Source organism: Pseudomonas sp. D47, from assembly GCF_045447305.1.
Lineage (GTDB): Bacteria > Pseudomonadota > Gammaproteobacteria > Pseudomonadales > Pseudomonadaceae > Aquipseudomonas.
This window is the reverse complement of sequence record NZ_JBJGXU010000003.1, coordinates 1-57,671: the sequence shown is the minus strand read 5'-3', so window position 1 is coordinate 57,671 and position 57,671 is coordinate 1. Positions and strand designations below refer to the sequence as shown.

Below are 57,671 nucleotides of genomic sequence, written 5' to 3'. Positions count from 1 at the left end.
GGTCAAGCGCATTCCGTCGTCGCTGGCGGCGGCGTTGCTGGCGGGGATTCTGTTCAAGATCGGCAGTGAGATATTCGTCGCCGCGCAACATCGCACCGGGCTGGTCCTGGGGATGTTTCTCACCTACCTGATCATCAAGCGCCTGTCGCCGCGTTATGCGGTACTGGCCGCGCTGGTGATCGGCACGCTGCTATCGGGCCTGATGGGGCTGCTGGATTTCAGCGGCTTTCACCTCGAAGTAGCAACGCCGGTGTGGACCACCCCGCACTTCTCGCTGGCGGCGACCATCAGTATCGGCATCCCGTTGTTCGTGGTCGCGATGACCTCACAGAACATGCCCGGCGTCGCCGTGTTGCGCGCCGACGGCTACAACGTGCCCGCCTCGCCGCTGATCACCGCCACCGGCCTGGCCTCGCTGGTGCTCGCGCCGTTCGGCTCCCACGGCATCAACCTGGCAGCGATCAGCGCCGCCATCTGCACCGGGCCGCATGCCCACGAAGACCGCAACAAACGCTATACGGCGGCTGTATGGTGCGGGGTGTTCTACGGGATTGCGGGCGTATTTGGCGCGACGTTGGCGGCGTTGTTCGCAGCACTGCCAAAGGAGCTGGTGCTGTCGATTGCGGCCTTGGCGTTGTTTGGCTCGATCATCAATGGCTTGAGCATCGCCATGAATGAGCCGAAGGAACGGGAAGCGGCGCTGATCACCTTTATGGTCACCGCGTCAGGCTTGACGCTGTTTTCCATCGGTTCGGCGTTCTGGGGGATTGTGGCGGGGGTGTTGACGCTGTTGATTCTGAACTGGCGCAAGGCATAAAAAAACGGCGACCCTCAGGTCGCCGTTTTTTTCAGTATCACTTAGCCGCGTTGATCGGCTTTTCCGGATACCACACGTCCAGCAACGGGCTGACTTCAGCCTTGGTCAGCTCGGAACGGGTTTTCAGCCAAGCTTCGACAGCAGCACGCTGCTCTTCGGAAACCGAGCCACGCTTCTGCAGGCAAACCAGACCGAAGTCATCGCCGCCGACATAGCCCAGACCGTTGGCTTCCATGGCTTCTTTGATGAATGCTTCGAGGAAAGCGTCGATAGCTTCTTCACTCAGGCCTTCGTTGAAGTCCAGGTTCAGTTCGAAACCCAGCTCTTGAAATTCATCAACGCACAGTTTTTTGCGCAGACGCTGGGAACGGTTAGTCGCCATTGGAACAATCCTCATAAGTAATAACGGGCGGCACTTTAGCAGTTTAAGGCAAGGTTTGCCCGACTCTCTGGGACAGGCGGCTATCTGTCTGCAAAAAAACGCGTAATACCCGCTATCGTTCAGCTACAACTGGAACCACCTTGGGGCATAATGCCGACACTTTCGTGACCAATGAGGGATTTTCTTCCATACCCCTCGCCTTTTTCACCCTCCTCAGCAGTAGGGTTTTATTCTTTATGATCAAATCTTTTCGCTCAGCACTACTGGCCGGCTTTTTTCTACCACTGGCCCTTTCCGTCTCTGCCGCCCCGATCAACAACACCCTGCCACCCAACGTTGCGCAGGCTCTTCAGAAAGCCAAGCTGCAAAACACCGCACTGTCTCTGGTGATGCTGCCCCTCACCGGCCCCGGCACGCCAACCGTGTTCAACGCCGACGTGTCGGTGAACCCGGCCTCCACGATGAAGCTGGTCACCACCTACGCGGCCCTGGAAATGCTCGGCCCCAACCACCAGTGGAAAACCGAGTTCTACACCGACGGCACCCTCAACGGTGGCGTGTTGCGAGGCAACCTGTACCTCAAGGGCGGCGGCGACCCCAAGCTGAACATGGAAAAACTCTGGCTGCTGATGCGCGACCTGCGCGCCAATGGCGTGCAGCAAGTCACCGGCGACCTGGTGCTGGACCGCAGCTTCTTCAACCAGCCGCAATTGCCCGAATTCAATGACGACGGCAACGACGAGAACAAACCGTTCCTGGTCAAGCCCGACGCCCTGCTGGTCAACCTCAAGGCGCTGCGCTTCGTGACCCGCAATGACTCTGGCCGGGTGATTGTGTCGGTCGAACCGCCGATTGCGAGCATCCGCATCGACAACCAAGTCAAAGTCTCCAACGCCAAGCAGTGCACCGGCGACGTGCGCTACAGCCCGGTTACCGCCGCCGATGGCAGCGTCACCGTGACAGTCAGCGGCCAGTTGGGCGATGGCTGCAGTTCGCAGACGTACCTGTCACTGCTCGATCACGCCACCTACACCGCCGGCGCCGTGCGTGCGATCTGGAAGGAATTGGGCGGCACTATCCAAGGCCGTGATATCCAGGCGCCAGTGCCCAAGGACGCCAAAGTGCTGGCTCGGGCGTTTTCCCCGGACCTGGCGGAAATCATCCGCGACATCAACAAATACAGTAACAACACCATGGCCCAGCAGCTGTTCCTGAGCCTGGGCGCGCAGTTCCGTAACGATGCCGATGGCGACGATGCCAAGGCGGCGCAACGCGTGGTACGTCAGTGGCTGGCGAAGAAAGGCATCACCGCGCCGCACCTGGTGATGGAGAATGGCTCCGGCCTGTCGCGCGCCGAACGGGTCAGTGCCCGCGAGATGGCGGCCATGCTGCAAGCCGCCTGGAAAGGCCCGTACGCCGCCGAATACATCAGCTCGCTGCCGATTGCCGGCACCGACGGCACCATGCGTAAACGCCTGAAGACCACCGCCATGCGCGGCGAAGCCCACGTCAAAACCGGCACCCTGAACACCGTGCGCGCCATCGCCGGGTTCAGCCGCGACAACAACGGCAATACCTGGGTGGTGGTGGCGATCCTCAACGATTCGAAACCGTGGGGTGCGTCGTCGGTGCTGGATCAGGTGCTGCTGGACGTGTATCGCCAGCCGAAGCTGACGGCGGCGGCACCGGTGCTTTAAAAGGCAACACAGATCAAAGGTGGGAGCTGGCTTGCCTGCGATAGCGGTGTATCAGTATCAGATGCGTTGACTGACACGCTGCAATCGCAGGCAAGCCAGCTCCCACATGAATGCGCACCGTCTGAAAAACGCTGTCAATCAAGCCCTAAGTCGCTCCGCTTCCACCCGATCCCTGCCCGCCTGCTTGGCCACATACACCGCCGAGTCCGCGCGCAACAGCAGCCCATCAATGCCTTCATCGACCCGCCAACTGGCCACACCGAAGCTGGCGGTCACGGTGCCGACCGCGTCCATCGGTGCACTGCGCAGCGATTGCCACAACTCCACCGCCAGGCTGTATGCCTGGTCACCATCGGTGTGCGGGCATAGCACCACGAACTCTTCGCCACCCAGGCGACAAAACACATCGGTGCGCCGCAAACGCTGACTGATGCGATTGCACACCTCCTGCAACACCCCATCGCCCACGGCGTGCCCGTACTGGTCGTTGATACGCTTGAAGTGGTCGATATCGAACATGATCAACGACAGCATCCCAGAAGTGCGGTTGAGCCTGAGTATCTCGGCCTTGAGGCGATCCTGGAAATAACGCCGGTTATGGATGCTCGTCAGCGAGTCGGTGATCGACAGCGCGCGCAGCTCTTCCTCCACCCGTTTGAGATCAGAAATATCCGATACGTAGCCATACCACAGCGTACCGCCCCCCGGTAATTCTTCCGGCGTGGCTTCGCCGCGAATCCAGCGCAGGCCGCGTTGCGGCAACAACACGCGGTACTCTTCGCGCCAGTGGCTCAACTGCAACGCCGACAAGCGAATGGACAAGCGAACCCGCTCCACATCCTGCGGATGGATGCGCTCGAAGACCTTGCTTGCGTCCTGCTGCAACAGGCCGGTTTCAATTTCATAGATATCGCGCATGCCATCGCTGGCATAGATGAAGCGCCCGTTGCCCTTGGGTTCGAGGGTGAACTGGAAGATCCCGCCGGGCACGTGGGCGCTGAGTTTTTTCAGCAGACGATCCCGCGCCGCCAGGGCCTCGTAGGCACGTTTCTGCTCGGTGACATCCAGGTAAATCGCCAAGTGCCCGACCCACAAACCATGGTCATCGAGCAACACGGTGCCGAGCATGTTCACCGTCAACCGGCTGCCATCTTCGCGCAACAGCGTCCACTCTCGGGCCTCGTGCAGGTTGTCTGGGCTCTCCACCAGCATCGCCTGGCTCGGCGGGATGCGCTTGCCCATGGTCACACTTAAAGTGGCGGAGCGCGCTTCGAGTTCAGCGCCCAAGTGCAGGCTCTCCAGGGTCATGCAACCCAGTACCTGCTCGGCCTTGTAGCCCAGCATCAGCTCGGCGCCGGCATTGAACGTATTGATCACACCGCGCAAATCGGTGGCAATGATCGCGACCTGGGTGGCCGCATTCAGCACGCTGCGCAATTGCCCATGGGCCCCGCGCAGCTCCTGCTCACGCAGGCGCAACTGCTCGGTGCGCTGCTCCACCAGTTTCAGCGCGCGCTGGCGTTGACTGACCAACACATACAGCAACGCGCTGAGCAGCAGGCTGAGCAACCCGCCCATGGTCAGGATAGTACTCATCGAGGAGTGGTTGGCCTGGTCGAAGACCCGGCTGGCTTGCACAGTCAGGGCATACACGTGGTCGCCGAGGGTGAGACGGCGCGCAGCAGTGAGATCGCTGGCGCCGACCGCATTGCTCGACGCATACAGCACGCGCTGCTGGGTGTCTGAGGTATCGACGATCTGCATCACCAAGTTGTCGCGGTTGGGGTTGGGCAAACCATCGGCCATCAGTTGGCGCATGCTGATCACCGCCATCACAAAGCCGCCGGGTTCAGCCGTGGGTAGCTTACTGACAGGCGCCACCAGCAAAACGCCGGCAGCATACGCCGGCTCCACGCCCACCAGTTGCATGGGCTGGGACACCGCAGGCTTGCCACTTTTTTGCGCGCGCTCAAGGGCCGAGCGCCGCAGCGGCTGAGCCAGCAGGTCAAAGCCCAGCGGCGAGCCCAGCAGGCTTTGGGTCTGGCTGTACAGCACAGGCACGTATTCATCGCGCTCGGGGGCCGGCGCCAACTCGCCTGACGCGTTCAATTCACGGATGGCGAAAGGGGCGCCGCGCTGGCGCGAGATCTCTTGTTCAAACGCACTACGTTGATCGCGCGATATCCGCGGCGCCCAGGCATATGCGCGGGCGCGCAGCAGCAAGGGTTGGGCAAACCCATCAAACTCTGCACGGGACACGTCACTGGAGTTGACGAAGAAACGCTGCAGGCTCGCCAGGCGTTGTTCCTGGTCTTCAAAGCGTTCCTGAAGACGGGTGTAGCGCTCGTTGACCAGCAACTGGAAGCGCTGGCGAACCTGTTGCTGGTGGAGGTTAGCAGTGGCCCAGGCGACGATGAGCGTCAGCGCGCCACCTGCCAGTAACACCACCAATGCCACCAGCCAAGCTGACGCCTGTTCACTGATAAAGCCAAGGATTTTCGGGCGTACGGCATGCATCGGCATAGGCAACACTCACAACGCCAGCGTGCGGGGCTGTCACTTTGGCTAGGCGTTAAGTTATAGCCATGAGGCCACGGTTTGACCAGCGTAAAAAAGCCGCAAGACTGGAATACACCAGGCCTGCGGCTTTTTTGTTTCAACTTGGTGCAGCGATCAGCGTGCGGTGATTTTCCAGGCCCGGTGGATCTTCGCGTTACGCGCGAAATCCGGGTCCAGGGTCTTGTCGCTGATTTCCTCGACCGCATAGCGTTCGCTGAGGTTGTCCTCAAGCACGAACTTGCGGAAGTTGTTCGAGAAGTACAACACGCCGCCCGGTGCCAGGCGGGCCATGGCCAGGTCGAGCAACTGCACGTGGTCGCGCTGCACGTCGAAGATACCTTCCATGCGCTTGGAGTTGGAGAAAGTCGGCGGGTCGATGAAGATCAGGTCGAACTCATCGCGGCTGGCTTCCAGCCACGCCATCACGTCACCCTGCTCCAGACGGTTCTTGTCAGAGAAACCATTGAGCGAGAAGTTACGACGCGCCCAGTCCAGGTAGGTCTTGGACAAATCGACGCTGGTGGTGCTGCGCGCGCCGCCTTTGGCTGCGTGCACACTGGCGGTGGCGGTGTAGCAATACAGATTGAGGAAACGCTTGCCGGCCGCTTCTTTCTGGATGCGCATGCGCATCGGGCGGTGGTCGAGGAACAGGCCGGTGTCCAAGTAGTCGGTGAGGTTGACCAGCAACTGCACGCCGCCTTCGCTCACTTCAGTAAACTTGCCCTGGGCGCTCTGGCGCTCGTATTGCTTGGTGCCGCTCTGGCGTTCGCGACGCTTGACCACCACGCGGCTCTTGTCGATGTTCAGCGCCTGGGGAATCGCGGCCAGGGCATCGAACATGCGTGCGGAGGCTTTTTCCGGGTCGATGGACTTCGGCGCGGCGTATTCCTGCACGTGCACCCAGTCGTGGTAGAGGTCGATGGCCATGGAGTACTCCGGCATGTCGGCATCGTACACACGGTAGCAATCCACGCCTTCACGCTTGGCCCACTTGCCCAGCAGCTTGAGGTTCTTCTGCAGGCGGTTGGCGAACATCTGCCCGCCTTCGCTCAAGCGTGCCTGTTCGACTACCGGGGCCGGGGCTGGCTTGATCGGGTTACCGTTCTTGTTGTACTGACGCTCTTGCGGCTCAACCGGGGCTTGGTCGTAAGCGGCTTGCTCACGTTCGGCCTGGCGCTGTTCCGGGGTGCGACGCTCGCCGGTGACGAACTGGTCCGGGTTGACCTTGATCAGCAGTAGTTTGCACGGCAAGGCGCCGTTCCAGAACGAATACTGTTTGTGGCTGCGGATGCCCATCCGCTTGCCCAGGTCCGGTGCGCCGGTGAACACGGCGGCTTCCCAACCCATGCACGCCTGGCGCAAACGCTCGCCGAGGTTCTGGTAGAGGTACAACAGGCTGGCTTCGTCACCCAAGCGCTCGCCGTAAGGTGGGTTGCAGATCACCAGGCCTTTCTGGTTCTGGTCCGGGCGCGGCTCGAAGGTGCCGACTTCGCCTTGGTACACCTTGATCCAGTGACTCAGGCCTGCGCGTTCGATGTTGTTACGGGCGGGCTGGATCAACCGCGGGTCGGCTTCGTAGCCACGGACCCACAATGGCGGCTTGTTCATGCCGATGGCGGCACGCTCGCTGGCCTCTGTGTGCAGCTTCTTCCACAGCGCCGGGACGTGGCCGAGCCAGGTGGTGAAGCCCCACAGTTCGCGGTTGAGGTTAGGCGCCATGTCGGCGGCAATCATCGCGCCTTCGACCAGGAAGGTGCCGACGCCGCACATCGGGTCAGTCAGCGCGCCGCCTTCGGCCGCAATGCGCGGCCAGCCGGCGCGGATCAGGATTGCCGCTGCCAGGTTTTCCTTCAACGGTGCCGCGCCCTGCTGCAGGCGGTAACCGCGCTGGTGCAGGCTGTGGCCGGACAGGTCGAGGGACAGAATCGCTTCGCCTCGGTCCAGGCGCAGGTGGATGCGCAGGTCCGGGTTGATCTTGTCGATGGACGGACGTTCGCCGGTCGGGGTGCGCAGCTTATCGACGATCGCATCCTTGACCTTCAGCGCGCCGAAGTGGGTGTTGTCGATGCCCGAGCCATGGCCACTGAATTCCACCGCCAGGCTGCCGTCCAAGACCATGTGGTCGGCCCATTCGATGTCCAGCACGCCGTAGTAGAGGTCTTCGGCGTCCTTCATCGGGAAGCGCTTGAGCACCAGCAACACGCGGTTGGCCAGGCGCGACCAGAGGCACAGCCGGTAGGCGGTTTCCATGTCGGCCATGCCGCGCACGGCCGAGGTGTGCTCGCGGGCGTCCTCAAGGCCAAGCCCGACGGCTTCCTCGATAAGCAGGCCTTCGAGGCCCTTGGGGCAGGTGAGGAAGAGTTCAAAACGGTCCGACATGGGGCATTCCAGGCTTTTCAGCAATAAATGAACGGGCGACGCATCGCCGGCTCGGTTTTCAATCAAGCACTTTTCTTGAAGAGTGCTCGCGTGGCACGAATGTGCCGTTCCACCCCGGCTGCCGGGCCCTTGGGCCAAAATTTCCGGGGCAGATAAATAATTGGTTGCAACAAAAAGAAATATTCCGACCCTTCGTCGAATAATAACCGACTGCAACGAGCGGGCATTCTCACTAAAGGATTAAACCCATCCTCTTTGCAGGGCACATCATAGCTGGGTTTGCCCAATAAAAGGGGCGAAAAGCCATCCCAGCTTATGGCTATAGCATCGTTATCGTTACGTGCTTATGACAAAACGATCATTGAATCCATGTGACCTATTGGTTAGAACTCAACACAGGTTGGCGCCGTAACGGCGCCGACACATAGGCTCGCCACGCCGGCAGCGAGCCCACCAACGGCAGAAAAACTCTGCCCGGCCTCGGACGAGGCCGAAGGATATCTACACAGTCAACAAGTGAGGGAAACACCCTATGAGAAGACTTAAGCGTGATCCGTTGGAAAGAGCATTTTTACGCGGATATCAGTATGGCGTTCATGGAAAGTCCCGTGAGCTTTGCCCATTTACTCTACCGTCGGTACGCCAAGCCTGGATCAATGGCTGGCGAGAAGGACGCGGCGACAATTGGGACGGTATGACCGGCACTGCGGGGATCCACAGACTCAACGAACTTCACGCCGTCGGCTAATACAGGGCACTTAATCCGACACACCACCTTGAAGATTATGTAACGACTTAACCACGCACGCCCCATCAGGGCGGCGGGCTTCGGCCCAAGGGCTCCTTTAGGGAGCCCTTTTTATTGGCTGATCAATCAGCGCAAGGCTGCAATCGCGTCCACCGATTCGCGAATCAACGCCGGGCCTTTGTAAATAAAGCCTGTGTACAACTGCACCAGGCTGGCGCCGGCTGCGATCTTCTCAGCCGCGTGCTTGCCTTCGGTGATGCCGCCCACGGCGATGATCGGCAAGCGCCCCGCCAACTCAGCCGCCAACACCTTGACGGTGTGGGTGCTCTTGTCGCGCACCGGGGCGCCCGACAGCCCGCCGGCTTCATCACCATGGGCGAGCCCTTCAACGCCGACTCGGCTCAAGGTCGTATTGGTGGCGATCACCGCGTCCATGCCCGAATCCACCAGGGCCTGGGCGACCAGCACGGTTTCTTCGTCGCTCATGTCCGGGGCGATCTTGATAGCCAGCGGCACACGCTTGCCATGGCGCACGGCCAGGTCTTCCTGGCGCTGGCGCAACGCTTCGAGCAACTGCTTGAGGGAGTCGCCAAACTGCAGGCTGCGCAGGCCCGGGGTGTTCGGCGAGCTGACATTGACGGTAACGTAGCTGGCGTGGGCGTAGACCTTGTCCAGGCAAATCAGGTAGTCATCAACGGCACGCTCTACCGGTGTATCGAAGTTCTTGCCGATATTGATGCCCAGAATGCCTTTGTATTTCGCGGCGTGAACCCGCGACAGCAGGTGATCGACGCCCAGGTTGTTGAAGCCCATGCGGTTGATGATCGCCTCGGCTTCCGGCAAGCGGAAGATCCGAGGTTTAGGGTTGCCGGGCTGCGGCCGTGGCGTCACGGTGCCAATTTCAACAAAACCGAAACCCAATTGCGCAAAGCCGTCGATGGCCGCGCCGTTCTTATCCAGGCCGGCAGCCAGCCCGACGGGGTTAGGAAAATCGAGCCCCATCACCGACACCGGCATCTTCGCCGGGGCCTTGCATACCAGCCCATTGAGCCCCAAGCGGCCACCGGCACCGATCAAGTCCAGGGACAGATCGTGAGAGGTTTCCGGGGAGAGTTTGAACAACAGCTGGCGGGCCAGGGTATACATGGGCGGGCTAGACTCGGAGGCGGCGAAAGGTGGCGCCGATTATAGCCGGGGTGGCGCGCCAGGTGCGAGGTGCGCCGTCCAATCGTCAATGCCGTTGTGCAACCAACGCCTCATACTGCGCCCAGATTTTTTCTGCATAACGCAGGCGCAGCGCCTCACGCTCAGGTGCCGACCCGGCGTTGTAAGAGCCTACGGCTGTCCAGTTGTAACCGAAGCGCTGGATAAACTCGGCAAGGATCGAGGCGCCCACTTCGACCGATAAACACGGCTCACTCAGCAGCCGCTCCTCGGTAATGCCCTGTTTGGCCAGACGCGGCAGGTGCATGCTGTTGATCTGCATCAGGCCGATATCTCGGGAGCCATCGCTGTTGCCATGGTTGATCGCCTGCGCACGAGCGCCCGACTCCACGACAGCGATGGCTTGTAACAGCTCCGGCTCGATGTCGTAGCGGCTGGCCACCTCATCCCAGCAACTGGCCCAGGCTTGATGGCTGCCCACCAGCACACTCAACAGTAACCCTTTGCCCAATCGCTTAATCATGGGCCACCTGGCCACACGCCGAACAGATGTACTGCGCGCGCGCCCGTTCAGACTGGTGCGGTTCGTGCTGCTCGACTTTCACGGCACACGTAAAGCGATAGCCTCTGCCATAGATCGTCTTGATAAAGTCCTTGTCCTTCCTAAGGTGCTTACGCAGCGCATAGATGCAGCGAGTGAGTGACTCCTCTGCGACATCCCCACGAGGCCAGCCCAACTCAAGCAAACGATCCTTGGTCATCAGTACGCCATCGGACGCCAACAGCAGCCGCAACACATGCCACTCCTTGGGCGGCAACTGAGTATCCACGCCTTCACCGGTCAACCGGCCATCGCCATACAAGGTCCATCCGGCAAAAACCCGCGAGGCCGTCGGCCCATCATTCACGAGGGTCATACACACCTCTGCATCCGACTACTGACATTGAATTCCCTGTTTCCAGAAAAGGCCGATACGGCAACCTCACGACTATAAAAACCAGAGCCGCAAACGGCGGTAGGAAAAGGCCGATGTAATCGAGGCTTTCGGCACGCACCGCGTAGGATTTTTCATCACCAGAAACAACAAGGGCTCAGGAAATCGTTCAGAAGCGAGCTCAAAAGGGCTAGTTCACTCAGGCTCCTCACGGTTTTCACGCACAAACGCACGTTGCACACGCTCGTACTGGCTCTGCGTCAATGGCGGCGGCCCGACGGCGCCGGCGAGCATCTTCAATTCGCTCCCAATCGCCCGTGCCTGGATCACAAACAGCCGCACCTCAGCGCGTCGACTGCCGCTGGTCACCTCGTCCCCTCGTCGAAAACCACCCAGCCAAAGACGCCTGCCCGGAGGCACACGTACCACCGTGCTGATTCCCACTCGCCCCACCGCCCCTGCTGAGCCGGGCTTGAGCTTGCGGTCCAACTGACGGTCATCCTTGATGGTCAGCTGCATTTCGATCTGATTCGCTTCGGCAAAACGCGGTAGCACACTGGCTTCGGTGCCATAACGTAAAGGCTGCCATTCAGCGCTTTTTTCTCCAGGCCCAGGCAGGTAAAACGTATGGTTATCCTGGAAAACCGCCGGGACATTCTCTTGGGTAAGGGTCACGGGAAACGCCGTAACCCTGGCTTTGCGCCGGCGCTCCAGCACACCGAGCTGTGCCATCAAGCGGTTATCGTCCAACGGTTCCATAACGCGCGTTACCGAAGCACCGGTGTTGGCTTCCTGAGCCCAGGCCGCGCCCATCTTCTCGAATTCGCTACGGTCAACATCGACCTGCCATAACGACACCTCAATCGGGCGCTTCGGCTTGTCGAGCTCCGCCACCAGCTCCTCAATGACCTTCACCTGGTCAGGTTTTCCCTTGATCAACAGGCTGTTTGAGTCTGGGTAAGCCATCACCACCAAGCTTTTGTCGGCCAGCAGGCTTGGCGGGCGTTGTTTGTCATTTTTCTGCTCACTGGCTAACACGGTTTCGATCATCGAGGCCATGCCCGGTACATTGACCTTGTCTCCGCCCATGGCGTACTGACGATCTGCCACATGGGTGTTGAATACCTGCACCACGCCGAAGGTTTGTTTGCCGACGCGCATCTGCGCGCGCTGCTTGTCCATCAGTTGAGCCAGGTGCAGTACTTGGTCCACATAGTTCGGTGGCCCGGACACATAGAACGTCCGCGCCCCGCTCTCCCTGAGCGGGTAGCGTGATTCATCAAGGCCCGAACGGCGCATGAACCCACGCAACCTGTCGACCGAGATATGCCGCAGCGCCACCGCCGTGCTTTTTGCCTCGCCGGCGCCATAGAGGTAAAGCACCTGCCCGTCGCTGTACCAAATCAGGCCTTGCTGCTCGGCGACCGCCTCCAGGGTCTGCTGCGCCGCCCCCAGGTCGAATGACCCGGAGAGGGTTCTACGCGCCACCTCGCGACTGACCACGATGGGTACGCCCAAAGGCACCGACAGCGCAGTGAAAAAGGTGTGCAAGCTCTCATCCCGCGCCTGGTAGTTCTCCCCCAACGCGGGCGTGATTGCCAACAACAGTGCCAAACACAGCAACCAGCGATGCAACCCGTGGTAGCTGATCATGGCTGTAGAATCGATAGACACCGTGGGTGTTCCTGACAGTCTGGCGCAAAGAGGCGGCCATACTGGGAGGCAGCCGAGTTTCAATCTTGATGGAAAGTTGACGGCAGCCCGCGCCAGCCTGCCCGTGGCATGTGCTTTGCTACGGACTCAGTATCAAAGCCTGCACCAACCTCGAAGCAGGCCTACAGACAAAGGCGTCGTACCCTGCAATGGCCTGCATCGCTATCCCAGCGCAGCCCATCAACGGTAACGACGCTTTTTTTTGAGAAACGGTAGGTGTTGATGAACGATTCGGTCGGCAACAGCCCGGTGAATAATCCGCTGGCCTGGGTAAACGGCAGTGACGCCCCGGAAAAGAGCAGCCTCGACCTGGGTTTCATGGCGCTGACCGACTGCGCCTCACTGGTGGTCGCCGCCACCCAAGGCTTCGCGCAACCCTACGGGCTGACACTGAACCTCAAGCGCCAATCCTCCTGGGCCAACCTGCGCGACAAACTGGTCAGCGGTGAGCTGGACGCCGCCCACAGCCTGTATGGCTTGGTTTATGCCGTGCACCTGGGCATCGGCGGCGTTGCGCCGACCGACATGGCCGTGCTGATGGGGCTCAACCAGAACGGCCAGAGCATCACCTGTCCCACGGCCTGCAACAGCAAGGCGTGACCACTCCTGAGGCATTGGACCGCCACGTGCACCAAAGCCGAACAAAACTGACGTTCGCCCAGACATTTCCCACAGGCACCCACGCCATGTGGCTGTATTACTGGCTGGCGAGCCAAGGCATTCACCCCTTACAGGACGTCGACAGCGTGGTGGTGCCGCCACCGCAGATGGTCGCGCACCTGTAAGCCGGGCGCATCGACGGGTTTTGTGTCGGCGAGCCTTGGTGTGCCAGCGCGGTCAAGCAAAACCAAGGGTTCACGCTGGCGACCACCCAGGCGATCTGGCCGAACCATCCGGAAAAGGTTCTAGGCTGCACCCAGGCCTTCGTCGATCAATACCCAAACACCGCGCGCGTGTTGGTAATGGCGATTCTCGAAGCCAGCCGTTTTATCGAAGAAAGCCAGGAGAACCGGCGCTCCACCGCGCAATTACTCAGCGCCCGCGACTACCTCGATGCGCCGCTCGACTGCATCGAGCCACGCCTGTTGGGCGCCTATGACGACGGCCTCGGCAACCAGTGGCAAGACCCGCACGCGCTGAGGTTTTTCGGTGATGGCGAGGTGAACCTGCCTTACCTCTGCGACGGCATGTGGTTCATGACCCAGTTTCGACGTTGGGGCTTGCTGCGCGAAGACCCGGACTACCTGGGCGTCGCGCGTCAGGTGCAGCAACTGGACCTGAATCGCCAAGCCGCCGCCGCCGTCGGGGTTGCAGCAAACGCCCAGGACATGCGCAGCAGCCAGTTGATCGACGGCGAAATTTGGGACGGCTCCAACCCTGCCGCCTACGCCCGCAGCTTCCGCCTGCACGCCTTGGCGGACCACGCCAGCCGCCAGGCGCTGCGCTGACAGGAAGAATGATATGTTGCGAATCCTGTTGATCAACGATACCCCGCGCAAAGTCGGGCGCCTCAAAGCCGCGCTGACCGAGGCCGGGTTCGAGGTCATCGATGAGTCCGGCCTGACCATCGACCTGCCCGCGCACGTCGAAACGGTGCATCCGGACGTGATCCTGATCGATACCGAGTCACCCGGGCGCGACGTCATGGAGCAAGTGGTGCTGGTCAGCCGCGATCAACCACGGCCGATCGTGATGTTTACCGACGAGCACGACCCGAACGTAAAGCGCCGGGCGATCAAGTCCGGCGTCAGTGCCTACATCCTCGAAGGCATCCAGGCCCAGCGTCTGCAGCCGATCCTGGACGTGGCCATGGCCCGCTTTGAAAGCGACCAGGCTCTGCGCGCCCAGCTCCAGGCCCGTGATCAGCAACTCGCCGAGCGCAAACGCATCGAGCTGGCCAAAGGCATGCTGATGAAAATGAAGCACTGCAATGAAGAAGAAACCTACACGCTGATGCGCCGCTAGGCCATGAGCCGCCAACAGAAACTGATCCAGGTGGCGGAGCAGATTATCGCCATGAGTGAGTTGCTAGGCTGATCTGGCGCAGCACAAAGGATCATTCCCACGCTCCCGCGTGGGAATGCCACCAAGGATGCTCAGCGTCCCGCCATCCGCCGTACGTTTTGCATAGGTGACGCAGAGCGTCACCGGATACGTTCCCACGTAGAGCGTGGGAATGATCAGTGCGTTTTGGCGCAACTCTTGCTAAGCATTCACCACAGGTAACCAACGGCGGTTGCCCCTTCTACGACAAAGACGTCGCCCATCCGGTTGGCCCCCCAAACCCGGTGGCGGCGTTTTTTCGTTTTGGCCCCAGCGCATGGGGCCGGTGGGGCGGCCTGAACCGGCTGTTCCATCAGCCGGCCTTCTTACAAGACTCCCAACCGTTGAGGTGCGTGATGAAATCAAGCTTCTGGGAATCCGGGCACACCCCGACCCTGTTTGCCGCGTTCCTGTATTTCGACCTGAGCTTCATGGTCTGGTACCTGTTGGGCCCACTGGCGGTGCAGATTGCCGCCGACCTGCACTTGACCACTCAGCAGCGCGGCCTGGTGGTGGCGAAGAGGCCATGTGGCTGCGCGAACGCGGTGTGACGGTGGAGTGGGTCAACGGGATTACGGCGGGCCTGGCGGGGGCCACAAATTGCGACATTCCACTGACGTTGCGCGGTATCAGCCGAGGCGTAACGCTGGTCACGGCACATACCCAAGACGACAGCAGCCTGAACTGGCGTGCACTGGCCGAGGGCGGAACGAAGGTGGTGGTGTATATGGGCGTGGCGAAGCTTGAGGAGATTCGTCAGCAACTGCTCGATGGCGCAATGGCAGCGGATATGCCGGTGGCGATGATCGAAAATGCATCGCTGCCCCAGCAGCGCGAATGCCGCAGCACACTGGCACACATGCATACGGATGCGCAGGCGTTTGCCTTGAAGAGCCCGGCTATCCTGGTGATCGGCCGTGTGGCCGCCACTGATCAGGCGGCCCGGGTTGCGGTGTCAGCCAGCGCTTGAGACAAATTGCAGACGAAAAAAAGCCCGGCCTAAGCCGGGCTTTTTTCTACCACTCAGTAATTACTGAGCTTGAGCTTCAACCGACGCTTCTACGCGACGGTTAACAGCGCGGCCAGCTTCAGTTGCGTTATCAGCAACTGGGCGGGATTCGCCGTAACCTACCGCAGTAACACGGCTAGGAGCTACGCCGTCTTTAACCAGGACTTGCTTAACAGCGTCAGCACGACGCTGGGACAGCTTCTGGTTGTAGGCGTCTGGACCGATGGAGTCAGTGTGACCAGTAACTTCTACGTTGGTAGTTGGGTACTGAGCCATGAAGTCGGCCAGGTTTTTCACGTCGCCGTAGCTGTTAGGCTTAACAACCGACTTGTCGAAGTCGAACTTAACGTCCAGCTCAACACGAACAACCTGAGCAACCGGAGCTTCTGGCTCTGGAACTGGCTCTGGAGCTGGTGCTGGGGTAGGAGCTGGAGCAACTGCGCCAGCGTTACCGCCGAAGTTTACGCCCAGGCCGACCAGTGCGGAGTAATCCCACTTGCCGTTGTCCAGGTTGTAGTCAGACTCAACGCCAGCACGTGCGAACAGGTTGTTGGTGAAGTAGTACTTCACACCAGCGCCAGCGATAGCCAGGGTCGACTGATCGCGACCGCTGTGGCCGTCGACCTTAACGTTGGTACGGCTCTGGTGACCGAAACCACCTTCTACGTATGGACGCAGGGAGTCAACACCGGCCTGACCGAAGTGGTACTGAGCAGTCACGCTGCCAGTGTCACCTTTGATCTTCTGGTTACCAGTACCGTCGTTCGAACGGGTGTGGTTGGTGGTGTCGTAGTTCAGGTTAACCGACACGTCGTCGGTAATGAAGTAACCGATGCTGGCGCCAGGGTTGTAGCCGTCTTCGATGTGCTTGACGCTATCGTTGAACTGCTTTTTGTAGAACAGCTGGCCTTCAACTGCGCCTTGGCCTTGTGCCAGTGCGCCGAAAGAAGTAGCGGCAATAAGAGTACCAATGGCCAAGCCCAAGGTGTTTTTCAGTTTCATCCGTTAAATCCCCATCTGGTGATTGTAAAGCAGTCCCACAAACCGGGGGACAACTCGGCGACAAGTCTAACAGAACTTGCCTACACGTAAGAGATATTTGCCACGCACTAAGTTTCAGTCTCGCCCGCAAATTTCTCACGTAATTTATCAAGAGCACGTTTGTAACGCATTTTTGTAGCACTCAAACCCATGTGCATGATGTCAGCAATTTCCTGAAACTCCAGCTCTGCGACGAATCGTAGCACTAGAATTTCACGGTCAATCGGATTCACATGCACCAACCAGCGATCAAGTCCGCCCTTTTCCTCGGGTGTCGGCGCCTTTTCTTCAGACGCTTCCTCAAGGGGGTCCAGACTCAAAGCGTCCATCAAGCGACGCTTTCGCCGTTCCTTACGATACTGCGTGATGCACTCGTTGTACGTGATGCTATAGAGCCATGTTTTGAACTTCGATTTGCCCTCGAAGTTCTTCAGGCCGTACAGCACCTTGAGCATCACTTCCTGACAGACATCATCCGCATCTCTATCGTTCCCTAAATACCTTGAACAAACGTTGAACAGAGTGCGTTGATATCTGCGCATCAATTCTTCGTACGCGCGTGTTACGTGAAACAGCTCCGTGTGCGCGCGCGCGACCAACTCCTCATCAGAGAGCTCACGGGGGTCATAGCGCGTGGACAGCGTTTGGGCTTTATTCAAAACAAGTCGTGCCGACAGTCAGGTCAATGTCCGCTACAGCCCGGTCACCCGGGTTTGCGGCGGCGTACATTAGCAGGATTTTCCGGGTTAGCGGCTACTGACCTGCTGCTCGAGGAGAATCCGATTGGACAGTGACACCAGGTCACCGTCATCGGTCAGCACCGTTGTCTTCACGGTACCGATCTCTTCGATTTGCCCTTCGACCTCGCCCACACGCACCTGTTGCCCAACCTGATACAGCTCACGCACATAGATTCCCGCAAGAATCTGACCGGCAATTTCCCGGCTTCCCAACCCCATGGCCAACGCAACGGCCAGACCAACGGTAATCAAAACAATCACAATCACGTGGTTGAGCAGGTCAGTTTTGACCTCCAACTGGCTGATCGCGACGGAAATACTGATGATGATCACCAGCCCCTGGGCGATTCGCCCCAGGCCCGCAGCATAGTCCAGACCCACGCCTTCAGCCGCCCCGCGCACCAGCCCATTGGCTAATTGCGCCAGTAAAACGCCTACCAGCAACACCAGCGCGCCGCCGAACACTTTCGGCAAATACAGTGCCAGCATATCGAGCGTAGCTGAAACTCGCTCAAGTCCAAGGGACTGAGCCGCAGAAACCAGAAAAATAAGTAGAACGAACCAGTAGACGATCTTCCCGATCAGGGTCGAGATCGGCACTTGCAACCCGGCACGGCCCAACAACTTGGTCAGGCCGGTGCCTGCCATCAAGCGGTCCAGACCGAGTTTGGCGAGTAATTTGGACAGCAGGGTGTCGAGCAACTTGGCCACGACAAAGCCCAGCAATACCAAGACTAGAGCACCAAACAGGTTTGGAATGAAATTCGCCACCTTGGTCCACAATGCGGTCATCGCAGTGACCAGGCTCTGGGTCCAGAGATCAAGTTCCATATTCAATCAGCCTTATCAGCAGTGCGAGCAAGAGGTTTACGACGGGAAACCGGCGAAACGTGGGCCGAACCATTGTTCAGGGCCATCATCAACGCCGGCAACCAACGACCGAGCAGACCGAACAGGTCTCCCGCCCCTACCTGACGGTTGGCGGTTTTCAACACGCGGCCCAGGCAGGCATCGTCGTCCCGGTTGGACGGCGAAGCATTCAGCATGTCACGCAAAGACTGTTCGAACGGATCGTGCATAAAGACCTCTCGCAAGTGATTTAAAAGACGAGGGTTAAATTCTTGGGGTCACATGGGCCCCTTGGTACGTTCAGCTCACATTCAGGTCAAACCCAGCGCAATCGTCGAAATAACCACCACTGCCCCAACGCAACGGCCACCATCATCAGGCACGCAATCACGAAGCCATACGGGCTGGCGGAGAACGGAATACCGCCCACATTTATACCCAGCAAACCGGTGAGAAAACTCATCGGCAGGAAGATCCCAGTGATGATCCCGAAGCGGTACATGGTGCGATTCATGCGCACGCTCAAGCGCCGGTCTTCGGCCTCAAGTACAAGCCCCACGCGCTCCCGAGCCAATTCGAGCTCTTCCAGGTAGCGGGTCAGGCTGTTGTGTAATTCATTCCAATAGTCGGCATCGTCGTCACAGAACCACGGCAATTTGATCCGCGTCAGCTGGGCAAAAATATCCCGCTGTGGCGCCAGGAAACGCTTGAGGCCCGCCGCTCGCCGACGGATCTGCAAAACGCTGCCATGCTCCGGAGTATACCGTTCGTCGGTATCAATTTTTTCTTCCTCAAAATCGACGATTTCGGATAAATCAGTGACCAGATCCTGCACTTTGTTGGTCAGGTACTGCGCCATATAAAGGATGAGTTCCGACGCAGTTTTTGGCCCCTTGCCGTCTGCCAGTTGCACCAGCAGCTCATCAGTGGCGCGCAGCGGGCGCAAGCGCAGAGAAATCACGCGACTGGCCGCAGCAAAGATACGCACCGAAACCATGTCTTCGGGCTCGGCGCCCGGGTTGAGGTTGACCCCACGCAAAAACAGCAGCAATTGCGCATCCGGCAGCGGCAACAGGCGCGGGCGGGTGTTTTCCTCCAGCAGCAAGTCGCAAGCGAATTCACTCAAGCCACTGGATTTGCGCAGCCAGGTCTGGGTCTGAGGATGGCTGCGATCCCAATGCAGCCACAGGCTTTCCTGGGGCTGCAGTTGCAAGTCGTCGAGCTCAGTCCGGGCAATCGAACGCGCACCGCCTTTACCGTCCAGCACCAGGGCATGCACCAGCCCCCATTGCGCGTTTTCTTCCTCGAACATCCTCACCCCTATCGGTTACTGCGGTTTATTCAGGCATTTTCAGCGGGCTTGGCGAGACGATCACGCCATTATTGTCGGCGTAGATGTACTCACCCGGACGGAAAGTCACGCCGGCAAAGGTCACTACCACGTTCAAATCACCAATACCGCGCTTGTCGGTTTTCATCGGGTGCGTCGCCAGCGCTTGCACACCCAGGTCGGTCTGGGCAATGACATCGACATCACGGATGCAACCGTAGATCACCAGCCCTTCCCAACCGTTTTTGGCGGCTTTCTCGGCGATCATGTCGCCCAGCAACGCGCGACGCAGGGAACCACCGCCATCGACCACCAGCACCTTGCCGGCGCCCGGCTGATCGGCCTGCTCCTTGACCAGGGAGTTGTCCTCGAAGCATTTGATGGTGACGATTTCGCCGCCAAAGGAGTCTCGGCCGCCGAAATTACTGAACATCGGCTCAAGCACCTGCACCAGATCGGGGTAGGCGTCGCACAAGTCGGGCGTCACGTAATGGTTCATCGAGAAACTCCTGTCGTCAAAAAAGAGGTCGAACATCCCACGGTGTACATCAGAAAAACGTGGCGCAACAGGCATTCTTTAAGGGTTCACCCGTTGGCGGCCGCCATGATCAGACTCACCTCGGCGCAACGCAATAGGCACTGCGCGACTGAATATGACCAGAAGCGTTTAACGCGTCATATCTTAGCCGCAACCACTCCCGAGTGAAACGCCCTTGGTAGAGCGCTTGTTCAAACCCCTGCAAGTACTTCGGCGTGTGCCCCGGTTAAAGGTGTCAGCGGATCTTTCAACCATCGCGCCACCATCGGCCACACCTCAGCTTGGGCGGCTTTGCTGACCAGCATCTCGACATGCCCGAAATCACCGCTAAAGCCCTGCTGGCGCCCCAGGCACAGGTATTGGCGATGCTCGGAACCGACCTGCTCAAACAACTTGCGGCACGCCCAATCCGGATCCTGCCGGTCGCCCGCCGCGCTCACCGCCAACAGCGGCACGTCGACGTCGGCCAGGCCTTTCCACCAATATTGCTTTCCATCGCCAAAGCGACCGAACAGGCCATTCCAGCGCATGGCTTCAATCATCACGCCCGCCGGCTCGTCCTCGGGACCGCGCTTAAGCCGCGTGCCCGACACTTCGCCAAAGCGTTTCAAGAGCAAACGGCTGGTCCACTCCACCGGTGGAATTTTCAACGGCCAATGGGTACGGCTGACCTGGCAGCCAAACAACGCCACCGAGGCCACTGCCGGCGCGCCAAGGTGTTGACCACCGAGGGCCGCCGCCAAGGCGGTGCCGCCCAGGGAATGCCCGATCCAATGCGGAATTTGCGCACTTTGCTCACGCACAAACGCACCAATGGCCGGTAAATCGTAACGCGCGTAGTCGGCGACACGATTTCTGGCGTAGTCCTGGTTACGCTTGGAAAGACCATGCCCGCGCATTTCCGGGATCCACACATCAAACCCCTGGCGCGCCAGGTAAGCGCCCAGGCCGATGCCTTTGGGCGAGTACCAGAAACGCCGATTGGAAAAACTGCCGTGCAACAAAATGACCGGCGTGCCCCGGTTTTCCGGGACATCGGCCAGGCCCAAACGGGTCACGGCCAACTCGACGGTGCCGTCTGGGCTGTTACCGGGTTTGAGGCGGTACACATCTTCACTCAGGTCGCCGCGACGTTCAGCACTGATCAGGGCGACGGGAAACAGGTTGCTGCTGCTTTGCATAATGCTCTTGCACAAAAAAGGGCGGCGTCCGTAAGGAGTTCCGCCCAGTACAGATAAGAATGCCGGTCACCCTTGGCGAGTGACCGGCACTTTTGACGCGTCGACCTTAGGCGGACGCTTGGCCTTCTGCGAGGAAGAACCAGGTTTCCAGTACGGAGTCGGGGTTCAGCGAGACGCTTTCGATGCCCTGCTCCATCAGCCATTTGGCCAGGTCAGGGTGGTCGGAAGGGCCTTGGCCGCAGATACCGATGTACTTGCCGGCCTTGTTACAGGCCTGGATGGCGTTGGCCAGCAGCTTCTTGACCGCAGGGTTACGCTCATCAAACAGGTGGGCGATGATTCCTGAGTCACGGTCCAGGCCCAGGGTCAGCTGGGTCAGGTCGTTGGAGCCTATGGAGAAGCCGTCGAAGAATTCCAGGAACTCCTCGGCTAGGATGGCGTTGGACGGCAGTTCGCACATCATGATTACGCGCAGGCCGTTTTCGCCACGGCTCAGGCCGTTTTCCGCCAACAGGTCGACCACCTGGCTCGCTTCGCCCAGGGTGCGTACGAACGGCACCATGATTTCGACGTTGGTCAGGCCCATTTCATTGCGCACGCGTTTGAGGGCACGGCACTCAAGCTCGAAGCAATCGCGGAAGGCTTCGCTGATGTAACGCGAGGCGCCCCGGAAGCCCAGCATCGGGTTTTCTTCTTCTGGCTCGTAAAGCTTGCCGCCGATCAGGTTAGCGTATTCGTTGGACTTAAAGTCCGACAGGCGCACGATGACCTTTTTCGGGTAGAACGCCGCCGCCAGGGTACTGATGCCTTCCACCAGTTTCTCGACGTAGAAGCCCACCGGGTCGTTGTAACCGGCGATGCGCTTGTCGACGCTTTCCTTGATGTCCGGCGGCAGGCCGTCGTAGTTCAGCAGGGCCTTGGGGTGCACGCCGATCATGCGGTTGATGATGAACTCCAGACGGGCCAGGCCCACACCAGCGTTCGGCAACTGCGCGAAATCGAAGGCACGGTCCGGGTTACCGACGTTCATCATGATCTTGAACGGCAGGTCAGGCATGGCATCGATAGAGTTTTGCTTGATGTCGAAGCCCAGTTCACCCTCAAAGATGAAACCGGTGTCGCCTTCAGCGCAGGATACCGTCACGCCCTGGCCATCTTTCAACAGCTGGGTGGCATTGCCGCAACCGACGACCGCCGGAATGCCCAGCTCACGGGCGATGATCGCCGCGTGGCACGTACGCCCGCCACGGTTGGTGACGATGGCGCTGGCGCGTTTCATCACGGGTTCCCAGTCCGGGTCGGTCATGTCGGAGACCAGCACGTCGCCTGGCTGGACTTTGTCCATTTCGGACACGTCCTTGATGATCCGCACCTTGCCGGCGCCGATGCGCTGGCCGATAGCACGGCCTTCCACCAGCACGGTGCCGGTTTCTTTCAACAAGTAACGTTCCATGACATTGGCCGAGGTACGGCTTTTCACGGTTTCAGGCCGCGCCTGCACGATGTACAGCTTGCCGTCGTCACCGTCCTTGGCCCACTCGATGTCCATCGGGCACTTGTAGTGCTTTTCGATGATCATCGCTTGTTTGGCCAATTCGCTGACTTCAGCGTCAGTCAGGCAGAAACGCGCGCGCTCGGCCTTGTCGACTTCAACGGTTTTAACCGAGCGACCGGCCTTGGCCTCGTCGCCGTAGATCATCTTGATGGCTTTGCTGCCCAGGTTGCGGCGCAGGATGGCCGGGCGGCCAGCCTCAAGGGTGTGTTTATGGACGTAGAATTCGTCCGGGTTGACCGCGCCTTGTACGACGGTTTCGCCCAGGCCGTAGGCGCCGGTGATGAATACCACGTCACGGAAGCCCGATTCGGTGTCCAGGGTGAACATCACGCCGGCGGTGCCGGTTTCCGAACGCACCATGCGCTGCACGCCGGCAGACAAAGCCACCAGTTTGTGGTCGAAACCTTGGTGTACGCGGTAGGAAATGGCGCGGTCGTTGAACAGCGAGGCAAACACTTCCTTGGCGGCGCGGATTACGTTTTCGACGCCCCGGATATTCAGGAAGGTTTCTTGCTGGCCGGCAAAAGAGGCGTCCGGCAAGTCTTCGGCTGTGGCCGAGGAGCGCACGGCGACGGCCATGTCCGGGTTACCAGCCGACAGCGTGGCGAAGGCGGTGCGGATTTCTTCGTTGAGCTTCTCGGGGAACTCGGCGTCCATGATCCATTTACGGATCTGGGCACCGGTCTTGGCCAGGGCATTGACGTCATCGACGTCCAGGGCGTCCAGCGCGGCGTGGATCTGAGCATTGAGGCCGCTCAGTTCGAGGAAATCGCGGTAAGCCTGAGCCGTGGTGGCGAAACCACCGGGCACCGAGACACCAGCGCCTGCAAGATTACTGATCATCTCGCCGAGGGATGCGTTCTTGCCCCCCACATGCTCTACATCATGGACGCCGAGCTTATCGAGGGAAACTACGTACTCTACCAAGGTGATCTCTCCACTTTCTGTGTTGGAAAAGCTCAGGACGCCGGCGGCTCAGTAGGAGCAAACGCCAGCGCTTGTGGCCTGGACCTGGAAAATAAGTGAGAATGCGGCCCACTGCGGGACGGCAAAATCGCGCCTATCATATCCAAGATTCGCCATCAGCTTAAGGCCTAGGGCTCAAATGAAACGATCTGCTTTCTTTATCTCCGACGGCACCGGCATCACAGCCGAAACATTGGGTCAGAGCCTGCTCGCACAGTTCGAAAACATTACCTTCGCCAAATTCACGCGGCCCTATATCGACAACGTGGATAAAGCGCGGGCCATGGTACAACAAATCAATCTGGCGGCTGAAAAAGACGGCTTTCGGCCGATCATTTTCGACACCATCGTCAATCAAGACATCCGTGAGATCCTTGCAACCTCCAATGGTTTCATGATCGACATTTTCTCCACGTTCCTGGCGCCGCTGGAACAGGAGCTGAGTGAACACTCCTCCTATTCCGTAGGAAAGTCCCATTCCATAGGGCACAACTCCAACTATATGGAGCGTATCGAGGCGGTGAACTTCGCCCTCGACAATGATGACGGCGCCCGCACTCACTACTACGACAAAGCCGATTTGATCCTGGTGGGCGTGTCCCGCTGCGGCAAGACGCCGACGTGCCTGTACATGGCCATGCAGTTCGGCATTCGCGCGGCCAACTACCCGCTGACCGAGGACGACATGGAACACCTGACGCTGCCGGCCGCCCTGCGCGCGCACCAGCACAAGCTGTTCGGCCTGACCATCGACCCGGACCGCCTCACCGCCATCCGTAACGAGCGCAAGCCCAACAGCCGCTATTCGAGCTACGCCCAGTGCGAGTTCGAAGTACGCGAGGTGGAAAATCTGTTCCGTCGCGAGAATATTGCGCACATCAATTCCACGCATTTTTCGGTGGAAGAGATTTCGGCGAAGATTTTGGTGGAGAAAGGCGTGGAGCGGCGCTTCAAATAAGCCAACGACTATGAATTTCCTGTGGCAAGCGGGCTGAGCAACTTATTTGTAGCCCGCGGGCTTGCCACGACAAGCCCGTTCGTCACAAAGAGCCGGCGTCTACAGGTGAAACCTGTCCCCACCCTGCCCCAACGCCGTCGCCAGCGCATCAAACCCCGCCCGCAACAACTGATCATCCCCCGACGTATTACAGATACTCGCCCGAATAAATTGCGGCACTGCCGTCTGTCCTACGGCAAACGCTTCGGCGGTGGCGATCAGGTAATTATTCTGCTTGAGCTCCGCCTCGATTTCCGACGCGCGCCAAGGCTCCGGTACTTCAATCCAGAAGTGCGGGCTATTAAGGTGAGTGCGGTATTCCAGGCCCGCCAACAGGTCCTGCACCAAGATTTTACGGCGGCTGATTTCGCTGATCTGCTGGCGTAGCAGGTACTCTGCCGTGCCGTTTTCGATCCACTGGGTCGCCAGTTCCAGGGTGACCGGCGTGGCCATCCAACAGGTCGAGCGCAAGGCCGCCGAAATGCGGCTGACCAGCGCCGGTGGCGCATGCACATAGCCCACCCGCAAGCCGGCGGACACTGCCTTGCTCAGGCTGCTGATCAAAATCGTACGCTCAGGCGCGAAATGGCTGAGGGGCGGCGGCCGGTCTTCTACCAATACGCCGTGGGCTTCATCCTCAAGAATCAGCAGGTTGTGCTCGCGGCACACTTTAACCAGGGCTTCCCGGCGCGCGACCGACAATACGGCCGTGGTCGGGTTCTGGATGGTAGGCGTGCAGTACAACGCCGACACCCGGTGATTACGACAGACTTCATCGAGCGCGCCCGGCAGCACGCCTTCGTCATCCATCTCCAGGCCGATCAGCCGCACGCCGAGCATGCGCGCTGCCGTGATCAGCCCAGGATAGGTAAGCTGCTCGGTCACCACCGTATCGCCCGCCCGCAGCAACGCCATCATCGCGCAGAGCAAGCCATGCTGGCCGCCATTGACGCAGATAACCTGCTCCGGAATCGGATGAAAATCACGCTGTACCAGCCATTGCGCCCCAGCCTCACGGTAGCGCGGCAACCCGGCATCCGGGGTGTAGGCGCTGATGTCCTGGAGGAACTTGGTATTGGTCGACAAGGTTTGGAAGCTCTGGGCCAGAAACACCGTCTCCAGCCCAGGAATATGCATGTTACGGCTCATGTCGAAGTAATGGCGTGGCTCCTCGCTGACGTTGCGAAAGCCTTCATCGCGTTGGCGCTCCATCCCACGCTTGCGCACGAATGTGCCGTCACCCACCCGCGCCACCACCAACCCCAGGCGTTCCAACTCACCGTAGGCGCGGCTGATGGTGCCAATGGTCACACCCAGATTGTCGGAAAGCACCCGGTGGGGCGGCAGTTTTCGTCCGGGTTCAATCAAGCCTTCGAGGATGCCCCGCTCCATCACATCGGACAGGCGCTTGTACTTCACGCCCTGACCGCTGGACAACCCCTCACGCATAATTGACACCATGTCAATATTTGTTTTGACAGTCATCATTCGCCCTAATAGTGTGCTTTTACGGGTTCAATCACCGAATGAAACAACTTAATACACAGTCAATATAGAGTTCAATTCCGGCTCAGGGAAGCAATAAACGATGCCAATGTCCGCCGTTCTTGAAAACACAACAAAAACAAAAACTCAGAAACAGTGGTTGGCCGGCTTGGTCACCAGCATGATGTTTCTTATCGTGTGCCTGAGTTGGGGTACCACGTGGCTGGGGATCAAGATCGCCGTCGAAAGCGTGCCACCGCTGACATCGGCGGGCCTGCGTTTCTTGATCGCCTTCCCGCTATTCCTGTGTTTTGCCCTGGTGCGACGCGAGCCGATTCTGTTCCCGAGAGAAAGCCGCTGGTTTTTCGTCTTCGTGACCCTGTCCTACTTCAGCGTTCCTTATTACCTGCTCAACTACGGCGAGATGCATGTCTCGTCCGGCCTGACTGCGCTGCTGTTCAGCTGCATGCCGGTGTTCATCCTGATCTTCTCCGCGCTGTTCCTGCGTGAGCGCATCTACTTTTCCCAGGTGGTCGGCATCGGCATCGGTTTCGGCAGCCTTTACATGATCATCAAGAGCCAGGGCCTGCACCTGGACCACGCCGAGTTCTTCGGGGTACTGGCGATTTTGACCGCCGCGATCATGCATGCCTTGTGCTATGTCATCACCAAGCAAAAAGGCAGCGCCATCAGCGTGATCACCTACAACACCCTGCCCATCGGCATTGCCGGGTTGATGCTGTTCGTGGCCGGCCTGTGGTTTGAAACGCCGACCTTCGAAAACATCACCCTGCGGTCCTGGAGCGCGTTGTTCTACCTGGGGCTGGTGGCATCGGTGGGCGGCTTTATCGTGTACTTCATGCTCCTCAAGCGCTTGAGCCCGATCATTCTGTCGTTCGTATTCATCATCTTCCCGGTGTTCGCGGTGATCATCGGCGCCTGGTACGAAGGCGTGGAAATTTCCCGCGACTTGATGCTGTACTCGGCCATCCTGCTGGCCGGTTTTGCGATCACCAAGTTGCCGGTTGAAAAACTCCTGGCCAAGAAAAATTGACCCTTTCACCCCTCACCCAGCAACGCGAGAGAAACATGGACGTCCTCCGCCCCGAAGCCCTGGAACAGATCTACGCCCACGCCAGCCGCAGCTACCCCGAGGAGTGCTGTGGTTTTGTCTTCGCCGACGGCAGCGTGTACCTGGGCAGCAATATTCAGAACGAGCTGCACCGCAAGAACCCCGAGATGTACCCGCGCAGCGCGGCCAACGGCTACACCTTTTCCGTGGCTGACACCCTACTGATGAACAAGGCGTTTCGCAGTGAGAACCCGGTGATGGTGATCTATCACTCGCACCCGGATGTGGGCGCCTATTTCAGTGACGAAGACCAGGACAAGGCACTGTTCCTGGGTGAGCCGATCTACCCCGTCAGCTATTTGGTGGTGGACGTTCGCCAGGGCCACGCCCTGGGCTCAAAGCTGTTTGCCTGGGATGGCAAGCATTTCGCTCCTCAACCCTTCAACGACCTGCACACGGAGTTGTCCATGAACGCTGTCTCTTTCCCCGATATTCTGGTTCGCGTGGCCAAGCTGCCGGAATCGACCCTTGAGAGCACCGGATCGACATTGCGCGAAGTCATTGAAAACCTCTGCAGCAGCCACCCACAGTTACGTGCCCATCTGTTTCACGAGAAGAACAACCAGCTTAAGGAACACTTCCTGTTCACTGCCGAGGAAGAACTGATCGGCGCCGACGAGCCCTTGCCGGCAAAGGCCAAAATCGAAGTGCTGCTCGCCACCTCCGGCGGCATGGACGTCGAGGGCTTAAGCAATGAAACGGCGCTTAGCAACGAAGCCGCCCTTAGCAACGAAGAGGTACAACGCTACGTACGCCACATCACCCTGCCAGGTGTTGGCCGCGAAGGTCAGTTGAACCTGAAAAAAGCCAAGGTATTGATCATCGGCACCGGCGGCCTGGGCTCGCCCATCAGCTTGTACCTGGCGGCGGCCGGCATCGGCACCCTGGGCCTGGTGGACTTTGATGTGGTGGAAAGCAGCAACCTGCAACGCCAGATCGTCCACGGCAACAGCACCCTGGGCATGCCCAAGGTCGAGTCCGCCAAGCAGCGCCTGCAAGACCTCAACCCGCACATCCAGATCAACGCGCACAACACCGCGCTCAATGCCGACAACGCCCTGGAATTGGTCGGCGCCTACGATCTGGTGATCGACGGCACCGACAATTTCGACACCCGTTATCGGGTCAACGACGCCTGCGTACAACTCGGCAAGCCCTTGGTATACGGCGCCATCTACCGCTTCGACGGGCAGATCAGCGTGCTCAACTATAAAGGTGGGCCGTGCTACCGCTGCCTGTTCCCATCAGCGCCGCCGGCCGAACTGGCGCCCAACTGCAGCGCCGGTGGCGTGATCGGCGTATTGCCGGGCGTGGTCGGGATGATCCAGGCCACCGAAGCCATCAAGTTGCTGATCGGTATTGGCGAGCCGTTGTCCGGTCGGCTGATGCGCTTTGATGCACTGGCGATGAAGTTCAGCGAAGTGCGCTTCAAGCGCCGTGCCGACTGCCCGTGCTGCTCGGAGCTGCGCCACAGCGAAACCGTGGCGCCAGCGGTCTGCGCCGATGCCATCCCGAGCCAACCTACCCTGGCCGAAGAACGCTACATCAAGCCCCGCGTGCTCAAGCAAGTGCTCGACCACCACCGCAGCGCCGACGTGTTGCTGGATGTGCGCGATGCCAGCGAACTGGAAGTGTGCAAATTGCCGGGCGTGGTGCATATCCCCCTGGCCGAACTGGATGGGCAACTCGACAGCCTCAGCCGCGACAACACCCACTACCTGATCTGCTACGCCGGCACCCGTGCCGAGCAAGCCGCAAGTACCTTACTGGCCGCCGGTTTTGCCAACACCAAGGTCCTGCAGGGTGGCATGAAACATTGGGTTCGCGACGTCGAACCCGACATGCCGTTGTACTGAGCCGAGGGCTGACCGATGTTGCATAACTCCATTCTCGACGTCATCGGCCATACGCCGATTGTGCGTCTGGCGCAGTTTTCCGAAGACCTCGGCATCGAGGTCTACGCCAAGCTGGAATCCCTCAACCCCGGAGGCAGCCACAAGGCGCGCATCGCTCTGGGCATGATCCTCGACGCCGAGCGCCGGGGCGTGTTGATGCGTGATTCCGGGCAAACCATCATCGAACCCAGCGGTGGCAACACCGGTATCGGCCTAGTGATGGCCGGTAACGTACTGGGCTACAAAGTGGTACTGGTGATCCCCGACAACTACAGCCCCGAAAAGCAGAAACTGCTGCGCCTGTACGGCGCCAAGGTGGTGCTGTCGGACAGCCGCCTGGGGAACAACTCCCACGGCGAAAAGTGCATGGAACTGCAGCTGGAAAACCCCAGCTACGTGATGCTCAACCAGCAACGCAACCGCGCCAACCCGCAAACCCACCGCGACACCACCGCACCGGAGATCCTCAGCGCCTTCGGTGAGCGGCGCGTGGACTACTTCGTCAGCGGCATCGGCACCGGCGGCCACATCACCGGGATAGGCGAAACCCTAAAGGCCGCCTGGCCGGCCATGCGCGTCATGGGCGTGGAGCCAGAGGAGTGCGACCTGCTGAAAGACCAGCACGCGCCGCACCATATCCAGGGCCTGTCGATTGGCTTGATCCCGAGCATTCTCAACGTGAACGTGATCGACGGCATGCTCAAGGTCTCGCGCCAGGCGTGCATCGACATGATGAAACGCATCATGCGTACCGACGCCATCAGCCTGGGCTTGTCCTCGGCCGCCAACATGGTCGCCATCGCCCAACTCGCCCCCGAACTGCCGCCCGAAACGGTGGTGTTGACCATGGTCTATGACAATGCTGACAGCTACCTGCCCAGTTTCGAATAACCGGTTTCCCAACCATCCAGAATGCGGGGGTGCCTCCATGGGAGGCTTTATCGACATGCAACAGCTGCACGATGAGTTGCTCACCCACCTCATCAAGACCCTGACGCCGGCGCAGATGAAGCAGTTGGAACCGCACTTGGCGCCGCTGATCCAGAACGCCGCCCAAGCGGTGGCTGAAGACTTGATCGCCTACGCCTATCGCGACCCGGCATCACGCGGGCGCGGCGAGTTGATCCTGGAATCCTACGCCTCGTTCAAGGCGGTGCTGTTTTACCGCCTCGCGCACTTAGTGTGGAATTTTCCTGGCCAGACCAACGGCATGTTTTCGCGCATCGCCCTCAAGCTCAGCAACCAGGGCAAAATCCATTCCGGCGCCGAGATTCACCCCGCAGCGCGTATCGGCCGGCGCTTTGTGCTGGACCATGGCTACGGCACGGTGATCGGCGAAACCTGCGAGATCGGCAACGACTGCTACATCCTCTGCGGCGTCACCCTCGGCGCCCGGGGCATTGCCAACAACCCGGACGGCAAACGCCACCCTCGCTTGGGCAACAATGTCGAAGTCGGCTCCGGCGCCCGGGTGCTGGGGTATGTGCTGATCGGCGACAACGTCTTTATCAGCCCCTCGTGTGTCATCACCCAGGACGTGCCGGCCGGCACCAAGGTCAAGGTGGTCAACCAGGTCCAACTGCAGAAAAACGCCGAAACCGACCACAGCAACTACCTCGGCGCCTTCGCCCTGGATGAGCGTTTGCACGTAGTCGGCGAAGTCAGCGCCAGCCACAAGGTCACGGTGCTGGACGCCGACTTTCACCCTTTGAAGGGGCTGATGCTCGAACCCACAGTGAAAGAGCGCCACCACCTGCAATTTCGCCTGTGTCGCCTCGACATCGGCGAACAACTGCCACGCCTGCCGCTGAACCTGAAAGTCTGCGGGCCGGAATTTGAAATCACCCTGCTCTCCCCCCCTGGCTTGAGCGCGATGGTGCGCCACCTGCTGCAAGCCAGCCCACTGATTGTCGGAGGTTGAACATGTCCGTGCACACCATGGAAACCCTGGCGCTGTTCGACAGCGCGCCCTACCAGAACGCCTTCAGCGCCCGGGTGATTGCCATCAGCGAACACGGCATCGCCCTAGAGCACACGCTGTTTTACCCCACCGGCGGCGGCCAGCCGGGAGACACCGGCTACCTCACCCTGGCCGATGGCACGCGTGTCGAGGTGGTCGGCACCGTGCGCGACCCGGTGCTGCGCTCAATCATCTGGCATCAGGTGGAACATTGCCCTGAGCAGTTGACCGCCGGGGTGCAGGTGGATGCGAGCCTGGACTGGGAGCGCCGCTACCAGCACATGAAGATGCACACCTGCCTGCACTTGCTGTGCTCGATCATTGATGCGCCCGTCACCGGCTGCAGCATCAGCGCGGACAAGGGTCGACTGGATTTCGACCTACCGGAAATGACCCTCGACAAAGACAGCATCACCCGCGACCTCAATGCATTGATCGAACAGGCCCACGCAGTAAAAACGCTGTCGATGCCGGCCTCGGAGTATTCAACCCTGTTGCAGATCACGCGCACCCAGGCAGTTGCACCGCCGGTGATCCAAGGCTCGGTACGGGTGATCGACATTACCGGGATTGATATCCAACCCTGCGGCGGCACCCATGTGATCAATACCGAGGAAATCGGCCGAGTGTTCTGCGAGAAGATCGAGAAGAAGAGCAAACACAACCGCCGGGTGATTCTGCGGTTTGAGTGAAAGCTTGATGCCAGCACGCTCAAGCATGGGGAGGGTGCCCCATGCTGGCTGATGCGATGCCAAGCCCTACTACTTCTGCTCGCTGATTTTCTTACTCAACGCCTTGATCTGCTCTTGGAGCTGCGAAACCACTGCTTTGAACTGAACGTCCATCTGATCAAGCCCGGCCTGAAGCTGTGCGTTCTCCTGCATGAGTTCTTCAATACCGCGAGGAGCAGACGCTTCTGGCTCATTGCTCGGGGCCTGCGTTTCGTCAGTCGCGGGGGCCGCTGCGTCATCAGTCGCGGGCGACGGTGCGTCATCAGGCGTGGCCGCCAGTGGTTGGGGTGAAGAATCAGCCTCAACGGTATCCTGCGGCCCAGAAGGTGGCGGGGTTTGAGCAGTGCCAAGCGTATCGATGCGTTGAGTCAACGTCTGAATTTGCTCTTGCAGTTGTTGAATCGCCGTCTTGAGTTCCCCAAACAAACTTAAAATGTCCTTGCGAAACTCTTTGATCTCACGGTTCAACTCTTCAAGGCTCTGACCCTGGCCAGGCTCAGTACCTGATGCGTCTTGCGTGGACGGCAAATCGTTTGATGGCGCAACGCCCTGTTCACCTGCGGAACGGTTCTGCAGCGTGCCGCCAGGCTCATTTGAGGTGCCCTGAGTGGCTTTGTCTGGCGTATTGAGTTGCTGAGTCAGGTCGACGACTTGCTTTTGAAGGTTCTGGATCTGCGGCCTGACCTCGGCGGAAAACCCCTGGAGCTTGGCACGAAGCTCGTTATTTTTTTGAGTCAGCGCTGCTAACTGGCCTGCTGAACCTGCGCCCTGTGACTGCTGCGAGTGAACGATTCTGTTGCGACTCGAAAACGGACCACGCTGTTCGGGCGTCATTGGGGCACGGGGAGGTGCCGAACCGGCCGGGGTGCCGTACTGTCCAGATGCGTTGGCGCTGTCTTGGTAGCGGATGGGCGCCGGGGTTTTTTGCGGTTCTTCATAGCCAACGGTGTAGGGGGCTGGCCGAGTGTTTACGCTAGTCATAGTTACCTTCCCAGATTCAGGTATTGAATTCGCAATTGCCGATTACCAGAGGCCTGCAGTTGCAAGCCATCTGCTTACCTGATTGGCATATATCTGAAAGAGGGTTCCGAGGCTGTAGGAAGTGTGAGTAGCTATTTGTTTCATAGGCAAAAAAACGACTATGTCTGGCGGCTTGCGTAACGGGCGCGCAGCTGAAGCACCCACGCCTTAGACGCAGTTCGTACAGGGAACTGACAGCAAATTTATGTGCTTGTAACATTCAGAAACGTACAATCCCGCCAGCAACGCCGCGTTGCCCCTGACTCACGAAAACAGCGCCCGTCCTTCTCGGTGGGGCATTCGTGCGGCAGCTAAGCTCACTCCCCACCACGCCCCTGAACCTGAACGCTGCAGGACTGACTGCCTATGAACAGAGTGTTCCGTCACTATTTACCGGCGTCCACGCTGCGCTTGCTGCCCAACCGCTGGGACTTGGTCGCCCTGCCCCTGGTGATCGGCTTTCTACTGTTTTTTTCCATCACCGCCCGCGAGACCTGGGCGCCTATCGCCACCTTGCAAAGTGAAGTCATTTCCCTCGACCCGGCCAACCTGCCGGAGTACGCGATGCGCACCACGTTGCGCATGCTCGCGGCGATGGTCGCGGCGCTGATCTTTACGCTGTTGTACGGCACCCTGGCGGCCAAAAGCCGGCGCGCCGAGAAACTGCTGGTGCCGGTGCTCGACATCCTGCAATCGGTGCCGGTGCTGGGTTACATCTCCTTTACTGTGACGTTTTTCCTGCTGCTGTTTCCCGGGCGTGTATTGGGCGCCGAGTTCGCGGCGATCTTTGCGATTTTTACCAGCCAGGCCTGGAACATGACGTTCAGCTTCTACCAGTCGCTGCGCATGCTGCCCCATGACCTGGTGGAAGTGTCGACCAACCTGCGCCTCTCCGGTTGGCAAAAGTTCTGGAAGCTCGACGTGCCGTTCGCCATGCCTGGGCTGGTGTGGAACATGATGATGAGCATGTCCGGCGGCTGGTTTTTTGTGGTCGCCTCCGAAGCCATCACCGTCGGCGACAAGACCATCACCTTGCCGGGCGTGGGTTCGTACCTGGCCCTGGCGATTGCCCAGAAAGACCTGCACGCCGTGGGGTATGTGATTCTGGCGATGGTGGTGGTGATCCTGCTGTACGACCAGTTCCTGTTTCGCCCCTTGGTGGCCTGGGCGGACAAATTCCGCATGGAAAACACCGCCTCCCAGGGCGCCGCGCCGCAGTCTTGGGTGCTGAACCTGATCCAACGCACGCGCGTAGTCCAGCGCATCCTGCGCCCGATCACGCGCACCATCAGCCGCCTCGGCAACAAACGCTTCAGCCTCGCGGGCGGTGCACTCAAGGCGCTGCCGGCGCAAACACCGGCAACCTCGAAAGTGATCGATTGGGTGTGGGGCACACTGATTGCGCTGATGGCCGCCTATGCGCTGTACCACATCGTGCTGTACGTCGGCACCGAGGTGACCTTCGCCGAGGTCGGCCATGTGTTTGTACTGGGCTTGATCACGCTGCTGCGGGTCACCGGGTTGATCCTGATCGCTTCGCTGATCTGGGTGCCTTTGGGTGTAATGATCGGTTTGCGCCCAAGCCTTGCGGAAAAAATCCAGCCGCTGGCGCAGTTCCTTGCCGCGTTCCCGGCGAACCTGCTGTTCCCGGTGTTCGTCATCGTGATCCTGCACTACAAGCTCAACCCCGACATCTGGCTGAGCCCGCTGATCGTGCTGGGCACCCAGTGGTACATCCTGTTCAACGTGATCGCCGGGGCCAGCGCGTTCCCGAATGACTTCAAGGAAGCCGCCGCCAACTTCCGCATTCGCGGCTGGCTGTGGTGGCGCAAGGTGATGCTGCCGGGGATCTTCCCCTACTACGTCACCGGTGCCATTACCGCCTCGGGCGGCGCGTGGAACGCCAGTATCGTTTCCGAGTACGTGTCTTGGGGCCAGGACAACGTGGTCGCCCACGGGTTGGGTGCCTACATCGCACAGACCACCGCCGCCGGCGACTTCCCCAAGATCGCCTTGGGCGTGGTGGTGATGTCGATCTTCGTGGTGGCCTTCAACCGCGCCGTGTGGCGGCCGATGTACGCCTTGGCTGAAAACAAACTTCGTCTGAATTGATGGGATTCGCTGTGATGAATACCTCTACCGAACACGCTGCTGATACGCCGAAAATCTACTCGCTGAAAAACGTCAACCGCGTCTTCGGCAAAGGCAAAGACGAACTGCAAGTGCTCAGCGGCGTGGACTTGAGCCTGCACGAAGGCGAGATCGTCGGCATGCTCGGCCGCTCCGGCTCAGGCAAGTCCACGCTGTTGCGCATCATCGCCGGGCTGATTCAGCCGTCGTCGGGCGAAGTCCTCTATAACGGCGTGCCATTGCACGGCCCGGCCGAAGGCGTGGCCATGGTGTTCCAGACCTTTGCGCTGTTCCCCTGGCTGACCGTGTTGGAAAACGTCGAAGCCGGCCTGCAAGCCTTGCAGGTCGAACGCCAGGAAAGCCGCCGACGCGCCCTGGCCGCCATCGACCTGATCGGCCTGGACGGCTTTGAAAACGCCTACCCGCGTGAGTTGTCCGGCGGCATGCGCCAGCGCGTGGGGTTTGCCCGCGGCCTGGTGGTGAACCCGACCTTGCTGCTGATGGACGAACCCTTCTCCGCCCTGGACGTGCTCACCGCCGAAACCCTGCGTACCGACTTGCTGGATTTGTGGAGCGGCAAACAGCTGCCGATCAAGTCCATCCTGATCGTGACCCACAACATCGAAGAAGCGGTGCTGATGTGCGACCGCATCCTGGTGTTGTCGTCCAACCCCGGCCGTGTGGTCGCCGAAATCAAAGTGCCGTTCGCGCACCCGCGCAACCGCCTGGACCCGACCTTCCGGCAAATGGTCGATGACATCTATGCGCTGATGACCGACCGGCGCAGCGCCGATGCCAAAGGCATACCCGAGTTGAAAATGGGCAGCCTGCTGCCGGAAGTGTCCACCAACCTGATGGCCGGCCTGATCGAAACCCTGGCCGCCGAGCCTTACAACGGCCACGCCGGTTTGCCGACGGTTGCCGAACGGCGCCTGCTGGAAGTGGACGACCTGTTCCCAGTGGCGGAGATGCTTGAGCATTTAGGGTTTGCCGAACTCAAGGGCGCCGACATCACCCTCACCGACGCCGGCAAGCTGTTCGCCGACTACGGCACCCAAGAGCGCAAAACCCTGTTTGCCGAGCACTTAATCCGGCACGTGCCGTTGGCCGCGCGCATTCATCACGTGCTGCTGGAACGCAGCGGGCATCGGGCGCCACGGGTACGCTTCGAGCAGGAATTGGAAGACTCGATGACCGAAGCTTTTGTGGAAAAAACCCTGGAAAGCGTGGTGGCGTGGGGGCGGTATGCGGAGATTTTTTCGTATGACGACCACACCGAGACATTTAGCCTGGATGATGTGGAAGGCAGTATGTAATTACCTGAGGCCACCACCCATCCAAAGGTGGGAACAGGCTTGTGTGGGAGCGGGCTTGCTCGCGAATGCCGTGTGTCAGTGACAGATGAATTGCCTGACACTCCGCTTTCGCGAGCAAGCCCGCTCCCACATTAGTTTTGTAGTGCCTTCTAAATAACGAACAGATCTACAAACCGGTTAACCGGCGTGGCCTCAAGCCGCGCCTGATCCTTGCACAACGCAAAAATCTCCCCACTGCGCTGCGCGGTAAACCGCGTGGCCAGGTTGGCCTTGAACTTGTCTTCCAGCAACGGAATGCCGTCCACCCGACGCCGACGATGCCCAATCGGGTACTCCACCGCGACCTGCTCGGTGTGAGTGCCATCCTTGAAAAACACCTGCACCGCGTTGGCGATAGAGCGCTTGTCCGCCTCCAGATATTCACGGCTGTAGCGCGGGTCTTCGACGATGACCATCTTGTCGCGCAACTCATCAATGATCGGATACTCGGCGTGGAATTCATCCTCGTACTGCTCGGCCACCAGATTGCCAAAGGCCAGCGGTACGGCGGTCATGTATTGCAGGCAGTGGTCGCGGTCGGCGGCGTTGGCCAGTGGCCCGACCTTGGAAATGATGCGAATCGCCGACTCGTGGGTGGTGATCTCGATGCGTTCGATGTCAGCCAGGCGATCTTTGACCTGTGGGTGCAACGTCACCGCCGCTTCGCAGGCGGTTTGTGCATGGAACTCGGCGGGAAAGCTGATCTTGAACAGCACGTTTTCCATCACGTAGGTGCCGTAGGGCTGGGACAGGCTGAACGCGCGTTTGTCTTCAGGCTTGAGCGCCAGGTCCTTGTTGGTGTGGCTGAACAGCACGTCGTAGAAACCCCACTGCGGCGCGCTCAACACACCAGGAATGCCCATCTCGCCGCGCAGGGCGATATCCGCGAGGCGCACACCACGGCTGGATGCATCGCCTGCCGCCCAGGATTTGCGCGAGCCGGCGTTCGGCGCATGCCGATAAGTACGCAGTGCCTGGCCATCGACAAACGCGTGGGACAACGCAGCCAGCAACTGCTCGCGGTTGGCGCCCATCAGCTTGGCCGTGACCGCCGTGGAGGCGACTTTCACCAGCAGCACATGGTCAAGGCCGACGCGGTTGAAGGCGTTTTCCAGGGCAATCACACCTTGGATTTCGTGGGCCATGATCATCGCTTCCAGCACCGCGCGCACGGTCAGCGGCGCGTCGCCATTGGCCACGCGCTTTTGCGAAAGATGATCAGCCACGGCGAGGATGCCACCGAGGTTATCCGAAGGGTGACCCCATTCGGCGGCGAGCCAGGTGTCGTTGTAGTCGAGCCAACGCACAATGCAGCCGATGTCCCACGCGGCTTTGACCGGGTCCAGGCGGAACGAGGTACCGGGCACGCGCGCGCCGAACGGGACGACGGTGCCCTCGACGATCGGCCCCAGGTGCTTGGTGCACTCCGGGAAACGCAGGGCCAGCAGGCCACAGCCGAGGGTGTCCATCAGGCAGTTGCGGGCAGTGTCCAAGGCGTCCCGGGACTCGATGCGGTAATTGAGGACGTAATCGGCGATGTCCTGCAGGACCTGGTCGTAGTCGGGGCGGTTGTTCTGGTCGACGTTGGCGCTCATGGCAGTTCTCCAAACAGTTAGGGGTTGTTCCATCCTCAGGGTCAGGGTTGATCGTGGTGTGGCAGGTCTGATTGCCTGCCTTGGTCGTGCGGATACCACCATTGCGTGTGGGAGCGGGCTTGCCCGCGATGGCGATCTGTCAGTCGCACATAAGGTGACTGGTCCACCGCATTCGCGGGCAAGCCCGCTCCCACATGGGGTCGGTGCAAGCTGTTAGAAGGCGTCGCCTGGGACGCGGACGAAGCCTTCCATAAGGACTCGCGCGCTGCGGCTCATGATGGCTTTTTTAACGACCCATTCACCGTTCACTTGAGTCGCTTCAGCACCGACACGCAAGGTGCCCGACGGATGCCCGAAGCGCACCGCATTGCGCTCAACACCACCGGCGGCGAGGTTCACCAAGGTGCCGGATATCGCCGCCGCCGTGCCAATCGCCACCGCCGCCGTGCCCATCATGGCGTGGTGCAACTTGCCCATGGACAGCGCGCGCACCAGCAAATCCACATCACCGGCCTTGATCGCCTTGCCACTGGACGCCACGTAATCGGCAGGTTTGGCCACAAACGCGACCTTCGGCGTGTGCTGACGCTGGGCGGCTTCGTCGAGGTGCTTGATCAGGCCCATGCGCAATGCGCCATAGGCCCGCACAGTCTCGAACATCGCCAGGGCTTTGGGGTCGCTGTTGATTGCGCCTTGCAGCTCGGTGCCGGTGTAGCCGAGGTCTTCAGCGTTGATGAAAATCGTCGGAATGCCGGCGTTGATCAGCGTCGCCTTGAAGGTGCCGACACCGGGCACTTCAAGGTCATCGACCAGGTTGCCAGTGGGAAACATCGAGCCACCGCCGCCCTCTTCTTCCGCCGCCGGGTCCATAAACTCCAGCTGCACTTCGGCGGCGGGAAAGGTCACGCCGTCGAGTTCGAAGTCGCCGGTTTCCTGCACCGCGCCGTCGGTGATCGGCACGTGAGCAATGATGGTCTTGCCGATATTCGCCTGCCAGACCCGCACCACGGCCACGCCGTTGCGGGGCACTCGGGCCGGGTCGACCAGGCCGGCGCTGATGGCGAACGACCCCACCGCTGCCGACAGGTTGCCGCAGTTGCCGCTCCAGTCGACAAAAGGCTTGTCGATCGAGACCTGGCCAAACAGGTAGTCCACGTCATGATCGGCGCGGGTGCTCTTGGCCAGGATCACGGTTTTGCTGGTGCTCGAAGTGGCGCCGCCCATGCCGTCGATTTGCTTGTCGTAGGGGTCGGGGCTGCCGATCACCCGCAACAGCAAGGCATCGCGCGCGGCACCCGGCACCTGCGCGGCGGCGGGCAGGTCCTTGAGGCTGAAAAACACGCCCTTGCTGGTGCCGCCACGCATGTAGGTGGCGGGGATCTTAATTTGCGCTGCGTGTGCCATGGTTAACCTCTCAGGCGGTCGCCGCCGATTCCAGGAAGTCCTGGGCAAAACGTTGCAACACGCCGCCCGCCTCGTAGATCGACACTTCTTCGGCGGTGTCCAGGCGGCACGTCACCGGCACCTCGACACGTTCGCCATTCTTGCGGTTGATCACCAAGGTCAGCTGCGCACGCGGGGTGCGTTGGCCGACCACGTCATAGGTTTCGCTGCCATCGATGTTCAGTGTGTGACGGTCGGTACCCGGCAGGAACTCCAGCGGCAACACGCCCATGCCCACCAGGTTGGTGCGGTGAATACGCTCAAAACCTTCGGCGGCAATCGCTTCCACACCGGCCAGGCGTACGCCCTTGGCCGCCCAGTCGCGGGACGAACCCTGGCCGTAGTCGGCGCCGGCAATGATGATCAGCGGCTGCTTGCGCTCCATGTAGGTTTCGATGGCTTCCCACATTCGCGTGACCTGGCCTTCCGGCTCGATACGTGCCAGGGAACCCTGCTTGACCTTGCCGTTTTCCTGGACCATTTCGTTGAACAGTTTCGGGTTGGCAAAGGTCGCGCGCTGCGCGGTCAAGTGGTCGCCACGGTGGGTCGCATAGGAGTTGAAGTCGACTTCCGGCAGGCCCATTTTCGCCAGGTATTCACCGGCGGCGCTGCCCGGCATGATCGCGTTGGACGGCGACAGGTGGTCGGTGGTGATGTTGTCCGGCAGCACCGCCAGCGGGCGCATGCCCTTGAGCGGGCGCGCACCGGCTAACGCGCCTTCCCAGTAAGGCGGGCGGCGGATGTAGGTGCTTTGCGGGCGCCAGTCGTACAGCGGCGCGACTTTGGGGCCGGTGTCTTCGTGGATCGCGAACATCGGGATGTAGACCGCGCGGAACTGCTCCGGCTTGACCGAGGCCTTGACCACGGCGTCGATCTCTTCGTCGCTCGGCCAGATGTCTTGCAGGCGGATTTCCTTGCCGTTGGCGTCGAGGCCAAGCACGTCTTTTTCGATGTCGAAACGGATGGTGCCGGCAATCGCGTAGGCCACCACCAATGGCGGCGAAGCGAGGAACGCTTGCTTGGCGTACGGGTGAATGCGCCCGTCGAAGTTGCGGTTACCCGACAACACGGCGGTGGCGTACAGGTCGCGGTCGATGATTTCTTGTTGGATCACCGGGTCGAGTGCGCCGGACATGCCGTTGCAGGTGGTGCAGGCGAATGCCACGACACCAAAACCCAGCTGCTCCAACTCGTGGGTCAAGCCCGCTTCGTCGAGGTACATCGCCACGGTTTTCGAACCCGGTGCCAGCGAGGATTTGACCCACGGCTTGCGCGTCAGCCCAAGCTTGTTGGCGTTACGCGCCAGCAGGCCGGCAGCGATCACGTTGCGCGGGTTACTGGTGTTGGTGCAGCTGGTGATGGCGGCAATGATCACCGCGCCGTCGGGCATTTGCCCCGGCACTTCGTCCCACTGGCCGCTGATGCCCTTGGCCGCCAGGTCGCTGGTGGCGACGCGGGCGTGCGGGTTGCTCGGCCCCGCCATGTTGCGCACGACGCTGGACAGGTCGAAGGTCAGGCCACGCTCGTACTGCGCGCCCTTGAGGTCATCCGCCCACAGGCCGGTGTGACGCGCGTATTGCTCCACCAGGGTGACTTGTTCGTCTTCGCGGCCGGTGAGTTTCAGGTAGGCGATAGTCTGCGGGTCGATGTAGAACATCGCCGCCGTGGCGCCGTATTCCGGGGCCATGTTGGAGATAGTCGCGCGGTCGCCCAGGGTCAGTTTGGAGGCGCCTTCGCCGAAGAACTCCAGCCACGCGCCGACCACTTTTTGTTTACGCAGGAACTCGGTCAGCGCCAGCACCATGTCGGTGGCGGTGATGCCGGGCAACAGCTTGCCGGTGAGCTCCACGCCGATGATTTCCGGCAGGCGCATCCACGAGGCACGGCCGAGCATCACGCTCTCAGCTTCGAGGCCGCCGACGCCGATGGCGATCACGCCCAGGGCGTCTACGTGCGGCGTGTGGCTGTCGGTGCCGACGCAAGTATCAGGGAAGGCCACGCCATCGCGCACCTGGATCACTGGGGACATTTTCTCCAGGTTGATCTGGTGCATGATGCCGTTGCCCGGTGGGATCACGTCGACGTTCTTGAAGGCCTTTTTGGTCCACTCGATAAAGTGGAAACGGTCTTCGTTGCGACGGTCTTCGATGGCGCGGTTTTTCTCGAACGCGTCGGGGTCAAAACCACCGGCTTCGACGGCCAGGGAGTGGTCGACGATCAGTTGGGTCGGCACCACCGGGTTGACCTGGGCCGGGTCACCGCCTTGTAGGGCGATGGCATCACGCAGGCCGGCGAGGTCGACCAATGCGGTCTGGCCGAGGATGTCGTGGCACACCACGCGCGCCGGAAACCATGGGAAGTCGAGGTCGCGCTTGCGGTCGATCAGTTGGCTCAGGGACGCATTGAGCGTGGCCGGGTCGCAGCGGCGCACCAGGTTCTCCGCGAGTACGCGTGAGGTGTAAGGCAAGGTGGCGTAGGCGCCAGGGGTGATTGCATCGACGGCCGCACGGGCGTCGAAGAAATCCAGGCGGCTGCCGGGGAGCGATTTGCGAAATTCAGTGTTCATCGTCAGGACTCGGTCACGGTAGGTTCACAGGGTGGACTGTCGACACTGGCCTGGCTTTCTGTGGGAGCTGGCTTGCCTGCGATGGCATCACTGCGGTGTGACAGGTACACCTGGGTGATTCGATCGCAGGCAAGCCAGCTCCCACAGAACAGCACATTTGCCAAAGTGCTCAGCTCATCCCATTCAGCGACGTTCGATTGGCACGAACTTGCGCTGCTCTACGCCGATGTACTCGGCGCTTGGACGGATGATGCGGTTGTTGGCGCGCTGTTCGAACACATGCGCGGCCCAGCCAGTGAGGCGCGAACACACGAAGATCGGTGTGAACAGCTTGGTCGGGATGCCCATGAAGTGGTACGCCGAGGCATGGTAGAAGTCAGCGTTGGGGAACAGTTTCTTCTGCTCCCACAGGGTCTTGTCGATGGCTTCCGAGACCGGGAACAGCACCGTGTCGCCCACTTCGTCAGCGAGCTTTTTCGACCAGCCCTTGATCACTTCATTACGCGGGTCGTTGTCTTTGTAGATCGCATGGCCGAAGCCCATGATCTTGTCTTTGCGCGCCAGCATGCCGAGGGTGCCTTCGACGGCTTCTTCAGCCGAGCCGAAACGCTCGATCATTTCCATCGCCGCCTCGTTGGCGCCGCCGTGCAGCGGGCCGCGCAGCGAGCCGATGGCGGCGGTGACGCAGGAATACAGGTCGGACAGGGTCGAGGCACACACGCGAGCGGTAAAGGTCGATGCGTTGAATTCGTGCTCGGCATAGAGAATCAGCGACACGTTCATGACCTTCTCGTGCAGCTCGCTCGGCTTCTTGCCATGCAGCAGGTGCAGGAAGTGGCCGCCGATGCTTGCCTCGTCGGTCACGCAGTCGATGCGCTGGCCGTCGTGGCTGAAACGGTACCAGTAGCACATGATCGCCGGGAAGGCGGCGAGCAGGCGGTCGGTGACATCACGTTGCACGCTGAAGTCTTTCTCGGGCTCGATATTGCCCAGGAACGAACAACCGGTGCGCATTACGTCCATCGGGTGGGCGTCGGCAGGGATGCGTTCCAGCACTTCTTTCAGCGCCTGGGGCAGGTCGCGCAGTTTGCTCAGCTTGTTGCTGTAGCCGGCCAGTTCGGCTTTGGTCGGCAGCTCGCCGTAGAGCAGCAGGTAGGCGACTTCTTCAAATTGCGCATCGGCGGCGAGTTCGCGCACATCATAACCACGATAGGTCAGGCCGGCACCGGCCTGGCCCACGGTCGACAGTGCGGTCTGCCCGGCCACCTGGCCACGCAGGCCGGCACCACTCAATACTTTTGCTTCAGCCATGGTTCTTCTCCAATTTTGTAGTTATTCAGGGAAGCCGTTCTTTACTTTTTCGCGGCGAACAGCGCGTCGAGCTTCTGCTCGAAGGTGTGGTAGTCGATGCGATCGTAAAGCTCCATGCGGGTTTGCATGGTGTCGATCACGTTCTGCTGGGTGCCGTCGCGACGGATCGCGGTGTAGACGTTCTCGGCGGCCTTGTTCATGGCGCGAAAGGCCGAGAGCGGGTACAGCACGATGGAAACATCGGCAGATTTCAACTGTTCGGTGGTGTACAGCGGAGTCGCGCCGAATTCGGTGATGTTGGCCAGGATCGGCGCCTTCACGCGGGAGGCGAAGAGTTTGTACATCTCCAGCTCAGTGATGGCTTCCGGAAAGACCATGTCGGCGCCGGCTTCGATGCAGGCGGCAGCGCGTTCCAGGGCGGACTCCAGGCCTTCGACGGCGAGGGCGTCGGTGCGAGCCATGATCACGAAGCTGTCATCGGTGCGCGCATCCACGGCGGCCTTGATGCGGTCGACCATTTCCTGCTGGGACACGATTTCTTTGTTCGGGCGATGACCGCAGCGCTTGGCGCCGACCTGGTCTTCGATATGAATGGCGGCGGCGCCGAACTTGATCATCGACTTGACCGTGCGCGCCACGTTGAAGGCCGAGGAGCCGAAGCCGGTGTCCACGTCCACCAGCAGCGGCAGGTCGCACACGTCGGTGATGCGGCGCACGTCGGTGAGTACGTCATCCAGGCCGGTAATCCCCAAGTCCGGCACGCCGAGGGAACCCGCGGCTACACCGCCACCCGACAGATAAATCGCCTTGAAACCGGCGCGTTTGGCCAGCAGCGCGTGGTTGGCGTTGATCGCGCCCACCACTTGCAATGGATGTTCGCTGGCGACTGCATCACGGAAACGCTGGCCTGGAGTGGTTTTATTGTTGGAACTCATGACTCACCTCGCTGAGTGGCTGTCTGGGGGGCACCGTCCGGGAAGTGACGGGCGATATTGCGTTTGGAGGCGCCGATATGGCGGCGCATCAACAGTTCGGCCAGTTCACCGTCGCGATCGGCGATCGCGTCAAGAATGCGGTGATGCTCGGCAAAGGCCTGGCGTGGACGATTAGGGGTGGCGGAGAACTGGATGCGGTACATGCGCACCAATTGGTACAGCTCACCGCAAAGCATTTGGGTCAGGGTGCGATTACCGGCGCCTTGAATTATCCGGTAATGAAAATCGAAGTCGCCTTCCTGCTGGTAGTAGCCCAGGCCGGCTTGGAACGCTTCGTCACGTTCGTGGGTGTGCAACACCTGGCGCAGCTCTTCGATTTCCGCGTCGGTCATGCGCTCGGCGGCCAAACGGCAGGCCATGCCTTCCAGGGATTCGCGGATTTCATAGAGCTCGATCAGCTCGGCGTGGCTCAAGGACACCACTCGCGCGCCAACGTGAGGCACGCGCACCAGCAGGCGCTGGCCTTCCAGGCGGTGGATCGCTTCGCGCAACGGCCCGCGGCTGATGCCGTAGGTGCGCGCCAACTCCGGCTCGGAAATCTTGCTGCCGGGGGCGATCTCGCCCTTGACGATCGCGGCCTGGATACGCCGGAAGACGTTCTCGGACATGGTCTGGGAATCGTCTTGCGCCACCACTGGGGTTTCCAGCTGATCCAGCATATTGTCGACACCTTTAAAAGCAATGTGGCAAAAACTAGCCAATCAGCCCCTATTAGTCAAAGAATAAATACACATTGTCGACAATCGTCTAATAATCCCGTCTGCACCTCATCGGGGCATGGCCGCCTGCCAGCGCTGGCGCCAAAAAAGCATCATGTTAGAATGCCCGCCGCTTTTGCCTGACATCACTTGATGAAACGGCGCACGAGGGAGTTTGCGCAGCAATGCCAGTCGCCTTGAATAAACATCGCACTGCACCGCCTCAGGATCTATGAGACTCAAGCCCTTCCTTCTAGTGTTTTGCCTAGTGTGCCTACCGAGCCTTGGCGTTGCCGCCGAGAAGACCGTGTATGGCCTGAATGAATACGCGAAACTGGCGGGCATTGACCTGGAAGTCGCGGCCAAACTCGACACCGGCGCCAAGACCGCCTCGCTGAGCGCCCGCGATATCAAGCGTTTCAAGCGCAACGGTGAATCCTGGGTACGCTTCTACCTGGCCATCGACACCGCCCATTCCCACCCCATCGAACGCCCCCTGGCCCGCGTCAGCAAGATCAAGCGCCGCGCCGGTGACTACGACCCCGATGAGGACAAGAACTACACCGCCCGCCCAGTGATCGCCCTGGACATCTGCATGGGCACTGCTTTACGCAGCATCGAAGTGAACTTGACTGACCGCAGCGCATTCCAATACCCGCTGCTGATCGGCTCCGAAGCCTTGAAACGCTTTGATGCGCTGGTCGACCCCAGTCTTAAATACGCAGCGGGCAAACCTGCCTGCGCCGCCGACGCTCATACCGCCGAGTAAACCGAATGCGCTCTCTGACCCTGCACCTGAAAATCCTGATCACCATCCTGGTGGTGTTGGGTATTTCGGTCACCGCCTACCAGATTTTCGTGCTGGGGATTCCCGTCACCGAAGACGCCACCGACGACCTGTGGAACATCGACGCCAAAGTCGAGTTCGTCGCCAACCCCAAAGACCCGGTGAAGGTCTCGATGTTCGTGCCGCCCCTGAGCCGCGACTTCGTCAGCCTCAACGAGAGTTTCATCTCCAATAACTACGGCGTGAGCGTCAACCGCACCGACGGCAACCGCAAGGTCACCTGGTCGGCCCGCCGCGCCAAGGGCAACCAGACGCTGTATTACCGCCTGGTGCTGACCAAGCGTTACAGCGGCGAAAAGGTCAAAGTCAAAGGCCCGACCTTCCGCGACAGCATCGCCGTGGAAGGCCCGGAAAAGATCGCCGCCGAAGCCCTGCTGGCGCCGATCCGCCAGCACTCGGCTGACGTCGAGACGTTTATTACCGAAGCGATCAAGCGCACCAACAACCTCAACGACGACAATGTGAAACTGCTGCTGGCGGGCGACCCGTCGACGCCACACAAAGCCAAAATCGTCGAGTTGCTGCTGTCCATCGCGCACGTGCCGGTGGAAAAAGTCCACACCATCCGCCTCGTCGCCGACCAGCCGCAAACCCCAGAACTGTGGCTGCGCAGCTTCAACGGCAATGACTGGCTGTACTTCAACCCGGAAACCGGTGAGCAAGGCCTGCCCGCCGACCGCCTGCTATGGTGGACCGGCGATGAAAACCTGATCACGGTCGATGGCGGCAAGAAAGCCATGGTGACGTTCAGCCTGAACAACAGCGAAATGAACGCCATTCGTCTGGCCAAGCTGACCGACGAAAATACCGACGCCAATTTCCTCGAATACTCGCTGTACGGCCTGCCGCTGCAAACCCAGCAGACCTTCATGATCATGGTGATGATCCCGATTGGCGTGCTGGTGATCCTGATTCTGCGCAACCTGATCGGCCTGCAGACCCTCGGCACCTTTACCCCAGTGCTGATCGCCCTGGCGTTCCGAGAGACGCAGTTGGGCTTCGGGATTGTGCTGTTCACCATTATTACGGCGTTGGGGCTGTCCCTCAGGTCATACCTGGAACACTTGAAGCTGCAGATGCTGCCCAGGCTTTCGGTGGTGCTGACCTTCGTGGTGGTGCTGATTGCCGCCATCAGCCTGTTCAGCCACAAGCTGGGCCTGGAGCGTGGGCTGTCGGTGGCACTGTTCCCAATGGTGATTTTGACCATGACCATCGAACGCCTGTCGATCACTTGGGAAGAACGCGGCGCCAACCATGCGCTGAAAGTGGCGATTGGTACGCTGTTCGCCGCGTCGCTGGCGCACATCATTATGAGTGTGCCGGAACTGATCTACTTTGTGTTCACCTTCCCGGCGATCCTGTTGATCCTGGTGGGTTTCATGCTGGCCATGGGGCGTTATCGCGGCTACCGCCTGACCGAGTTGGTGCGTTTCAAGGCCTTCCTCAAGGCTGACTCGTAATGTTCGGCTTCTGGAAGACCTGGAAGGCTCTCGAAGCGCGGGGGATCATGGGCATCAACCGGCGTAACGCCGACTACGTGCTCAAGTACAACAAGCGCAGCCTGTATCCGATTGTGGATGACAAGATCATCACCAAGGAACGTGCCATGGCGGCTGGCATCCATGTGCCGGAGATGTACGGGATCATTTCCACTGAGAAGGAAATCGACAAGCTCGACGAGATCATCGGTGGGCGCAGCGACTTCGTGATCAAGCCGGCCCAAGGCGCCGGCGGCGATGGCATCCTGGTGGTGGCCGACCGTTTTGAAGGGCGCTATCGCACGGTGTCCGGCAAGATCATCAGCCATGAAGAAATCGAACATCAGATCTCCAGCATCCTCACCGGCCTGTATTCTTTGGGCGGCCACCGCGATCGTGCGCTGATCGAATACCGCGTGGTGCCCGACCAGATCTTCAAGAGCATCAGCTACGAAGGCGTGCCGGACATCCGCATCATTGTGCTGATGGGCTACCCGGTGATGGCCATGCTGCGCTTGCCGACGCGCCAGTCCGGCGGCAAGGCCAACCTGCACCAGGGCGCGATTGGCGTAGGTGTCGACCTGGCCACCGGCCTGACGTTGCGCGGCACCTGGCTGAACAACATCATCACCAAACACCCCGACACCACCAACGCCGTGGATGGCGTGCAACTGCCCAACTGGGACGGTTTCATGAAGCTGGCGGCCAGTTGCTATGAACTGTGCGGGCTGGGTTATATCGGCGTAGACATGGTGCTGGACCAGGAAAAAGGCCCGCTGATCCTCGAACTGAATGCGCGGCCGGGGCTGAATATCCAGATTGCCAACGACTGCGGCCTGACGTTGCGTACCCATGCGGTGGAAGCGCGGTTGGAAGAATTGAAGGCTGCGGGCGTGACAGAAACGCCGGAAGAACGGGTTAAATTCGTGCAGGCGATGTTTGGGCATATCCCGGCCGTGGAAGGCTGAAGGCCTCATCGCAGGCAAGCCAGCGCCCACATTGGAATACGATCAACCTGTGGGAGCTGGCTTGCCTGCGATAGCGTTGTAACAAGCAACCGATCCCTCACGACAGGCCCTCAATCTGCCTATCGTCGACATCCCCTCTAGGACCAAGGCCTACGGGGGACTACAATCGCCTCCCTCGCGCCAACGGCTGATCCACCCCGCATGTCGACCTGTTCCGTACACCCGCTGCCCTACCGGGCCAACCCCGCCGAGTATTTTACGGCGATTCGCCACGCCCCCGGCGCGGTGCTGCTCGACAGCGGCCGCCCGACTGCCGAGCGCGGTCGTTATGACCTGCTCAGCGCCTGGCCGGTGGAAACGCTAACGGTTCGGTCTGACGAAAACGGCAGTGATTTCCTGCAACGCCTACGCGAAAACCTCACGCAGTTGGGTGAAGCGGGCTTGCCTGCTGGTTATGAGTTGCCGTTCGCTGGCGGCTTGATCGGTTACCTGAGCTACGACTTCGGCCGCCACCTGGAACACATGCCGCACTTGGCGGTGGATGACCTGCACCTGCCGGATGCACGCTTTGGGCTGTATGCCTGGGCGCTGATCAGCGATCACCAGGCGCAAACCAGCCAGTTGGTGTTTCACCCCTCGCTTGCTGACAGCGAGCGACAACGCCTGATTGCGCTGTTCAACGCTGAAACTGCCAACCTCCCGGCGAGTTTCAAACTGAACGGCCCCATGGCCCCAGACCTGAGCGCCGAAGCTTACCGGCAAGCCATCGGGCGCATTCAGGATTACATCCAGGCCGGCGACTGCTACCAGGTCAACTTTGCCCAGCGCTTTCGTGCGCCGTGCGTCGGCGATCCGTGGGCGGCTTACTGCGCCTTGCGTGAGGCCTGCCCTACGCCGTTTTCCGGGTTCCAGAGCCTGCCGGACGACGGTGCAGTGCTGAGCCTGTCGCCGGAGCGCTTTGTACACATCAGCCAGCGCCGCGTCGAAACCCGCCCCATCAAAGGCACCCGCCCGCGCGGTTTGACGCCCGAAGAAGACGCAGCCAACGCCGCCGAACTGCTGGCCAGCCCCAAAGACCGCGCCGAGAACCTGATGATCGTCGACCTGCTGCGCAACGACCTCGGCCGCACCTGCCGCACCGGCTCGGTAAAAGTGCCGGAGTTGTTCAGCCTGGAAAGCTACCCCAACGTGCACCACTTGGTGAGCAGCGTCACCGGCACCTTGGCCGACGACAAAGACGCCCTCGACCTGATCGCCGGCAGCTTCCCCGGCGGCTCCATCACTGGCGCGCCGAAGATCCGTGCCATGCAGATCATCGACGAGCTGGAGCCGACTCGACGCGGCTTGTACTGCGGCTCGTTGGTGTACCTGGACGTGCGCGGCGAGATGGACAGCTCCATCGCGATTCGCAGCCTGCTGGTCAAGGATGGCCAGGTGTGCTGCTGGGGCGGCGGCGGGATCGTGGCGGATTCGCAGTGGGAGGCGGAGTATCAGGAATCGCTGACGAAGGTGCGGGTGTTGTTACAAACTTTGGAAGGCTTGTAGCACCCAGCCCTTCCTGACTTTCAGACGCAGAACCGAGCAGCCGAAAAAACCTGAATCAGAAGGGTCGTGGACGACGCGTGGGCTGCAGGATAGCGTCCAGCCCCTACCGCCCCCCGCCGTTTGTGAAGGATCACATGAAGCGACTGCCTACTCGTCAGAAATTATTTCCGCGATTGCATATCCACCCAACCGCACCTATGATCTCCCAAAATGGGAGATTAAAGCGATGCGCATAATCGCTCTCTCTACCTTACGAATATTCTGGGAAAGCCACCCAGCTTATGGCGATGCCAAAACGCCGATGGTCGAGCTGTATCGTCATATGGAGAAAACCACTTACCAAACACCACAAGCCCTCAAGGCAGAGCTCAGAACCGCGAGTATTCTCAAAGGTGGCAGGGTGGTGTTCAACGTGGGTGGCAACAAGTATCGAGTGGTCATGGCGATCGATTATCAGCGACAGCTGGGGTTCATACGTTTTGCGGGAACCCATGTGCAATACGACCAGATCAACGCGGAGACCGTGTGATGAACATCAAACCTATTCATACCCAGGAAGACCTGACTGCGGCGCTCGCACGCGTCGAGCAGCTATGGGGCGCGCAAATCGGCTCGCCTGAGGGTGACGAGCTGGAAATACTCGCTGTCCTGATTGAGAAGTACGAGGCCGAGCACTATCCAATGCCGGCTTCGGACCCGGTGGAAGCGATTAAATTTCGCATGGAGCAATTGGGTATGACCGCCCGTGACCTTGAGCCCTTTATAGGTACAAGCGGGCGAGTGTCCGAAGTGCTGAATCACAAGCGCAAGTTGAGCTTGGCGATGATCAAGCGCCTGCATGAAGGTTTAAGTATTCCTTATGATCGGTTGCTGGCAGGGGTTTAGGCGGCGCCTGAGCTGGCCCCATCGCAGGCAAGCCAGCTCCCACATTTTGAACTGTGTGAACACGATCCCAAGGTGAGAGCTGGCTTGCCTGCGATAGGGCCATCAGTAGCACTGATGCTCTAAAGGCTCAACGCCCGATTCGACGCCTTGATGAACTCTTTCTTCAAGTCCTCAAACGTATGCACTGCCGGGAATTGTGGGAACTCGCGAATCACATTCTGCGGCGCATGGAACAAGATCCCACGGTCAGCTTCGCCGAGCATGGTGGTGTCGTTGTAGGAGTCGCCAGCGGCGATCACGCGGTAGTAGAGGGTCTTGAACGCCAGCACCGATTGGCGCTTCGGGTCTTTCTGGCGCAGTTGGTAGCTCACCACCCGATCGTTTTCATCGGTGATCAGGCGGTGACAGAGCAAGGTCGGAAAGCCCAACTGGCGCATCAACGGTTGGGAGAACTCGTAGAAGGTGTCTGACAGGATCACCACCTGGAAGCGCTCGCGCAGCCAGTTGACGAACTCGATGGCGCCGTCCAGCGGCTTGAGGGTGGCGATCACTTCCTGAATGTCAGCGAGCTTCAGCCCGTGCTCGTCGAGGATGCGCAGGCGCTGCTGCATCAGCACGTCGTAGTCGGGAATGTCGCGGGTGGTGGCCCGCAGGGATTCAATACCGGTTTTTTCGGCGAAGGCGATCCAGATTTCCGGAACCAGCACCCCTTCCAGGTCGAGACAGGCAATTTCCACAAGACACTCCCATTAGATGTTGTTAGTTGAGCGAGCAAAAGGACTGCCGAACTCTAGCGATTCAAGCTGGCCGCCGCAACGCAGGGCGGATTTTGATACCATCGCTCCCCTATAGAGCGCTCAGCGCCACTGACCTGTAGGAACCGTCCTGATGAACCAAGCCTTCGACGTCGCTGAACTCGCCGCGACTTATGCCAACAAATCCGCCCAGGACATTCTCAAGCTGGCGTTCAGCCAGTTCGGCGATGACCTGTGGATTTCCTTCAGCGGTGCCGAGGACGTGGTGCTGGTAGACATGGCTTGGAAGCTGAACAAGAACGTCAAGGTGTTCAGCCTCGACACGGGCCGCCTGCACCCGGAAACCTACCGGTTCATCGAGCAGGTGCGTGAGTTTTACAAGATCGACATCGAGCTGATTTCGCCGGACCAGAGCAAGCTGGAACCTTTCGTCAAGGAAAAGGGCCTGTTCAGTTTCTACAAGGACGGCCATGGCGAATGCTGTGGCGTGCGCAAGATCGAACCGCTGCGACGCAAACTGTCCGGCGTGAGCGCCTGGGCCACCGGCCAACGCCGTGACCAGAGCCCCGGCACCCGCAGCCAGGTGGCGGCATTGGAAATTGATACGGCGTTCTCCACGCCCGAGCGCACCCTGTACAAATTCAACCCGCTGGCGCAGATGACCAGCGAGGAAGTCTGGGGTTACATCCGCATGCTCGAGTTGCCGTACAACAGCTTGCATGAACGCGGGTTTATCAGCATCGGCTGCGAGCCCTGCACCCGCCCGGTATTGCCGAACCAGCACGAGCGTGAGGGCCGCTGGTGGTGGGAAGAAGCTACGCAGAAGGAATGCGGGTTGCACGCTGGGAATATCATCAGCAAGGCCTGAGATTGAGTGCAGTAAAAATGTGGGAGCGGGCTTGCCCGCGATGAGGGGGTGTCAGTCAATGAGGAGTTGGCTGATACACCGCTATCGCGGGCAAGCCCGCTCCCACATTTGCTTTGTGGTGGATGTAAATCTTGTACACATCAATGTAACCATCGGTGCCATTTATGTGTGCAATCCATGTTCTTTCGCACCAAAACGTAACACCCATCCCCGCATGCTTTTTGCCTCTTGAATAGAGCGCCTCTCCAGCGAAAAATAAATACCTGTTCAAACGGTCAATTTATATCGCTTTTAATTCAGTCAGTTATTTGAACATCTAACAAAAAGGAAATTACTCACGGTTTTGATAGACCGAAAACTGGCACGCATGTGGCTTAAGGTGAAGTGCGCCTTGTATACAATAAATACAAAACATACATACACTTTGCCATCTGAGGCGCTGCCGAAGATGCGCCGGAGCCTGCCGGAATGCGTACACGCCTCTCGAATAACATCGCACTGGATCTGCCCTCCTCCGCCCTGACCCCCGAGCCGGCAAGCCCCGGCCCGCTGGTGCTCAGCCCGCGCCTGCACAACAAGGACCTGGCGCCCACCAAGACCGAGGGCCGACGTTGGGGGCGCTACAGCATCTTTGCGTTGTGGACCAACGACGTGCACAACATCGCCAACTATTCATTTGCCATCGGCCTGTATGCATTGGGGCTTGGCGGCTGGCAAATTCTGTTATCGCTGGGGATTGGCGCGGCGCTGGTGTACTTCTTCATGAACTTGTCGGGGTTTATGGGCCAGAAGACCGGGGTGCCATTCCCGGTGATCAGCCGCATCAGTTTCGGCATCCACGGCGCGCAGATTCCAGCATTGATTCGCGCGGTGATTGCGATTGCCTGGTTTGGTATCCAGACCTACTTGGCCTCGGTGGTTTTTCGCGTGTTGTTGTCGGCGATTCATCCGGGGTTTGCCGAGTATGACCACAACTCGATCCTGGGTTTATCCACCTTGGGCTGGGCGTGTTTCGTGGCGATCTGGTTGGTGCAGTTGGCGATCCTGGCTTACGGCATGGAAATGGTGCGCCGCTATGAAGCGTTCGCCGGGCCGGTGATTCTAGTGACCGTCGCGTCGCTGGCCGGCTGGATGTACTTGCAGGTCGACGGCAACATTGCCTGGTCAATACGCGAGCCGCTGAGCGGCGGCGAGATGTGGCGCAATATCTTTGCCGGTGGCGCGTTGTGGCTGACCATCTACGGCACGCTGATCCTCAACTTTTGCGACTTCGCCCGCTCCTCGCCCTGCCGCAAGACCATCCTGGTCGGCAATTTCTGGGGCTTGCCGGTGAATATCCTGGTGTTTGCCGCAATTACCGTGCTGCTGTGCGGCGGGCAGTTCCAGCTCAATGGCCGGGTCATCGAAAGCCCGACCGAAATCATCGCGGCCATCCCCAACACCTTCTTCCTGGTGCTGGGCTGCCTGGCGTTCCTGATCGTCACCGTGGCGGTGAACATCATGGCCAACTTCGTTGCCCCGGCGTTTGTGCTGAGCAACCTGGCGCCCAAGTACCTGAACTTCCGTCGCGCCGGGTTGATCAGCGCCACCTTGGCGGTGCTGATCCTGCCGTGGAACCTCTACAACAGCCCGCTGGTGATCGTGTATTTCCTCTCCGGCCTGGGCGCACTGCTGGGGCCGTTGTACGGGGTGATCATGGTCGATTACTGGCTGATCCGTAAAAATCAGGTGGACGTGCTGCAGTTGTATAGCGAAGACCCGAAGGGGGTTTATTACTACAGCCGCGGCGTCAATTTGCGCGCGGTGGCGGCGTTTGTGCCTGCGGCAGTGATCGCGATTCTGTTGGCGCTGCTGCCCGGCTTTGCCAGTGTGGCACCGTTTTCCTGGTTGTTTGGCGCCGGTATTGCAGGGCTGTTGTACCGGCTGATTGCCAAGCGCCAAGCGTTCTACGCCGATGTCAGCGGCGAAAGCATTGCAGTCGATAACGTCAGTCATTAATCAAGGACATTCCATGCGCATCCTCGTGGTCAACGTCAACACCACCGAATCCATCACCGAAACCATCGCCCAGCAGGCACGGGCCGTGGCCTCGCCGGGCACTGAGATCGTCGGGCTTACCCCGTACTTTGGCGCCGAGTCGGTGGAGGGCAATTTTGAAAGCTACCTGGCCGCTATCGCCGTGATGGATCGGGTGATGGCCTACGATCAGCCGTTTGATGCAGTGATCCAGGCCGGCTATGGCGAACATGGCCGTGAAGGTTTGCAGGAGTTATTGAACGTGCCGGTGGTGGACATCACCGAAGCGGCGGCCAGCACCGCGATGTTTTTGGGCCATGCCTATTCGGTGGTGACCACGCTGGACCGCACCGTGCCGTTGATCGAAGACCGGCTGAAACTTGCCGGCCTGTATGAGCGCTGCGCCTCGGTGCGCGCCAGCGGCATGGCGGTGCTGGAGCTGGAAGAAGACCCGCTGGCGGCCATGGAAGCCATCGTGCGCCAGGCGCAATTGGCTATCCGTGAGGACAAGGCCGAGGTGATCTGCCTGGGCTGCGGCGGCATGGCCGGGCTGGATGAGCAGATTCGCCAGCGCACCGGCGTGCCGGTGGTGGATGGGGTGACGGCGGCGGTGACGATTGCTGAATCGCTGGTGCGGCTGGGGTTGTCGACGTCGAAGATCAGGACGTATGCGGCGCCGAGGCCGAAGAAGGTCATTGGTTGGCCCGGTATGTTCGGCAGGTAGACCGAGGCGTCTGCATCGCGGGCAAGCCCGGCTCCCACATGGGAAGGCGGTCGGATGTGGGAGCCGGGTTCCCACATGGAATGCGGTCGGATGTGGGAGCCGGGCTTGCCCGCGATGGCCGCGATTCGGTAGGCAGCCGTGATCAAATCGCGCTGAACCGTTGCCCCAGTTTCTGCTCGACAAACTGCTCGATGATGAACTCCACGAACGCGCGGGTCTTGCCGGGCAGCAGTTTGTGTTCGGCGTAGTAGAGAGAGATGCTGCCGTCGTCGACGTACCAGTCGGGCAACACCCGTACCAATGCGCCGCTGTCGAAGAACGGCATGGCCATCGGCATGCTCACCAGCGCGATACCCAGGCCTTGGGCGCTGGCGCAGCAGGCGGCTTCGGAATCGCTCATGGTCATGCGCGGCTTGAGCACCAGCGGGCGTTGTTCACGTTCCGGGCCGGTGAGCTGCCAGGTACGCACGCGGCCAGTTTGCGGAGAGCGGATCAGGATGCCCAGGCACCGCGATAAATCTTCGGGCGCGTGCACCGGCAGGCGTCGCGCCAAGTAATCCGGGGACGCCACCAACACCCGATGCGCGGGGGACAGCTTGCGCGCCACCACGCCTTGGGGCAGTTCAAAACCACCGCCGATGGCGGCATCGAAGCCTTGGCCGATCAGGTCGACCTGGCGATTATCGAAATGCCAGTCGGGGCTGATATCCGGAAAGCGCCGCATGAACTCCGCCAGCAACGGCACCACATAACGATTGCCGAACACCGTGCCCATGCTGACCTTGAGCGTGCCCACCGGCCGCCCTTCGGCGCTGGCAAGGTTAGCCACGGCATTCTGGATGGTGGTGAGGCTGGCGCTGACTTCTTCGAGGAACAGCTTGCCGGCTTCGGTCAGGGTCAGGCGTCGGGTGCTGCGTTGGAACAGGCGCACACCCAGGCGCGCTTCCAGCTTGGCGACGCTTTTACCCACCGCCGCCGGGGTCAGGCTAAGGTGCCGGGCGGCTTCGGCAAAGCTGCCGCCTTCGGCGCTGCGCACGAAACATTCGATACTGCCAAAGCTTTCCATATCAGCTCATTCTAAACTTTTGGTTTACACAGACTATAGCAATCACGGTCTACCGGGTTGGGTGGGTGAAGTCGATACTCGACCCATCAACTACTTGGAGATCGACATGACCACACACAACCTCATTGGCAAAGTCGCCTTGATCCAAGGCGGTTCCCGCGGCATTGGCGCTGCCATCGTCAAGCGCCTCGCCGCGCAAGGCGCAGCCGTCGCCTTTACCTACGTCAGCTCGGGCGCAAAAGCCGAAGAGCTGCAGAACAGCGTGATCAGCGCCGGCGGCAAAGCCTTGGCGATCCAGGCCGACAGCGCGGATGCCACGGCGATCCGCAATGCGGTCAACGCCACCGTCGAAGCGTTTGGGCGCCTGGATATCCTGGTGAACAACGCCGGTGTGCTGGCCATCGCGCCACTGGAAGATTTCAAGCTGGAAGACTTCGACCAGACTCTGGCGATCAATGTGCGCAGTGTATTTATCGCCACTCAGGAAGCGGCCAAGCATATGGGTGAAGGTGGCCGAGTGATCAACATCGGCAGCACCAATGCCGAGCGCATGCCGTTTGGCGGGGGCGGGCCGTATGCGATGAGCAAGGCGGCGCTGGTGGGGTTGACCAAGGGCCTGGCACGGGACTTGGGGCCGCGCGGCATCACCATTAACAATGTGCAGCCTGGGCCGGTGGACACGGACATGAACCCGGCGAGCGGTGAGTTTGCCGAGACGTTGATCGGGTTGATGGCGGTGGGGCGTTATGGGCAGGTGGAGGAGATTGCGAGTTTTGTGGCTTATCTGGTGGGACCTGAGGCGGGGTATATCACTGGGGCCAGCTTGACCATTGATGGTGGCTTCAGCGCATAACCCAATGTGGGAGCTGGCTTGCCTGCGATGGCGCGCTTGAGGACGCTATCGCAGGCAAGCCAGCTCCCACATTTGTCAGGCCATGGGTGGCAAGCCATACGCGGTCAGGTCGAAGTCTGCGAGTTTGCGGATGATCTGGTCGGCGTGGTGGTATTTGCTGTCGGCCATGGCTTCATCGGGCACGGCGATGGCGGTCATGTTGGCGGCTTTTGCGGCGGTAACACCGAACGGCGAATCTTCGAACACCAGGCAGTCTTCTGGCGCAACGCCCAGGCGGCGTGCGGCGGTCAGGAAGATGTCCGGCGCAGGCTTGGCGGCACCGACTTCCGGGTCGTCAGCGGTGACGATGGTACCGAACAGGCCAAACCATTCGCGGTGCAATGTGGTCTTGTGGCCAAACGAGTTGCGCGACGAACTGGTGCCCACCGCAATCGGAATGTTATGCGCCTTCAAGTGCCGCACCAGCGCTTCGGCGCCGGGCATGCCCAGGGCCTTGGGGAAACGCTCGCTCATCAGCGGTTCGCGGATTTCCAGAAACTCAGCCGGCGTAATCGGCAGGTCCAGCGCCTTGACCACGTAGTCGGCCAAGTCCTGGGCCCCACGCCCGATGATGTGCTGCTTGATGCCCCAGTCATAGGTGCGGCCGTAGCGTTCGGCGATGATCTGCGTGACTTCGGTGTAGATGCCTTCGGTATCCAGCAACAACG

At 60.1% G+C, this 57,671-nt stretch carries 47 protein-coding genes and 4 pseudogenes (1 of these 51 running past the window's edge); 25 read left to right on the top strand and 26 right to left on the bottom strand.

Annotated elements, in window-relative coordinates:
• Positions 1–817, top strand: partial view of a benzoate/H(+) symporter BenE family transporter gene (locus ACI77I_RS04135; protein ID WP_406997003.1) — the 3' portion only. The gene continues 374 nt to the left of window position 1, outside the view; 817 of the gene's 1,191 nt are visible here — the last part of the coding sequence; its start codon lies beyond the left edge, outside the window; the stop codon is at positions 815–817.
• A 37-nt stretch (positions 818–854) separates the two neighbouring features.
• On the opposite strand, the gene ACI77I_RS04130 is transcribed toward ACI77I_RS04135, so the two are convergent.
• Positions 855–1,199: a YggL family protein gene (locus ACI77I_RS04130; protein WP_016979277.1), complete on the bottom strand. Its 345-nt coding sequence runs from the start codon at positions 1,197–1,199 to the stop codon at positions 855–857.
• Positions 1,200–1,435: 236 nt separating this feature from the next.
• On the opposite strand from ACI77I_RS04130, the gene dacB reads away from it, so the two are divergent.
• Positions 1,436–2,896, top strand: coding sequence for a D-alanyl-D-alanine carboxypeptidase/D-alanyl-D-alanine-endopeptidase (dacB, locus tag ACI77I_RS04125; RefSeq protein ID WP_094949574.1), 1,461 nt, complete (start codon positions 1,436–1,438; stop codon positions 2,894–2,896).
• Positions 2,897–3,034: 138 nt separating this feature from the next.
• Here the strand turns inward: dacB and ACI77I_RS04120 are convergent, their stop codons facing one another.
• Positions 3,035–5,419: a diguanylate cyclase gene (locus tag ACI77I_RS04120; RefSeq protein ID WP_094949573.1), complete on the bottom strand. Its 2,385-nt coding sequence runs from the start codon at positions 5,417–5,419 to the stop codon at positions 3,035–3,037.
• Between the two features lie 150 nt (positions 5,420–5,569).
• On the bottom strand, positions 5,570–7,834 hold the full coding sequence (gene rlmKL, locus ACI77I_RS04115; protein ID WP_406997002.1) for a bifunctional 23S rRNA (guanine(2069)-N(7))-methyltransferase RlmK/23S rRNA (guanine(2445)-N(2))-methyltransferase RlmL: 2,265 nt from the start codon (positions 7,832–7,834) through the stop codon (positions 5,570–5,572).
• 532 nt (positions 7,835–8,366) lie between these two features.
• Here rlmKL and rmf point away from each other — a divergent pair.
• Positions 8,367–8,582 carry a ribosome modulation factor gene (gene rmf / locus ACI77I_RS04110; RefSeq protein WP_002553055.1) on the top strand — a complete coding sequence of 72 codons (216 nt, stop codon included), beginning with the start codon at positions 8,367–8,369 and terminating at the stop codon, positions 8,580–8,582.
• A 126-nt stretch (positions 8,583–8,708) separates the two neighbouring features.
• Here the strand turns inward: rmf and ACI77I_RS04105 are convergent, their stop codons facing one another.
• The 4 genes from ACI77I_RS04105 to sctC all read right to left on the bottom strand — a co-directional run bounded on the left by ACI77I_RS04105 (position 8,709) and on the right by sctC (position 12,355).
• Entirely contained in the window at positions 8,709–9,728 is a 1,020-nt protein-coding gene (locus ACI77I_RS04105) for a quinone-dependent dihydroorotate dehydrogenase (protein WP_094949571.1), read from the bottom strand.
• Positions 9,729–9,813: 85 nt separating this feature from the next.
• Complete coding sequence (locus ACI77I_RS04100) at positions 9,814–10,269, bottom strand: transglycosylase SLT domain-containing protein (RefSeq protein WP_406997001.1); 456 nt, start codon at positions 10,267–10,269, stop codon at positions 9,814–9,816.
• Positions 10,262–10,663 (bottom strand): winged helix-turn-helix domain-containing protein, encoded by a 402-nt coding sequence (locus tag ACI77I_RS04095; protein WP_094949569.1) that lies wholly within the window; start codon positions 10,661–10,663, stop codon positions 10,262–10,264. The genes ACI77I_RS04100 and ACI77I_RS04095 overlap by 8 nt, the downstream gene beginning before the upstream one ends.
• Positions 10,664–10,876: 213 nt before the next feature.
• The gene (gene sctC / locus ACI77I_RS04090; RefSeq protein ID WP_406997000.1) at positions 10,877–12,355 is read right to left on the bottom strand and encodes a type III secretion system outer membrane ring subunit SctC; all 1,479 of its coding nucleotides are present in this window, start codon (positions 12,353–12,355) and stop codon (positions 10,877–10,879) included.
• A gap of 261 nt (positions 12,356–12,616) precedes the next feature.
• On the opposite strand from sctC, the pseudogene ACI77I_RS04085 reads away from it, so the two are divergent.
• The 4 pseudogenes from ACI77I_RS04085 to ACI77I_RS04070 form a co-directional block, all read left to right on the top strand.
• Positions 12,617–13,842: pseudogene (locus ACI77I_RS04085) on the top strand (CmpA/NrtA family ABC transporter substrate-binding protein).
• A 13-nt stretch (positions 13,843–13,855) separates the two neighbouring features.
• Positions 13,856–14,431: pseudogene (locus ACI77I_RS04080) on the top strand (ANTAR domain-containing response regulator).
• Between the two features lie 362 nt (positions 14,432–14,793).
• A pseudogene (locus ACI77I_RS04075) lies at positions 14,794–14,955 on the top strand (MFS transporter); the annotation flags it as partial.
• Positions 14,949–15,407, top strand: a pseudogene (locus ACI77I_RS04070) (SAM-dependent methyltransferase); the annotation flags it as partial. The pseudogenes ACI77I_RS04075 and ACI77I_RS04070, both read left to right, overlap by 7 nt.
• Before the next feature lie 60 nt (positions 15,408–15,467).
• On the opposite strand, the gene ACI77I_RS04065 reads toward ACI77I_RS04070, so the two are convergent.
• The 8 genes from ACI77I_RS04065 to ppsA form a co-directional block, all read right to left on the bottom strand.
• Complete coding sequence (locus ACI77I_RS04065) at positions 15,468–16,448, bottom strand: OmpA family protein (RefSeq protein ID WP_242151873.1); 981 nt, start codon at positions 16,446–16,448, stop codon at positions 15,468–15,470.
• A 107-nt stretch (positions 16,449–16,555) separates the two neighbouring features.
• Positions 16,556–17,146, bottom strand: a complete 591-nt coding sequence (gene sigX / locus ACI77I_RS04060) for an RNA polymerase sigma factor SigX (RefSeq protein ID WP_083357325.1) — start codon at positions 17,144–17,146, stop codon at positions 16,556–16,558.
• Positions 17,147–17,233: 87 nt separating this feature from the next.
• The gene (locus tag ACI77I_RS04055) at positions 17,234–18,058 is read right to left on the bottom strand and encodes a mechanosensitive ion channel family protein (RefSeq protein WP_003175519.1); all 825 of its coding nucleotides are present in this window, start codon (positions 18,056–18,058) and stop codon (positions 17,234–17,236) included.
• Between the two features lie 2 nt (positions 18,059–18,060).
• A complete protein-coding gene (locus ACI77I_RS04050; RefSeq protein ID WP_005790375.1) occupies positions 18,061–18,306 on the bottom strand; it encodes a hypothetical protein in 246 nt (81 codons plus the stop codon).
• 86 nt (positions 18,307–18,392) lie between these two features.
• The gene (locus ACI77I_RS04045; RefSeq protein WP_094949565.1) at positions 18,393–19,388 is read right to left on the bottom strand and encodes a zinc transporter ZntB; all 996 of its coding nucleotides are present in this window, start codon (positions 19,386–19,388) and stop codon (positions 18,393–18,395) included.
• A gap of 25 nt (positions 19,389–19,413) precedes the next feature.
• Complete coding sequence (gene rraA / locus ACI77I_RS04040; RefSeq protein ID WP_094949564.1) at positions 19,414–19,905, bottom strand: ribonuclease E activity regulator RraA; 492 nt, start codon at positions 19,903–19,905, stop codon at positions 19,414–19,416.
• Between the two features lie 230 nt (positions 19,906–20,135).
• The gene (locus ACI77I_RS04035) at positions 20,136–21,125 is read right to left on the bottom strand and encodes an alpha/beta fold hydrolase (RefSeq protein ID WP_406996999.1); all 990 of its coding nucleotides are present in this window, start codon (positions 21,123–21,125) and stop codon (positions 20,136–20,138) included.
• Between the two features lie 106 nt (positions 21,126–21,231).
• Positions 21,232–23,607, bottom strand: coding sequence for a phosphoenolpyruvate synthase (gene ppsA / locus ACI77I_RS04030; RefSeq protein ID WP_094949562.1), 2,376 nt, complete (start codon positions 23,605–23,607; stop codon positions 21,232–21,234).
• A 178-nt stretch (positions 23,608–23,785) separates the two neighbouring features.
• Between ppsA and ACI77I_RS04025 the strand changes: the two genes are divergently transcribed.
• A complete protein-coding gene (locus tag ACI77I_RS04025; RefSeq protein ID WP_094949561.1) occupies positions 23,786–24,604 on the top strand; it encodes a pyruvate, water dikinase regulatory protein in 819 nt (272 codons plus the stop codon).
• A 99-nt stretch (positions 24,605–24,703) separates the two neighbouring features.
• Here ACI77I_RS04025 and ACI77I_RS04020 read toward each other — a convergent pair whose 3' ends face one another.
• The gene (locus ACI77I_RS04020; RefSeq protein ID WP_094949634.1) at positions 24,704–26,128 is read right to left on the bottom strand and encodes a PLP-dependent aminotransferase family protein; all 1,425 of its coding nucleotides are present in this window, start codon (positions 26,126–26,128) and stop codon (positions 24,704–24,706) included.
• A 160-nt stretch (positions 26,129–26,288) separates the two neighbouring features.
• On the opposite strand from ACI77I_RS04020, the gene ACI77I_RS04015 reads away from it, so the two are divergent.
• From ACI77I_RS04015 to ACI77I_RS03995, 5 genes are read left to right on the top strand one after another with little or no spacing between them, the layout of a single operon-like run.
• Positions 26,289–27,182 carry a DMT family transporter gene (locus tag ACI77I_RS04015; RefSeq protein ID WP_176462902.1) on the top strand — a complete coding sequence of 298 codons (894 nt, stop codon included), beginning with the start codon at positions 26,289–26,291 and terminating at the stop codon, positions 27,180–27,182.
• Positions 27,183–27,217: 35 nt separating this feature from the next.
• Positions 27,218–29,116: a molybdopterin-synthase adenylyltransferase MoeB gene (gene moeB, locus ACI77I_RS04010; RefSeq protein WP_094949559.1), complete on the top strand. Its 1,899-nt coding sequence runs from the start codon at positions 27,218–27,220 to the stop codon at positions 29,114–29,116.
• A 15-nt stretch (positions 29,117–29,131) separates the two neighbouring features.
• The gene (locus tag ACI77I_RS04005; protein WP_094949558.1) at positions 29,132–30,046 is read left to right on the top strand and encodes a PLP-dependent cysteine synthase family protein; all 915 of its coding nucleotides are present in this window, start codon (positions 29,132–29,134) and stop codon (positions 30,044–30,046) included.
• A 37-nt stretch (positions 30,047–30,083) separates the two neighbouring features.
• Entirely contained in the window at positions 30,084–31,076 is a 993-nt protein-coding gene (locus ACI77I_RS04000; protein WP_406996998.1) for a serine O-acetyltransferase, read from the top strand.
• A gap of 2 nt (positions 31,077–31,078) precedes the next feature.
• Positions 31,079–31,807 (top strand): alanyl-tRNA editing protein, encoded by a 729-nt coding sequence (locus tag ACI77I_RS03995; RefSeq protein WP_094949556.1) that lies wholly within the window; start codon positions 31,079–31,081, stop codon positions 31,805–31,807.
• 69 nt (positions 31,808–31,876) lie between these two features.
• On the opposite strand, the gene ACI77I_RS03990 is transcribed toward ACI77I_RS03995, so the two are convergent.
• Entirely contained in the window at positions 31,877–32,827 is a 951-nt protein-coding gene (locus ACI77I_RS03990) for a hypothetical protein (RefSeq protein ID WP_406996997.1), read from the bottom strand.
• Between the two features lie 405 nt (positions 32,828–33,232).
• Here ACI77I_RS03990 and ACI77I_RS03985 point away from each other — a divergent pair, with 405 nt between their 5' ends.
• Together ACI77I_RS03985 and ACI77I_RS03980 are read left to right on the top strand one after the other, a co-directional pair.
• Entirely contained in the window at positions 33,233–34,978 is a 1,746-nt protein-coding gene (locus ACI77I_RS03985) for an ABC transporter permease (RefSeq protein ID WP_406996996.1), read from the top strand.
• Positions 34,979–34,992: 14 nt separating this feature from the next.
• On the top strand, positions 34,993–36,312 hold the full coding sequence (locus ACI77I_RS03980) for an AAA-associated domain-containing protein (protein ID WP_406996995.1): 1,320 nt from the start codon (positions 34,993–34,995) through the stop codon (positions 36,310–36,312).
• Between the two features lie 149 nt (positions 36,313–36,461).
• Here ACI77I_RS03980 and prpD read toward each other — a convergent pair whose 3' ends face one another.
• From prpD to ACI77I_RS03950, 6 genes are all read right to left on the bottom strand, one after another.
• Positions 36,462–37,946, bottom strand: a complete 1,485-nt coding sequence (prpD, locus tag ACI77I_RS03975) for a 2-methylcitrate dehydratase (RefSeq protein WP_406996994.1) — start codon at positions 37,944–37,946, stop codon at positions 36,462–36,464.
• A gap of 213 nt (positions 37,947–38,159) precedes the next feature.
• Entirely contained in the window at positions 38,160–39,350 is a 1,191-nt protein-coding gene (gene prpF / locus ACI77I_RS03970; protein ID WP_406996993.1) for a 2-methylaconitate cis-trans isomerase PrpF, read from the bottom strand.
• A 10-nt stretch (positions 39,351–39,360) separates the two neighbouring features.
• Positions 39,361–41,955, bottom strand: a complete 2,595-nt coding sequence (gene acnD / locus ACI77I_RS03965) for a Fe/S-dependent 2-methylisocitrate dehydratase AcnD (protein ID WP_263273801.1) — start codon at positions 41,953–41,955, stop codon at positions 39,361–39,363.
• A 183-nt stretch (positions 41,956–42,138) separates the two neighbouring features.
• Positions 42,139–43,266 (bottom strand): 2-methylcitrate synthase, encoded by a 1,128-nt coding sequence (gene prpC, locus ACI77I_RS03960; protein ID WP_406996992.1) that lies wholly within the window; start codon positions 43,264–43,266, stop codon positions 42,139–42,141.
• A gap of 41 nt (positions 43,267–43,307) precedes the next feature.
• Positions 43,308–44,201 carry a methylisocitrate lyase gene (prpB, locus tag ACI77I_RS03955; protein ID WP_021491517.1) on the bottom strand — a complete coding sequence of 298 codons (894 nt, stop codon included), beginning with the start codon at positions 44,199–44,201 and terminating at the stop codon, positions 43,308–43,310.
• Positions 44,198–44,920 carry a GntR family transcriptional regulator gene (locus ACI77I_RS03950; protein ID WP_064453641.1) on the bottom strand — a complete coding sequence of 241 codons (723 nt, stop codon included), beginning with the start codon at positions 44,918–44,920 and terminating at the stop codon, positions 44,198–44,200. Before ACI77I_RS03950 ends, prpB begins: the two co-directional genes overlap by 4 nt.
• Before the next feature lie 271 nt (positions 44,921–45,191).
• Here ACI77I_RS03950 and ACI77I_RS03945 point away from each other — a divergent pair, with 271 nt between their 5' ends.
• The 6 genes from ACI77I_RS03945 (at position 45,192) to ACI77I_RS03920 (ending at position 50,682) form a co-directional block, all read left to right on the top strand.
• Positions 45,192–45,728 carry an ATP-dependent zinc protease gene (locus ACI77I_RS03945; RefSeq protein ID WP_094950306.1) on the top strand — a complete coding sequence of 179 codons (537 nt, stop codon included), beginning with the start codon at positions 45,192–45,194 and terminating at the stop codon, positions 45,726–45,728.
• Positions 45,729–45,733: 5 nt separating this feature from the next.
• Positions 45,734–47,266, top strand: coding sequence for an inactive transglutaminase family protein (locus ACI77I_RS03940; RefSeq protein WP_094950307.1), 1,533 nt, complete (start codon positions 45,734–45,736; stop codon positions 47,264–47,266).
• A complete protein-coding gene (locus ACI77I_RS03935) occupies positions 47,266–48,252 on the top strand; it encodes an alpha-L-glutamate ligase-like protein (RefSeq protein ID WP_094950308.1) in 987 nt (328 codons plus the stop codon). The genes ACI77I_RS03940 and ACI77I_RS03935 overlap by 1 nt, the downstream gene beginning before the upstream one ends.
• 201 nt (positions 48,253–48,453) lie before the next feature.
• Positions 48,454–49,797, top strand: a complete 1,344-nt coding sequence (pabB, locus tag ACI77I_RS03930) for an aminodeoxychorismate synthase component I (RefSeq protein ID WP_406996991.1) — start codon at positions 48,454–48,456, stop codon at positions 49,795–49,797.
• A 226-nt stretch (positions 49,798–50,023) separates the two neighbouring features.
• Positions 50,024–50,326 (top strand): type II toxin-antitoxin system HigB family toxin, encoded by a 303-nt coding sequence (locus ACI77I_RS03925; RefSeq protein ID WP_094950310.1) that lies wholly within the window; start codon positions 50,024–50,026, stop codon positions 50,324–50,326.
• Positions 50,326–50,682 (top strand): type II toxin-antitoxin system HigA family antitoxin, encoded by a 357-nt coding sequence (locus tag ACI77I_RS03920; RefSeq protein WP_094950311.1) that lies wholly within the window; start codon positions 50,326–50,328, stop codon positions 50,680–50,682. The genes ACI77I_RS03925 and ACI77I_RS03920 overlap by 1 nt, the downstream gene beginning before the upstream one ends.
• Before the next feature lie 119 nt (positions 50,683–50,801).
• Here the strand turns inward: ACI77I_RS03920 and thrH are convergent, their stop codons facing one another.
• Positions 50,802–51,419 carry a bifunctional phosphoserine phosphatase/homoserine phosphotransferase ThrH gene (gene thrH, locus ACI77I_RS03915; RefSeq protein WP_094950312.1) on the bottom strand — a complete coding sequence of 206 codons (618 nt, stop codon included), beginning with the start codon at positions 51,417–51,419 and terminating at the stop codon, positions 50,802–50,804.
• A gap of 151 nt (positions 51,420–51,570) precedes the next feature.
• On the opposite strand from thrH, the gene ACI77I_RS03910 reads away from it, so the two are divergent.
• From ACI77I_RS03910 to ACI77I_RS03900, 3 genes are all read left to right on the top strand, one after another.
• The gene (locus ACI77I_RS03910; RefSeq protein WP_003214958.1) at positions 51,571–52,305 is read left to right on the top strand and encodes a phosphoadenylyl-sulfate reductase; all 735 of its coding nucleotides are present in this window, start codon (positions 51,571–51,573) and stop codon (positions 52,303–52,305) included.
• A 468-nt stretch (positions 52,306–52,773) separates the two neighbouring features.
• Complete coding sequence (locus tag ACI77I_RS03905) at positions 52,774–54,303, top strand: NCS1 family nucleobase:cation symporter-1 (RefSeq protein ID WP_406996990.1); 1,530 nt, start codon at positions 52,774–52,776, stop codon at positions 54,301–54,303.
• Between the two features lie 13 nt (positions 54,304–54,316).
• Positions 54,317–55,045 carry an aspartate/glutamate racemase family protein gene (locus ACI77I_RS03900; protein ID WP_406996989.1) on the top strand — a complete coding sequence of 243 codons (729 nt, stop codon included), beginning with the start codon at positions 54,317–54,319 and terminating at the stop codon, positions 55,043–55,045.
• A gap of 142 nt (positions 55,046–55,187) precedes the next feature.
• On the opposite strand, the gene ACI77I_RS03895 is transcribed toward ACI77I_RS03900, so the two are convergent.
• Positions 55,188–56,111, bottom strand: a complete 924-nt coding sequence (locus ACI77I_RS03895) for a LysR family transcriptional regulator (protein ID WP_094950315.1) — start codon at positions 56,109–56,111, stop codon at positions 55,188–55,190.
• A gap of 106 nt (positions 56,112–56,217) precedes the next feature.
• On the opposite strand from ACI77I_RS03895, the gene ACI77I_RS03890 reads away from it, so the two are divergent.
• Positions 56,218–56,964 carry a 3-oxoacyl-ACP reductase family protein gene (locus ACI77I_RS03890; RefSeq protein ID WP_406996988.1) on the top strand — a complete coding sequence of 249 codons (747 nt, stop codon included), beginning with the start codon at positions 56,218–56,220 and terminating at the stop codon, positions 56,962–56,964.
• A gap of 75 nt (positions 56,965–57,039) precedes the next feature.
• Here ACI77I_RS03890 and ACI77I_RS03885 read toward each other — a convergent pair whose 3' ends face one another.
• Entirely contained in the window at positions 57,040–57,669 is a 630-nt protein-coding gene (locus ACI77I_RS03885) for an HAD-IA family hydrolase (protein ID WP_406996987.1), read from the bottom strand.
• Between the last annotated feature and the right edge of the window lie 2 nt (positions 57,670–57,671).

Excerpts from the sequence above, each read along its gene's own strand:
- ACI77I_RS04130 (WP_016979277.1), bottom strand. The coding sequence starts at position 1,199 with ATGGCGACTAACCGTTCCCAGCGTCTGCGCAAAAAACTGTGCGTTGAT.
- dacB (WP_094949574.1), top strand. The coding sequence starts at position 1,436 with ATGATCAAATCTTTTCGCTCAGCACTACTGGCCGGCTTTTTTCTACCA.
- ACI77I_RS04120 (WP_094949573.1), bottom strand. The coding sequence starts at position 5,419 with ATGCCGATGCATGCCGTACGCCCGAAAATCCTTGGCTTTATCAGTGAA.
- rlmKL (WP_406997002.1), bottom strand. The coding sequence starts at position 7,834 with ATGTCGGACCGTTTTGAACTCTTCCTCACCTGCCCCAAGGGCCTCGAA.
- rmf (WP_002553055.1), top strand. The coding sequence starts at position 8,367 with ATGAGAAGACTTAAGCGTGATCCGTTGGAAAGAGCATTTTTACGCGGA.
- ACI77I_RS04105 (WP_094949571.1), bottom strand. The coding sequence starts at position 9,728 with ATGTATACCCTGGCCCGCCAGCTGTTGTTCAAACTCTCCCCGGAAACC.
- ACI77I_RS04100 (WP_406997001.1), bottom strand. The coding sequence starts at position 10,269 with ATGATTAAGCGATTGGGCAAAGGGTTACTGTTGAGTGTGCTGGTGGGC.
- ACI77I_RS04095 (WP_094949569.1), bottom strand. The coding sequence starts at position 10,663 with ATGACCCTCGTGAATGATGGGCCGACGGCCTCGCGGGTTTTTGCCGGA.
- ACI77I_RS04065 (WP_242151873.1), bottom strand. The coding sequence starts at position 16,448 with ATGAAACTGAAAAACACCTTGGGCTTGGCCATTGGTACTCTTATTGCC.
- ACI77I_RS04055 (WP_003175519.1), bottom strand. The coding sequence starts at position 18,058 with ATGGAACTTGATCTCTGGACCCAGAGCCTGGTCACTGCGATGACCGCA.
- ACI77I_RS04050 (WP_005790375.1), bottom strand. The coding sequence starts at position 18,306 with ATGCACGATCCGTTCGAACAGTCTTTGCGTGACATGCTGAATGCTTCG.
- ACI77I_RS04045 (WP_094949565.1), bottom strand. The coding sequence starts at position 19,388 with ATGTTCGAGGAAGAAAACGCGCAATGGGGGCTGGTGCATGCCCTGGTG.
- rraA (WP_094949564.1), bottom strand. The coding sequence starts at position 19,905 with ATGAACCATTACGTGACGCCCGACTTGTGCGACGCCTACCCCGATCTG.
- ACI77I_RS04035 (WP_406996999.1), bottom strand. The coding sequence starts at position 21,125 with ATGCAAAGCAGCAGCAACCTGTTTCCCGTCGCCCTGATCAGTGCTGAA.
- ACI77I_RS04025 (WP_094949561.1), top strand. The coding sequence starts at position 23,786 with ATGAAACGATCTGCTTTCTTTATCTCCGACGGCACCGGCATCACAGCC.
- ACI77I_RS04020 (WP_094949634.1), bottom strand. The coding sequence starts at position 26,128 with ATGACTGTCAAAACAAATATTGACATGGTGTCAATTATGCGTGAGGGG.
- moeB (WP_094949559.1), top strand. The coding sequence starts at position 27,218 with ATGGACGTCCTCCGCCCCGAAGCCCTGGAACAGATCTACGCCCACGCC.
- ACI77I_RS04005 (WP_094949558.1), top strand. The coding sequence starts at position 29,132 with ATGTTGCATAACTCCATTCTCGACGTCATCGGCCATACGCCGATTGTG.
- ACI77I_RS04000 (WP_406996998.1), top strand. The coding sequence starts at position 30,084 with ATGGGAGGCTTTATCGACATGCAACAGCTGCACGATGAGTTGCTCACC.
- ACI77I_RS03995 (WP_094949556.1), top strand. The coding sequence starts at position 31,079 with ATGTCCGTGCACACCATGGAAACCCTGGCGCTGTTCGACAGCGCGCCC.
- ACI77I_RS03990 (WP_406996997.1), bottom strand. The coding sequence starts at position 32,827 with ATGACTAGCGTAAACACTCGGCCAGCCCCCTACACCGTTGGCTATGAA.
- ACI77I_RS03985 (WP_406996996.1), top strand. The coding sequence starts at position 33,233 with ATGAACAGAGTGTTCCGTCACTATTTACCGGCGTCCACGCTGCGCTTG.
- ACI77I_RS03980 (WP_406996995.1), top strand. The coding sequence starts at position 34,993 with ATGAATACCTCTACCGAACACGCTGCTGATACGCCGAAAATCTACTCG.
- prpD (WP_406996994.1), bottom strand. The coding sequence starts at position 37,946 with ATGAGCGCCAACGTCGACCAGAACAACCGCCCCGACTACGACCAGGTC.
- prpF (WP_406996993.1), bottom strand. The coding sequence starts at position 39,350 with ATGGCACACGCAGCGCAAATTAAGATCCCCGCCACCTACATGCGTGGC.
- acnD (WP_263273801.1), bottom strand. The coding sequence starts at position 41,955 with ATGAACACTGAATTTCGCAAATCGCTCCCCGGCAGCCGCCTGGATTTC.
- prpC (WP_406996992.1), bottom strand. The coding sequence starts at position 43,266 with ATGGCTGAAGCAAAAGTATTGAGTGGTGCCGGCCTGCGTGGCCAGGTG.
- prpB (WP_021491517.1), bottom strand. The coding sequence starts at position 44,201 with ATGAGTTCCAACAATAAAACCACTCCAGGCCAGCGTTTCCGTGATGCA.
- ACI77I_RS03950 (WP_064453641.1), bottom strand. The coding sequence starts at position 44,920 with ATGCTGGATCAGCTGGAAACCCCAGTGGTGGCGCAAGACGATTCCCAG.
- ACI77I_RS03945 (WP_094950306.1), top strand. The coding sequence starts at position 45,192 with ATGAGACTCAAGCCCTTCCTTCTAGTGTTTTGCCTAGTGTGCCTACCG.
- ACI77I_RS03940 (WP_094950307.1), top strand. The coding sequence starts at position 45,734 with ATGCGCTCTCTGACCCTGCACCTGAAAATCCTGATCACCATCCTGGTG.
- ACI77I_RS03935 (WP_094950308.1), top strand. The coding sequence starts at position 47,266 with ATGTTCGGCTTCTGGAAGACCTGGAAGGCTCTCGAAGCGCGGGGGATC.
- pabB (WP_406996991.1), top strand. The coding sequence starts at position 48,454 with ATGTCGACCTGTTCCGTACACCCGCTGCCCTACCGGGCCAACCCCGCC.
- ACI77I_RS03925 (WP_094950310.1), top strand. The coding sequence starts at position 50,024 with ATGCGCATAATCGCTCTCTCTACCTTACGAATATTCTGGGAAAGCCAC.
- ACI77I_RS03920 (WP_094950311.1), top strand. The coding sequence starts at position 50,326 with ATGAACATCAAACCTATTCATACCCAGGAAGACCTGACTGCGGCGCTC.
- ACI77I_RS03910 (WP_003214958.1), top strand. The coding sequence starts at position 51,571 with ATGAACCAAGCCTTCGACGTCGCTGAACTCGCCGCGACTTATGCCAAC.
- ACI77I_RS03905 (WP_406996990.1), top strand. The coding sequence starts at position 52,774 with ATGCGTACACGCCTCTCGAATAACATCGCACTGGATCTGCCCTCCTCC.
- ACI77I_RS03900 (WP_406996989.1), top strand. The coding sequence starts at position 54,317 with ATGCGCATCCTCGTGGTCAACGTCAACACCACCGAATCCATCACCGAA.
- ACI77I_RS03895 (WP_094950315.1), bottom strand. The coding sequence starts at position 56,111 with ATGGAAAGCTTTGGCAGTATCGAATGTTTCGTGCGCAGCGCCGAAGGC.
- ACI77I_RS03890 (WP_406996988.1), top strand. The coding sequence starts at position 56,218 with ATGACCACACACAACCTCATTGGCAAAGTCGCCTTGATCCAAGGCGGT.